The organism is Maribacter sp. 4G9, from assembly GCF_002742265.1.
Lineage (GTDB): Bacteria > Bacteroidota > Bacteroidia > Flavobacteriales > Flavobacteriaceae > Maribacter.
This window is the reverse complement of the sequence record NZ_MDGL01000056.1, coordinates 1-43468: the sequence shown is the minus strand read 5'-3', so window position 1 is coordinate 43468 and position 43468 is coordinate 1. Positions and strand designations below refer to the sequence as shown.

The following is a 43468-nucleotide window of genomic DNA, read 5'->3' as shown; positions in this document are numbered from 1 at the left end:
AGGAAAATACATAGGTGCCTTAGAAATGGGAAACGGAATATGGAGAGTATTTTATAGAAACGTATTTTTAGGCTACTTTAACGAAAATGAATTAAGAACTAAGGAACAATCAGTAAGGTTAGAGACTAATTTAGTGTAAAGTATGTATCTATAACTTTTGTAAACAATGTACCTTAACGAACAATATGTACATCAAAGTGACGACGGCGGACAAAGTTGGCAGGTAATCAGTCCGGACTTGACCTTGAACGATAAGACCCATCAACAAAATTCAGGAGGTATCGCTGTTGACAACCTTATGACCTTTGACGGTTCGGTTTTGTTCAGTATCGTGGAGTCAACATTGGAACCGGGCCTTATTTGGACGGGCAGCAATGACGGGCAAGTCCAGCTTACCAAAGATGGCGGAAAAACCTGGACCAATGTAACCTCCAATATTCCTGACCTTCCCAAATGGGGCACCATAGCCAACATAGAAGCATCCCGATATAGAAAAGGCAAAGCCTATATTACGGTGGACCTGCACCAAATGGGCAACTTTGACCCGTATGTCTACAAAACAGAGGATTATGGGCAAACCTGGAAACTGATAAGCAGTACCGTGCCCAAATCCGTTCATAGCTTCGCCCACGTAATAAAAGAAGACCCCAAAAGGGAAGGAATGCTCTACTTGGGAGTAGATAACGGACTTTTTATTAGCCATGATGATGGTGAACATTGGAGGCGCCTGCGCAACAACCTACCCCCTGCCCCGGTCTATTGGCTGGAAATCCAAGAAAGGTTTGATGACCTTGTGGTGGGCACTTACGGAAGGGGCTATTACATCCTGGACAATATTTCCCCTTTACGCGAGTACGATGTGGACGCCAAGGGTACGGATGCACATCTATTTAGTCTTAGGCCAACATTTCGTTTCCAAGACGTACAAAGCATCAAAACGGACGGTCCCAGTCTAAACTCTGGCCGAAATCCTGCGTACGGAGCTGATATCAATTACTATTTAAAAGATAGTACAGATCAAAAAATCGAACTGCAAATTTTGACTCCGGAGGATGAAGTGGTCCGAACTTTGAAAGGCAAAAATGGACCGGGCATCCATAGGGTCATGTGGGATCTCAGGTACGAACCTACCTTTAAGCCCAAACTCCAGACGACCCCTCCCGGAAGGCCCTGGGTCCAGCTAAATGGTGAAGGATGGAGACCTTTGGTCACGTGGGACCTGGATCTTATGCGAGGACAATATGGACCCAAAGTGGTGCCTGATACCTACAAAGTAAAATTGATCATCGGCAATAAGGAATTTATTAGGGAAGTGGAAGTCTTGAAAGACCCCAGTACGGAAGGAAGTTTAGAGGATATTCAAGAACAGGTAAGCTTTTCCTTGGAACTTCGGGATGCCATGAACCTAGCCGTAACCATGATCAATGATATTGAAACCATTAGGGAAGAACTGAACATCATCATCCCAAAATTGCGCAAGGAGGCAGATCGAAAAAAAGCAGACGAATTACGTATCTGGGCCACCAACATTGCAGGGAGCCTATATGACATCCATCTGACCGGGGCCCGGGAAGATGCCTTTAGGTCACCTATGAAGCTTTATGGCAGATTGAGTGCCTTGGCCAGTGATATTGGCGGTTTTGGTGCCGATTTTAAACCTACGGACCAGCAAAGGGACGTATATGCCATCTTCAATAAACGTCTCAAGGATGTGGATACAAAGTTTAAAAAGTTCATCGATGTTGAGGTAAAACAATTGAACAGCCAATTGAAGAAAAGCGAACTACAAATACAACCTGCCAAAAAAAAAAGTCATAACATAATTCAACGAACAAACAGATGAAAAAACAACTCTTTATTGCCTTAACAACAGTTTTGGCCATGTCCTGCGGTGAATCCAAAAAAGAAGAATCCCAAGCGGAACTATTTGCTAGAATCGACACGGAAATACAGCAAAATGCCAAGGGGTACAGCACCCTTAAGGAAGCTAGTGAAACCATCGGTCACCGCCTAACAGGTTCTGAAAATGGGGCCAAGGCAGAGGAATATACCTTTAACAAGTTTAAGGAATACGGTTTTGAGGAGGTAGAATACCAAACCTTTGAGGTAGAGGCGTGGTCCCGTGAAACGGTATCCGTATCCATTAACGATGAACTCGTAAAGGCGGTAACTCTGGGGCATTCCCCTGTGAAAGCAAACGTAACCGGGGAAATTGTGGATATGGGCAACGGCCTAGAAGCGGATTATGCGGCAAACCCCGATGCCGTAAAAGACAAAATCGCCCTGGTCTATATTAGTATTTTGGAAGGAAGTCCGGAGGGCTTGAGCAATCTGCACCGAAGTGAAAAAACGGCCTTGGCCATCAAATACGGCGCCAAGGGAATCATCATTATTAATCAGGTAGATAATGGGGTGCTATTGACGGGAACCGCCTCTGTAACCGGGGAATTGATACCCATTCCTGCGGTTTGTATCGGTAAGGAAGACGGTATGGCCTTAAAAGAAATGTTGAAAGAAGGAACCTCCTCCGCCACCATTGAAATGACCAATAATAGCGACATGATCAAGGCAAGGAACGTGATAGCCACATTGCCAGGAAATGAAATTCCGGAAGAAATTATCATCATAGGCGGCCATTTGGATTCTTGGGATTTGGCCACAGGAGCCATAGACAACGGCATAGGATCCTTCGCCGTATTGGATATTGCAAGGGCCTTTAAGGCAAATAATCTTCAACCGAAGAGAACCGTAAAATTCGTGATGTTCATGGGTGAGGAACAGGGTTTGTTAGGTTCAAGACATATGGTAGCCGAAGCATTGAAAGAGGGCACTATGGACCAAATTAAATACATGATGAATTTGGATATGTCCGGCAACCCCATAGGGATGAACGCCGGTGGAAAATTGGACAACGAAGCCTTTTTTACCGATTTAGGAGCTGCTATTCAACAACAGGACAGTATCTATAAAAACGAGTTTTCCAACCGCTCCGGATTGCATAGCGACCACCAGCCTTTTATGTTGGAGGGGGTACCTGTTTTATCCGTCCACAGCAACTTGGACCGTTCTATTTATGGTTGCTATCATTCGGATTGCGACGATTTTAATTTGGTGAACGAGGAACATATGACCAATACCTCCCGTTTTGGAACCATGATGCTATATGGCCTAGCCGATGCCGAGACCTTACCTGCTACCAAAATGGACAGTGAAACCACCAAGGAGTTTATGATCAAAAACGACCTGAAGGAAAAACTGATTATTGGAGGGGATTGGAAATGGGAGGAGTAACATAGATTAAGCCCAAGTTCAATTTTCAATTTCAAATTCAATTCATTAGAACATATGGCATGCATGAAAAAGGAGAACAAAATGCAAATTACTTAAGAATGAAAAATCGACTACTTCTTATTGTTTCAATTTTGGCAATAAGCCTTTTCTCCTGCAAAGACAATGCTGCCACAACCAGTGAAATGACGAATGTTGATGATCCAAAACCCAACATCGTTATTATTTATATGGATGATTTGGGCTATGGTGAGCTCGGTGCCTATGGGGCCACGGAATTGAAAACCCCAAATATGGACGCATTGGCCACTGGAGGGATTCGATTTACACAAGGATACGCGTCTTCGGCTACCTGTACCCCTAGCAGGTATGCCCTTTTAACGGGGGTTTATCCTTGGAGGAACAAAAATGCCAAAATTCTTCCGGGTTCTGCCTCGTTGATTATCGATACAGCGCAAAACACCCTTCCAAAAATGCTCAAATCAAAAGGGTATACTACGGGTATCATCGGGAAATGGCATCTTGGCCTGGGAACAGGAGAAATCGATTGGAACCAACGTATCAGTCCGGGTCCCAATGAAGTCGGTTTTGATTATAGCAATATACTTGCGGCTACTCAGGACAGGGTTCCCACGGTCTATATTAAAAACGGTGACGTTGTAAATCTAGACCCCAACGACCCCATTGAAGTCAGTTATGAAAAGAATTTTGAGGGCGAGCCCACCGGTTTGGAGAATCCGGAAATGCTTAAAATGAAATGGCACCACGGGCATAATAACAGCATAGTCAATCGAATTCCAAGAATCGGTTTTATGAAGGGCGGGGAAGCAGCAAAATGGGTCGATGAGGATATGGCCGATTATTTTCTAACCGATGCCCAGGCATATGTCAAACAAAATAAAGACCGACCTTTTTTTCTGTACTATGCCCTACAACAGCCACATGTTCCCAGAACGCCACATCCAAGGTTCGTTGGAAAATCGGGTATGGGCCCCAGAGGGGATGTCATCGTGGAGGCGGATTGGGTCATTGGTGAATTCATGGAAACCCTAAAGGAAGAGGGGGTATTGGAAAATACGTTGATAATTTTTTCCAGTGATAACGGTCCTGTTGTGAACGACGGCTATTATGACGATTCCGTAGAAAAATTGGGAGACCATAAACCTGCAGGGATGCTGAGAGGAGGTAAATACAGTCTGTTCGAAGCCGGTACCAGAGTCCCTTTCATAACCTATTGGAACGGTACCATAGAACCTGGGGTCTCCAATGCGATGGTCTCCCAATTAGATTTATTTTCTTCCCTAGCTTCCCTCGTACATAGTGATGCTACTACGCAGGACAGTAAAAACTTGCTGGACGTGTTATTGGGAAAAAGTAAAGAGGGGCGAGAAGAATTGGTCATTGAGGCGACATCCAGAACGGCGTTTCGAAAAGGGGACTGGATATTGATTCCGCCCTATAACGGGGCCGCTAGGAACGATTTGGTAGATATTGAATTGGGAAATGACAGCGTCTACCAATTATATAATCTTAAGGAAGATATTGGTCAGCAAAAAAATTTGACCCATAGCAATCCTGAAAAAATAGAGGAAATGATACAGGAATACCACGCTATCATTGACAACAAACAAACCCATAATGAATTACTTCGGTTAGAATAAAATTGATTCTGAATAACAATATGAGCCGTCAAAAAGTATCAAACTTCTTGCTATTTATTCTTTTTCTATTTTACTTTTTCTTGGGGCATTCCCAAACCTTCGATAATGGAAATAATCATTATTTTAAAATTGTCCGTCCGGCATTTGATGGCGCTTTGGCCTATAATACGACCGAGTTTGTAGCCCAATACTGGCGGGTTCCCGGAAATACAGGATTTAACAAAAGTGTTGATTGGATTGCTACCGAACTGAAAAAGGTGGGGTACGTTTTGGAATCCGAAGCCCAGTCTACGGACCGACTCACCTATCGCATTGAATCCAGACCCATGGATAAGCCCACCTGGGAGCCTGTTTCGGCACGGTTGGATATCGTTGGGGAAAGCACGCCGCTTTTAGTTTCTTCCAAAAACAGGAATATGACCTACCTCAACTCTGTTTCCACGCCTATGGGAGGTATTACGACGGAGGTCATTCATATAAAACCGGATGATGACCTCTCGTCGATGGACTTAAAAGATAAAGTCGTCTTTATGGAGTCGGGTATCAGAAGTATTTACAAACAACTTTTGGAAAACGGTGTTTTGGGTGTCCTATCCTATGATAATCCGGATTATCTGCAACCCGAAAAAAATGTCACTTCCATTCAATTTAGAAGCCTGCCATCACAAAACGATACCAAATTTTGGGGTGTTGCCCTATCCTTCGAAGCCAAGGAAAGACTTAAGAAAGCCTTAAAAAAAGGAAGAACAAAGGTGACCGTGAATATCCAAACAAAAATCTACAACGCCGATGAGCTTACGGTAATCGCCAACATAAAAGGCTCCCAAAACCCTTTGGAAAGATTGGTGTTCAGCGCCCATATTCAAGAACCCGGGGCCAATGATAATGCTAGTGGAGTCGGTACACAATTGGAAATGGCAACGGTAGTTGCTGGTTTGGTCCAGAAAAACAAAGTAGATGCGGACCGAACCTTGACCTTTTTATGGGGCGATGAAATCTCTTCGACCCATAGGTACATACAAGAGGATAAAGATAGGGCCAGAGGCATAAAATGGGGCATCAGCCTGGATATGGTGGGTGAGAATACAGACATCACGGGTGGTTCCTTTTTAATAGAAAAAATGCCAGATCCCAGTGCCGTTTGGACCCGTGGCCAAGATAAACATACGGAATGGGGAGGAGACGCACTTTCCTTGGAGGATATGAAACCCCATTACCTCAACGATTTTATCATCCATAATTTTAAAGAACAGGGGAACTATGCGAATTGGGAGGTGAATACAAATCCTTTTGAGGGAGGAAGCGACCATACGCCCTTTTTAAAAGCAGATATCCCCGGACTACTTTTATGGCACTTTACGGATCAGTTCTATCATACCGATAATGACAGAATTGACAAAGTCTCCCAAGAGACTTTAAAAAATGTGGGAATGGCCGCTTTGGCCAGCGGACTTTATCTGGTCAATGCCAATACCAAAACGGCGAATGAGGTGCTCTATATTGTTGAAAAAGCGGCCCTGGAACGTTTGGAATCGGAATTTGAGCTGAGCATAAAAAGTACACATCCCGCGGATGAAAAACCAATACTTGCCGCTTGGGAGGATTGGTACTTAAAAGCTTTACAATCTATAACAGATTTGGAACCCCTACCCTCGAAGGAATTGCAACATAGGATTAAAGTAGCCCAACAAAAAGTGAAAGAAAAAACCCAAAACTACTTGGCAGAACTTGACGCACGTTAATCCAAATCAAGGGCAAACTTCTTAAGGTCTTTGGCGCTCATCTTCAAAATATTAACATCCATGGTAATAGGTGTTAACGGTTCGTCCAAACTGTCCGTGGGCACATTGACTATGGCATCTACCACCTGCATGCCCTTGATTACCTTGCCATACACCGTATAGTTATCATCCAAACGATGTTCGCCCTGCTTGTTCTGCACAATATAGAACTGGCAACGCGCCGATAATTTTTCTGGATTTCCATCCCTCCCGGCACCAAAGGCTCCGTAGGTATGTGTCAATTTCTCATTGAATTCCGGAGCTAACAGATATTCGGGATCATTGAAGCCTTCCGGTGTATCCGGGCAACCTGCCTGTGCCACAAAATTGGGAATGACCCTATTGAAGGTAAGACTGTCCCAGTACCCCGCGTTCGCCAATTGAATAAAGCTCTTTTTGTGAATGGGCGTCTCGTCATGGAGCCATACCAAAATTTCACCTTGGGGGGTTACAATTTGGCCTACATCGTACTTTTTTAGGGATGAGCAGGCAGAAAGAACAAGACTAAAGACAAAAACCAGGATACTATTTTTCATGTGTTATAAATATGATTTTCATAAGTTACATGGAACATCCAAAATAATGCATCAAGGATGTTTCATTGTGCCTATTTCGGTCCTAAAACTACAAAAAAGAGGGAGATCAACTATTGCCCCGCCATTTTAGTTTTCGGGACCTACATTACAATGCCTTTTGTCAAGAGATTTTTTTGCCGCGCCCTAAACTTATTGCTACCTTCCAAATTGTAATTTCTGATCATTTTACTATGAGACTTTTTTTCGTTATCACCTTGTTTTCTATAAGCCTAGGTTTTTCACAGGTACAACCCACTAAACCCGAGGAAGTGGACCTTGATCTGTCCGCCAAGGCAACACTACAGGAACAATCGATTTTTAAGCATATTCCCCTAAAAAACATCGGACCTACGGTCATGAGTGGAAGGGTGGCTGATTTAGAAGTCAATCCAGATGACCCCACCGAATTTTACGTGGGTTATGCATCGGGTGGTGTGTGGTATACCAGAAACAATGGCACCACCTTCACCCCAATTATGGATAATGCGCCAAGCATCAATGTAGGGGATATTGGTATCCACTGGCCTTCCAGGACTATTTGGGTGGGTACGGGAGAGAATATTTCCTCTCGTTCATCCTATGCTGGTATTGGCATACTAAAGACGACCGATAATGGAAAAACATGGGAAAACATGGGTCTTGCCGATGCGCATCACTTTGGGCGCATTCTCGTACATCCCAACAATCCAAACGAAGTAGTGGTAGGGGTTACGGGCCATCTCTATTCCCCCAATGAAGAACGGGGCATGTACAAAACGACCGATGGCGGGAGAACGTGGCAAAAGACCCTTTACATAAACAATACTACGGGAATCATTGATGTGGCCCATGCGCCCAACAATTTCTCCATACAGTATGCGGCCGCTTGGGAAAAGGATAGAAAGGCTTGGGATTTTATAGGTAGCGGAAATGCATCGGGCATCTATAAAAGTACGGACGGCGGTAGTTCCTGGAAAAAGATAGCTGGTTCGGGAAGCGGGTTTCCAACGGGGGATGGCGTTGGACGGATAGGGTTTGCCGTTTTCGATGATCAAACGGTATATGCCGTGCATGACAATCAGTTTAGGCGTCCAAAACCCACAAAAGAAGAAGATCAACCCTCTGGCCTTACAAGAAAGGACTTTACGAGTATAACCGTATCCGAATTTCAGGGACTGAAAAATACCGAATTGGATTCCTTTTTAAAAAAGAACCGTTTCCCCAAAAAATATACGGCCGAAACCATGAAGGAAATGGTCATAAAAAAAGAAATTCAACCTTCTGATGTGGCCCGATACCTTGGAGAAGGGGATTCAAATGAACCGGAAACGCCGGTCATAGGGGCCGAGGTATATCGCAGCGATGACGGAGGTCAAACTTGGACAAAACAGAACGAAGATTACATTGATAATCTGTTTTACAGTTATGGTTATGTATTTGCCCAAGTACGCGTGGACGCCAACAATAAGGATAAAATATATCTTCTAGGCGTTCCCATTATCAAATCCGATGATGCGGGGAAAACCTATACCTCTATCCAAAAGGAAAATGTTCATGTGGACCATCATTCCCTTTGGGTGAACCCAAAGCGGCCGGGACACCTCATCAACGGAAATGATGGCGGTTTAAATATTTCCTATGATGATGGGGCAAACTGGACAAAGCAAAATTCCGAATCCGTGGGAACCTTTTTTGCGGTAAACATCGATCATCAAGAACCTTACAACGTATATGGAGGTCTTCAGGACAATGGCGTTTGGATGGGCCCCAACAATGCCGTGACCGACTTTGAATGGCAACAAACGGGTCATAACCCATGGAAGGGAATAGCTGGTGGGGACGGAATGCAGATACAAATAGACCGTAGAAACCCACAAATCGTATATACGGGCTCACAATTTGGGTATTATTCCAGATTGGACCTTGGGAAAGACACACGTACTTTCATTAGGCCCGCCCACAGTTTAGGGGAATCGCCCTATCGGTTTAATTGGGAGTCCCCAATTCTACTATCATCACATAATCAGGACATCCTGTATTTTGGCACCAACAAATTTATGCGATCCATGGATCAAGGCGATACTTGGGAACCCATTTCCCCAGACCTGACATCCGGTGGAAAAGCAGGAAATGTCCCCTATGGAACCATTACGACACTTTCAGAATCGCCCTTTCAATTTGGGCTACTTTATGCAGGTACGGATGATGGACATATACAGGTATCCAAAAATGGAGGTAGTACTTGGGAGGATATCGGACAGAACATTAACCTTACATCAATTTCCGGTACCATCAGTACAAATAATGGCGAACCCCTTTGGGTAGCTCAAGTAGTGGCATCCCAGCATAAAAAGGAACGGGTATACGCCGCTCTCAGCGGTTACCGCTACGACGACTTTACCAGCTATGTGTTTAAGAGCGAGGATTATGGGAAGTCTTGGCAATCCATTGCTGCCAACATACCAGACGCACCGGTTAATGTGATTATTGAGGATAACTCAAATGAAAATTTACTTTTTGTAGGTACGGATAATGGCTTGTATGCCTCATTGAACCAAGGAAAGACTTGGGAAGCTTTTCAAAACGGCATGCCCAATGTAGCCGTACATGACCTTGTAATACAGCCCGAAGCAAAAGAATTGGTTGTGGCCACGCATGGAAGGGGAATCTATAAAGCGGGTATCGCACCGTTGCAGTCCATGACCCCGGATATTCTGAATCAAAAAATACACGTATTTCCCCTAGCAAACATAGAATATTCAAACCGATGGGGCAATGCACGAAGCGAATGGCAAAAACCCAATACACCCGGACTTGATATTGTTTTCTATGCTTCAACACCTGGTATGATTAAGGCCAAGGTACTTTCTGAAGATGGGATTGTTGTGAGCCAAACCGAAACAAGGGCGGACAAAGGAATTAATATCCTCTCTTTTGATGTGGCCTTTTCCAAAGACGGAAAAAACAATTATCTACAAAAACATAAAACCAAGCTGGAAGAGGCTAAAGACGGTAAAACCTATTTACCAAAAGGAAGGTATGGGGTAGAAATATCAGGCAATGGAATAACAGAAAAAAGTACCTTTAAAATTGAATAAAAAATAGTGCGTACAAAATGGAACTAACCCTAGGAATTCCCGCATTGCTGTTTCCGGCCATTTCCCTGACAATGTTGGCCTACAACGCTAGATACTTGGCCATCGCCGCACTAATAAGGCAGCTTCATCAAAAATTTGAGGAAACCGCCTCAAAATCCGTTGGGTTACAAGTTCAAAAATTGCGAAAACGTTTGACGATCATAAAAAATATGCAGGCAACGGCCATTTTCAGCTTTTTACTGGCCGTGATTACCATGTCCTTGATTTATGTCCAGTTATCGTTTTGGGCCAATCTTGTTTTTGGCGTTAGCTTGCTGGCCCTAATGATTTCGTTGATTCTGTCCTTTATCGAGGTTCAACTTTCTACGAAAGCCTTGGAAATTCAACTCAAGAATATGGAAAACTGGGCAGACTACTCTGTATACCATATTGACCAGAGTTTTTAACGGTATTTTACCCGAAAAAGATAAATAACTCCTATATTTATAAGGAGTTAGCCAACAGTATCACCGTATGAAACGCGTAAAGGATATTCCATACTTTAAAAAAATACGCGAGGTAAGGGAATTTGAGTTTGGGGTCTTTTATTATTTTGATGGCCTGGTCATATCTGAAATGAAGGAAGGTGTGGTTTTTGATTGGAACATGGCCAAAAGGGCAATAGCTGCGGCCAAGGAAATCTTTGGCAATGAAAAGCCCATCGCCTACATATCAAACCGTATCAATAGTTATACCGTGGTTCCTACGGAGTGGTTGAAATTTTATAACAACAGACATAAATTGTCCTATTATAGCGTAGTAGGTTCCACACAGGGCAGCTTTGCCAGTATTGTTTTGGAAAAAATGTTCTTTAAGGAATCGCTGAGGCAATTCAATGATTTGGAAGCTGCTATTGCCTGGAGTCTCGAACGAATTAAGGAGGATAAGCAAACCCAGACCTAAATAACCAATAAAAAAGGCCTTTAGTTTATAAAGACCTTTTTTGGCTGTTTTATATTTTAATTGATAATCAAGGTCTTACCTTCATATCCATCTGCAGAATCAAATAGTAGATAATACACCCCAGAAGGAAATTCAGATACCGAAAACTGATTTACAGCGGGATGATTTTCTGGATAACGTACCGTTTTTAACATTTGGTTGCCGGGACCATATAGGGTAACTACCACGGCTTTTCCCATATACCCTGATAGGTCAATATTGAAGGTGTCCGTTGCGGGCATGGGATATAGCTTTAAGGAACTTGTATTCGGAGCTATTACCTTTACAAGCATTGTGGCGTGATAGCCACCGTCCTCTGTTACGACGGACACATCCATTTCTCCAATGGAATTTGCAGTCACCAATCCGGTATTGGGGTCAACAGAAACAATGGATGGGTCATTCGAAAACCAACGTACATTCTTGTTCGTTGCATTATCCGGTTCAATGATGGCATTCAACAAAAATGTTTCCCCAACGTTTAAGGTCAGTACCTTTGGTGATACTAGCACATTGTATACAGAAACGTTTGGAGCGGGACCCCCAATAACCTTGATCAAGGCACTGGCCTTATACCCACCATCGTTCGTAGTAACGGTAACATCGATCTCACCCGCCCCATTGGCGGTTACCAGACCTGTTGTGGCATCAATGGACGCAATACCAGGGTCGTTGGAAATCCAACTAACGGTTTGGTCCGTTGCATTGGCCGGTTCCGTAATCGCATTCAACTGAAAGGTCTCCCCAACCTGTAGGCTGACTTGACTGGGTGATGTCAATACGTTATAAACGGAAATTGGGTTTTGCGGAGTGCCGGCTACCTTAATCAAGGAACTGGCCTTGTACCCGCCATCATTGGTGGTCACGGTTACATCAATTTCTCCGGGTCCTACGGCCGTTACCAAACCTGTAGCTGCGTCAATCGCGGCAATGGTAGCATCATTGGTTATCCAGCTTACGGATTGGTCCGTCGCGTTGGAGGGCTCCGTAATGGCATTCAATTGAAAGGTTTCGCCAACCTGAAGGTTTACAACATTAGGTGATGTCAGCACATTGTAAACTGGAATGTTAATTGTTACCTCTCCAAAGACTTCTACCTCTGCCAGGGAAAGAATTTTATTATTCCCTGGTAAATATACCATTAGGTATTTACCACTAGTGTTTACATTGGTAAAGAATTGTGAGGGGGTAGCATTGGCTGTTCCCACTTCGGTATAGTCGGCGGGATTGTTGCTCTGGGTGTTTCCAACCAAGAGTTTGGCACCATTCAGTCGATCGTAACAGCAATCTGTTCGATTGTACATATTGATTTTGCTGATAGTATATTCTGCTCCTAGGTCTACACGCCACCATGGATTGTTGGAAGTGGCCGTATGCGTTACTGAGCCATTTGTATACAGTCCGCTTCTATTTCCATCAATGGCCTTTGAAGCATCCCCTCCAAAATCGAGGCTAGATTGTACCGCTGGCTTATTCAAGGCCAAATTCACCTCATTGGGTCCAGTATTCGAACCCAATTGGCGTATCCAAGCTTCCAAAAGTGCAATGCCATTCGCATCAATTTTGTTCTTGGCAATGGGAGGCATGGCTATTCCTTCCTGTAGACTATTGGCTCGCAGGTACACAATGGATTTCTCCGGAGAACCTTGTTGCAAAATGGCTTCATCGGGGATACCCAAGGAATTAAAAATTCCTGCATCCAAAAGACCTGTTTGTTCCAGGTTCAGTACCATTCTCATATCAAAATCTGCCCTAACATCGGAACCGGCCTGGTGGCAATAGGCACAATTGAGGTCTAAATAAGAACGAGCCTTTTCATCTAAGGACGCGTTTACATCGGTCAAAGCTTTATATTTTAACAGGGAGTTTGTATTTGCATCCGTAATTGTTTGGTCCAAAATGCCCAAATGGCTCAAGGTGACCAATTGATTGGCCGTTCTTCCTGTTCTGGGATACCTTAAATCCTTGTTCAGATATCTAGTGCGCGTACCAATGGTACCTCCTGTGCTAGGATTATGACAGGTCACGCAATCACTTCTACTGGGATAACTCCAAACTTGGGCCTCGGTCGTGCCATCGGCCCTGGTAATATTCAAGGTTTCATCCAAACCGGATGTCAATAGAACCGCATCGGTCTGGGCATCGTTCCATTTATAGGTAACATAATAAAACTGGCCGTTGGTCGCCTTGACTGAAAAACGTGTCTCCAGACGTTTGGTCACCGTAGGGTTATTTTCATCCAAAGGCATTTCAAAATGCTTTATCAGCACTAATCCAATTGGAAAATCCCAATTTCCGTTTTCGGAATAATTGATCTGCTCCTCTTGCGTATTGTGGGTACCATCGTTTGGGATTCCCAACCATCTTTTCTTAAGGGCACCATCGGACCAAAATGATTCGATCAATTCATAGGGAAAAATTCCTTGTGACGGCGTTAAAGTGGATAGGTCACTAAATGCCCCTGTTTCGCTTAAGGTCTGTGGCAGGGTTTCTTCGAAGGATTTTTTGGTCATTAGTTTAAATAACGTGGACACCCCTTGCTTGAGAATATAGAGTTCCCCTTGTTTGTCCTCTCCAAATGAAATTATGTTTGTGGAACTGAAATTCCCCAACTGTTCGTAAGAACCATTCGAGGTATCCACGGCCCAGATTTCCTCGCCAACACCGTAATCGGCACAGATATATTTTCCACTGAGTTCCGGAATTTCCTCTCCCCTGTACACAAATCCTCCGATTACGGCATTGGCCTGGGATCGCGGAAAGGCCACAAGAGGTTCTTCATGGGGCATGTTCTCGTAAAGTCCCGATACACAAAAAGTACTCCGGAAAAGACCTTCATACAAGGGCCAGCCATAGTTTCTTCCTTTTTTGACCACATTGATTTCCTCATGGCGGCCTCCGCCAATCTCGCCAATGTACAAATTGCCGGTAACCTTGTCTTTTGTCATCCTATGGGGATTACGGTGCCCCATGGAATAGTATTCCTCAAAGCGGCCTCCATTGGGACTTAAAAAGGGATTGTCATTGGGTATCCAATAACCCACCCCGGTAATCTCATCGGAAAACCCGTGGTCTTGGGGCATGGTCTTAATGGGTGCATGGCTGCGGGCAGGATTTTTATCCACATCCAAGCGGAGCACGCCACCATCCAAGTTATTTACAATATCCTGTGACTTTTTAAACGCGGTCTGATCCCCAGTGGTCAAGTACAAATAACCATCATCCCCAAAAAGAAGTCCTCCACCTCTATGGGTCGTGCCATACATCCTAAGTTTTAACATTACCTCTTCAGAGTTTTCGTTGACGGTCATGGTGGACGGGTTCATGGTGTATCTGGAAAGAATTAAAAAATTACCCCAATATTCCTCGCTGTTACAACTTTGGGTGGTATACATATTAGGATAATTATTTCCGTTACGATCTTTTGTGTGTAATAGGTATAGAAGTAATTATTTCCTGCAGTACCAAATTGGGGATGAAAAGTAAATCCTAGAAAACCTCCATCCCAAACGACGCCTACTTTATTGCTCAAATCCAATAACATGTTCTTTTGGGACACTTCCGGATCCTTGTCAAACCAATAGATCTTCCCATCCCTTTGTCCGACTACAATTTTAGCCGATGTTGGCAATTCATTGAAGGTCAATGGGGAATCAAACGTGAGATTCGTATAAACGGGCGCGTATGGCAATCCATTTGAATTGGGTACTGCGGCTGGAAAATTAAAGTTCAGATAACGGCCCAAAGGTTCTGGGGCATCAAGCCCCGAGCCAATGAAAAAGGGAGTGGCACTTAGCAACAAAAAGGCCAGTGTGGCAATTAACGTGTATTTTCTCTGGTTAGAACGTAAAAGATATTTTCATAGATTGGTCGGTCTCGATTAACGTGGCAAATAAGGAAATACGGTTGTAACAAAGCCATACTTTTCGATTAACCGATGGTATTTTAGCCCAAACCAACTTCTTGTCAACATTTCCTACAGTTGCAAGTGGGATTTACCCATAGTTCTGATTATCAACCTTTTTAACAAAAATGCTTAGGTATGTATCGCTAAAAGACTTTGCTACGACAAAATCAAAATTTCCAATTGGTCTTTTATACGACATACGGAAATACAGCGTTACTAAATGCCAGAAACTGTTTAAGCAAGTATGTTCGTTTAGCCCTGTTTTTATGCATGTAATTAAACAGTCTATAAAACATTCTTAAAATGGGTCTAAATAAGCACACTTAGGTTCTTGAAAACTTGTTAATAACTACCCTGTGCAGTAAATTTGTGCAAATTAAATTAGCAACTAATGAGCGGATTTTTTAAATCTTCAATTGGTAGAAAATATGCGATGGCTCTTTCGGCCCTTTTCCTAATGGTTTTTCTACTACAGCACTTTGCCATCAATATTTTATCGGTCTTTAGTCCGGATGCCTTTAACGAAGCTTCCCATTTTATGGGCACCTTTTGGGCGGTACAATTTGTACTCCAGCCCATTCTCATTTTTGGGGTGGTCTTTCATTTTGTGATGGGGTTCGTATTGGAAATTAAAAATAACAAGGCGCGCCAAAAAAGCTATGTCAAAAACAATGGTAATGCGAATTCTTCTTGGATGAGCAGGAACATGTTATTGACCGGTGCGGTGGTTTTGGCATTTCTGGTCTTGCACTTCATAGATTTCTGGATTCCGGAACTAAATGTGAAATACATCCAAGGAGACATGTCCGGTCTTTTGACAGACGGTGAAGGCTTTAGATATTATGAGGAGTTGGTTCATAAGTTTGAGAACCCTTTGCGTGTTGGAGCCTATGTGTTGGCCTTTGTTTTGCTCAGTCTGCATTTGCTTCACGGATTTAGTTCGGCATTTCAATCCGTTGGTGCGAACAATATTTACAAGAAAAGTATGAAAGGTTTGGCTCAGGTGTACGCTATAGGTCTTCCCGTAGGATTTATTTTCATTGCACTTTACCATCATTTCAACCATTAAAAAATAGCTACTATGGCATTAGATTCAAAAATACCGGAAGGCCCGCTGGCCGATAAATGGACCAACCATAAAAATAAGATCAATCTTGTTAATCCTGCGAACAAACGTAATATAGACGTTATCGTAGTAGGTACAGGGTTGGCCGGAGGATCGGCCGCCGCTACCTTGGCGGAATTAGGATATAACGTAAAGGCTTTTTGCTTTCAAGATTCGCCACGTAGGGCGCATTCCATTGCGGCACAGGGCGGGATAAACGCTGCCAAAAATTATCAGGGTGATGGAGATTCCACGTATAGACTATTTTATGATACCGTAAAAGGTGGGGACTACCGTTCCCGTGAAGCAAACGTATACCGTTTGGCAGAGGTATCTACCAATATTATTGACCAATGTGTAGCACAAGGGGTCCCATTTGCAAGGGAGTACGGCGGATTGTTGGATAACCGTTCCTTTGGAGGCGTTTTGGTATCGCGTACTTTTTACGCTGCAGGTCAAACAGGACAACAATTGCTTTTAGGTGCTTATTCTGCCATGAACCGACAAATAGGACGTGGTAAGATCAAAATGTACAATCGGCATGAAATGTTGGACGTAGTTATCGTCGATGGCAAAGCAAGAGGTATTATTGCCCGTGATTTGGTTTCCGGTAAGATTGAAAGGCATTCTGCCCATGCCGTGGTTTTGGGAACCGGTGGCTATGGGAATGTATTCTATTTGTCCACCAATGCCATGGGAAGTAACGTAACCGCTGCATGGAAAGCACATAAACGGGGAGCATTTTTTGCGAATCCCTGCTATACGCAGATACATCCTACCTGTATTCCTGTTTCGGGAGACCATCAATCCAAACTCACTTTGATGTCAGAATCCTTACGAAATGACGGTAGAATCTGGGTGCCCAAGAATATGGAAGATGCCGAAGCTATACGCGCTGGCAAACTAAAACCAACAAAAATCGCTGAGGAAGACCGTGACTACTATCTAGAGCGCCGTTATCCTGCTTTTGGAAACTTGGTTCCCAGGGATGTGGCGTCAAGAGCCGCCAAAGAGCGCTGTGACGCCGGATATGGAGTAAATGCCACGGGAGAAGCCGTATACTTGGATTTTGCCGATGCATTCATGCGTTATGGTAGGGAACAGGCTTTGGTAAAAGGATTGGACGTAAACGATGATGTCCTAGTGAAAAAATTGGGTCAGGAAGTGGTCAGGACCAAGTATGGAAACTTGTTCCAGATGTACGAAAAAATCGTAGATGAAAATCCGTACGAGACCCCTATGATGATTTATCCTGCCGTGCATTACACCATGGGAGGTGTTTGGGTGGATTACAATCTGATGACCACCATCCCTGGTTGCTATGCAATTGGGGAGGCGAATTTCTCAGATCACGGCGCCAATAGATTGGGTGCATCCGCCCTCATGCAAGGGTTGGCAGATGGCTACTTTGTACTGCCCTATACCATTGGCGATTATTTGGCCGATGATATCCGTACAGGACCTATCCCAACAGATACCAAGGAATTTGACGAAGCGGAGAAATCCGTACGTGACAATATCGACCATTTGATCAACAACAAGGGGAAGCACCCTGTTGATTATTTCCACAAACGTCTTGGTAAGATTATGTGGAACAAATGTGGGATGTCTAGAAATGCGGAAGATTTAAAATCGGCCATTGATGAAATCGCGGAATTGAGAGCTGAATTCTGGAAAGATGTAATGATTCCTGGATCTGCAGATGAATACAATGAGGAATTGGCCAAGGCCGGTCGTGTTGCTGATTTCTTGGAATTGGGCGAATTGTTCGCAAAAGACGCCCTACAACGTGAGGAATCTGCGGGTGGTCACTTTAGGGAGGAATATCAAACCCCCGAAGGCGAAGCCAAAAGAAGGAAGGAATTCCAGTATGTTTCTGCTTGGGAGTATAAAGGGGAACCAAAAGATGCCGTTTTACATAAGGAGGAATTGGTTTACGAGAATATTGAAGTTAAGGAAAGAAGTTATAAATAAAGGAAAGCTATGAATTTAACATTGAAAATTTGGCGTCAAAAAAACGCTAATGATAAAGGGAAAATGGTTGATTACAAAATCAACGACGTCTCTCCTGATATGTCCTTTTTGGAAATGCTGGATGTGTTAAACAGTGGGCTTATCCTAAAGGGAGAGGAACCCGTAGCTTTTGACCATGATTGTAGGGAAGGCATTTGTGGGTCATGTTCCTTGTACATTAACGGCGAGGCTCACGGACCTGATAGAGGTGTTACAACATGTCAATTGCATATGCGTAAGTTTAAGGATGGGGATACCATTTATATAGAACCGTTTAGGGCCACCGCATTTCCTGTAATAAAGGATTTGATCGTTGATAGAAGTGCCTTTGACCGTATTCAGAACGCTGGCGGATTTATATCGGTTAATACCTCTGGAAATACGATAGACGCCAACGCGATTCCTATAAACAAACACGATGCGGACGATGCCTTTAGTGCCGCCACATGTATAGGGTGTGGTGCCTGTGTGGCCAGTTGCAAAAATTCTTCGGCCATGTTATTCGTAGGTGCCAAGGTTTCCCAATACGCCCTCTTACCGCAAGGTAGGGTGGAAGCCGTTGATCGTGTAAAGAATATGGTCGCACAAATGGACCTGGAAGGCTTTGGAAACTGCACCAATACGGGTGCATGCGAGGTAGAATGTCCAAAAGGAATTTCCTTGGAGAATATTGCGCGCATGAACAGGGAATACCTTTTTGCCAATATCAAGGACTAGTTACCACATCATAAAATTTATTTAAATCCCATTTCGAATGAAATGGGATTTTTTACTTTTAAGGGATGCCCAAAAAATATTCAGAAGAACGTATTAAAGTCCCAAGATTTAATGAGGAATCTGGTTTCTATACTACGCCTCAACGGTCAAAGATCATGAGCAAAATACGTGGCAAGAACACCATACCTGAAATGGCTTTTAGAAAGGCTTTGTATGCCGCAGGATATAGATATCGGGTTGATTATAAAAAATTGATAGGAAAGCCTGATATCGCCCTCAACAAATACAAAACGGTCATCTTTATCGATGGAGAATACTGGCACGGCAAAAACTGGAAAGAACGGAAACCCAAAATTAAGACCAACCGTGCGTTTTGGATTGCCAAAATTGAACGGAACATGCAGCGCGATGAAGAAGTTAACAGAGAGCTAGAGCGTTTGGGATATTCTATTTTCAGATTCTGGGAAACCGAAGTAAAAAAGGAACTGGAAAAATGCCTTCAGTTGGTTCTGAAACATTTGGACAAGATGGAAAATCAGGATAACAACAAGTTGCATTAAGATAAGCTTAACCTTTAAAAACCCTTATTTAATAAGGTCTTAACGCATGTTTAGGTTTACTTCCCCTATATTAAGAGTGAAAAAAAGTTTAACCTAAAAATTAGAATATAATGAAGAGGATTGCAATTTTAGCAACACATGGATTTGAAGAAAGTGAATTAAAATCCCCAAAGGAAGCCATGGAAAATGAAGGCTTTCAAGTAGATATCATAAGCCCTGAAAACGGTAAAATAAAAAGTTGGTCCCATGGTAATTGGTCCAATAGCTATGATGTGGATAAAAATCTTTCGGATGTAAAAGCGGAAGATTATAATGCCTTAATGTTACCTGGTGGTGTAATCAACCCAGATACTTTGAGAAGGAACGAAGATGCACTGGTTTTTGTTAGGGATTTCTTTAGCATGAAAAAGCCGGTGGCAGCTATTTGCCATGCCCCACAGATTTTAATAAGTGCCGATGTGGTAAAAGGAAGAACCCTTACATCCTTTAGCTCCATCAAAGATGACCTTATCAATGCTGGGGCCAAATGGGAAGACAAGGAAGTTGTTGTAGATGATGGTTTTGTGACCAGTAGAAATCCTAACGACCTACCAGCCTTTAACTCCAAGTTAATTGAGGAAATCAAGGAAGGGAAACATAAGGAGCAACATGCTTAATTTTTTAGTTTAGTTGTTTAGAAAGGCCCGGGTTTCGACTCGGGCTTTTTTAGTTTATTTTTATAACTATGAACAAGGAAAAAAAAATTATATCCAAATTGCCCGATGTAAAAACCACCATTTTTACCACCGTAGGGAATTTGGCCCGAAAACATAACGCTATTGACCTGTCCCAAGGGTTTCCAAATTTTGAAGCGGATGCCAAACTAATTTCCTTGGTAAACCAAGCTATGGAACAGGGTCATAACCAATATGCCCCAATGCAGGGCTATTATGGCTTAAGAGAAATTATTTCAGAAAAAATTCAAACACTCCATGGTCATCAATATCATCCAAAAACTGAAATAACAATTACCGTAGGGGCTACCCAGGCCATTTACACGGTCATAACGGCATTTGTACATCCAAGAGATGAGGTAATCGTACTAAAACCTGCTTATGATTGTTATGAGCCCGCCATTCAGGTCAACGGGGGAATACCTATTTTTCTACAATTAGATGTCCCAGATTATAAAATTGATTGGAAAGCCTTCAAAGCCAAAATCACCAAAAAAACCAAAATGGTGATTATCAATACGCCTCATAATCCTAGTGGGAAAATACTTTCCGAAGACGATATGCTGCGGTTACAGGAAATTCTCAAGGACACAAATATTTTGGTGTTAAGTGACGAAGTCTACGAACATATTGTTTTTGATGGAAAGGAGCATCAAAGCGTTTCAAGATTTCCAGATTTAGCAGAACGAAGTTTTGTCTGTGCATCCTTTGGCAAAACCTTCCACGTTACAGGTTGGAAAATAGGTTATTGTGCCGCTTCTAAAGCCCTAATGGAAGAGTTTAGAAACGTGCACCAATTTGCCGTTTTCTGTGTGGACCATCCAGTACAGCGGGCTTTGACAGAATACTTAAAAACTCCCGAACGTTATCTTGGACTCAATGATTTTTATCAGGGGAAACGAGACCTATTTCTTAAGGGCCTTGCCAATAGTAAATTTAAGTTCATCCCCTCGCAAGGCACCTATTTCCAGCTATTGGACTACACACAACTCACCCAGGAAACCGATGAGGAATTTGCAAAAAAACTGATTCTGGAACACAAGTTGGCCAGTATTCCAATTTCTTCCTTCAATGTAAATAATAGGGACGATAAAGTACTTCGGTTTTGTTTTGCAAAAACAGAAGATACCTTATCCAAGGCTTTGGAAATTCTAAATGGTCTTTAATTCAGCACCGCGTTTACTTTGGCCATAAATTCGCCGATTTTATTCGGTTCCAACCAACGTGTGATTACCACCATGTCATTTTCTTTATCAATAACAATAAAATTGCCTCCAAAACCGGCCGCATAATAGATGTTCTCCGATAATCCGTCCCAATGTCTATTTCCCTTTTTGTTCAACCACCACATATATCCATAATTGACATTTGGAGTAGACGGTGCAATGGCCTGCTTAATCCAATCCTCACTTATGAGTTGTTCATTATTCCATTTCCCATCATTTAGAAATAGCAGTCCAAAGCGGGCCATGTCCTCTGTATTGATAAATAGACCTGCACCGGAATGACCTCCACCCGTTACGGACTTCATATTGATACCATCGATTTCCGTCCATGCATGGTCATATCCATACCACCTCCAAGTAGTACTTGCGCCAATACGGTCCATAATGTTTTCCTTTAATACCTGTGGCAACGGTTTTCTCCAAAGATGGGTTAAGGCATAGGCCAACACATTGACACGTACGTCATTGTACTCCATAAACGTACCGGGCTCCTTGGGTCTTTCAAATTTCCAATCATCTATGCCGCCTTCACTGGGCGGACGATCCGCCCAATCCTTACCGCCCCATATTTCTCCAGACCATGCAGAATTTTGTTGTAGCAAATGTTCCCAGGTAATTTTGGAATTATGTTCCCCATCAAAAGTACCGTCCCAGATATAATCCGAAGCTTTATCCTTGGTTGATTCTATCAAACCACGGTCCACCGCGATACCTGCGGTAGTACTCAGAAAACTTTTGGTGACACTAAACGTCATATCCACACGTTTTACATCTCCCCATTGGGCCACGATGTACCCATTTTTTAGTATCATGCCCGCAGGTCCGCCCCGTTTTTTGGTAGGACCTAGGATTTTATGGAAGGGTTCCCTTTCAAATCCCTTCAAGATGGCAATTCTAAGGTCCCTTGAACCGGAGTATTCGTTCGCTTGTGCGAAATCCACCGCAGCCTGAAGTTTATCCGTATTGATTTTATATTCTTGTGGCCTTTTTTGTTCCCAAGCGGCATTGGGTTCAGGAAAATAGTATTCCTGGGCACTCAATGCACAGGAAAACAAAAAGAAAAAAAAGATGTTCACATAACTTTTCATACTCATAGTTTTATCTGTTTATAACATCATATCGCATTAACCAATCGGTTTGCTTGTCATTTCCAATATAGTAGGGATGTGTCCCAAATTTATAGAATCCATGACGCTCATAAAAGGCTATGGCGCGCGGGTTTTTCTCCCAAACACCCAACCATAGAAAAGATTTTCCAATATTACCAGCCCTATCCTTTATCCAATCCAAAAGTCGCTTTCCCAATTGCTTTCCCTGAAAGGCCTTGCATACATAGATTCGTTCCAATTCCATGGAGTCCTTCTGTTTTATATCTGTTTGGGCAGCCTCTGTATTCAATTTAAAGTAAGCGGCCAAATTGCCTTCATAGTACACAAAATAAAAATTCATATGTGGGTTTTCCAGTTCCCGGCATAATTGCTCTTTAGAAAATGCCTTATCCAGATACGAGTTGAAATCGGCTGGATTGTTTAGATTGCGAAACGCATCGGAAAAAGTGGTTCTGGATATGGACATCAATTCCTCCACATCGCAAGGTTTGCACGGCACAAATTCAAGTTTTGGGATGTTCGACATCGTTAGTCCGTCAACGTTTCCTCAAAGAGTTTAAAAATGCGCTTGTACTCATCCGTCCAACTGCTCGGTTCCACAAATCCATGACGTTCAACGGGATACACCGCCATTTCCCAATTCTCCTTACCCAACTCGATTAAGCGCTGAGATAATCGGACCATATCCTGAAAATGGACATTATCGTCTACCATGCCATGTAAAATGAGCAACTTCCCTTCCAGACCTTCGGCAAAATATATAGGAGAACTACGTTTATAAGCCAAACTGTCCTGCACAGGCGTATTTAGAATATGCGCTGTATACCTGTGGTTATAGGCCGCCCAATCCCCCACGGAACGAATGGCGGCACCCGCACTAAAGGTTTCGGGAGCATTGAACATACCCATCAGAGTGATGAACCCTCCGTAAGAGCCCCCATACATGCCGATTTTATCTTGGTCCACTCCGTAATTCTCCACCAGAAATTTGGCACCATCTACCTGATCTGAAAGGTCCTTACCGCCCATATGACGGTAGATTCCCGTACGCCAGTCCCTGCCGTAACCAGCACTTCCGCGGTAATCAATATCCAATACGGTATAACCATTATCCACCAATAGATTGTGAAACATATATTCCCTGTAATAGGAGCTCCACCACTTATGTGCATTTTGTAAATACCCCGCGCCATGCACAAAGATTATGGCTGCATTATTTTTTACATTCGCATCTGGGATGTAGAGCCTCGCATGAACATTGGCCCCATCAGCTGCCGGAAATGTAATGATTTCAGGGTCTTTCCATGAGTATGCATTAAAGGCTTCCGTATTGGATTCGGTGATTTTCACGGAGTCGCCGCTTTTTCCATACACTGGATTTTTCTGTACATAAAGTTCCGTGGGCTTGTTTGAATACGAATAAAGGATGGCCATTTGTTTTTCATCTGGCGAAAGCGTTACGTCGTTTCTTCCTTCCCACTGGGTCAATTGTTGCATTTTGCCTCCCTTTAACGGCATCGTATAAAATTGACGGTCCCCTGGTTGATCTTTGTTCGCCGTAAAATACCAGCGTTTCTTATCCTTGGAAATATAGGGGTCGTAAATCTCAAAATCGCCGGAGGTCAAAGCCTTTTTGCTTTTTCCATCCATATCCATAGTATACAGATGGGCGTAGCCCGTTTTTTCGGATTTGTACCATATACTTTTTCCATCGGGCATCCAACCAAGGTCACCACCATTGAACCAACCCGTAATGCCAGGCCCCGCAATCCACGCATCATCATGTTGACGGTCCAGTTGGGTTATAGTTCCGGTTGCGGCATCCAACAGCACCAGCCATCTATCTTTATAATTGCTGGCCTGAAGGTCCAAAATGGCCTTTTCTCCATCGGGATGCCATGTGGGATTACCTATTCTACCAATGGGATTTTTGTTTTCATAGGTTTTATCGGGATAATCCTTCATAAATTCCGGAACGTCGTTTAGTCCTGCCAAGCTATCTAGTTCAACCGGATAGTTTGTACGCCTTTTTGTGTCGTACACGAACATTTCGTAAGAAGGAAGTTCGTCGCCCACCTTTGTTCGGGTAGTTTGCTCTTCAGTATACCCCGATTCCGTTACAAAATGGGGAACCATGGTGTTTTTGTTTTTTGGGGTATCCATCAACACATAGGTCAAATAGCGCCCGTTTGGCGAAACCGTTTGGTTGATGACCTGTTTATTCCCGGTCGCTATGGGCAGGGGTTCAAGGGCGTCCAATTTCTTGGAGATTCGCTCACCCAACTCCCTTTTTTCCTTTCTTTCCCGTAATACGCCAAAAAGTTCCAATTGATCTTCGTACAGCCATTCATCCTTAGTGCTCCTTTTTGGGTCTTCTTCCAGCTTCTCTACAAAGTCGGTAAGCTGTTCCAAGACCCCGCTTTCCATATCCCAAGAATAAACATTCGATTTTTTTATAAAGGCCACTTTTTTGCCATTATCCATAAAATGGGGGTTGGATTCCCTCTCCTTGGTTTTTGTAATGGGCAACATATTGGCAGTTAAACGATCTAAAAGAAAAATGTCCCCATTCTTGGCGTATACCGATTTATTTAGGGCGGGGTGGTCTACTTTTCGAGTTGCCGGAAGCTTCTGGGACTCCAAAAAATCGATTTTTCCAATTCTTCCGGAATTTAGGTTGTAGCCGTATAGGGAATCGCTATAGGCCATTTCCGGATTCCAATCGAAATAGATGGTGGATTGGTCCATCGACCAAAAGACATTGGAAGGCCTATGCCCAATAAAGTCATCGCCCTTCATTATATCTTCAATCTTTAATTTGGAAGTATTGGATTCTTGCGCGGCTAGATCAACAAAAAGAACCAGAAAAAAAGTACAAAAGGAAAAAAAGTACTTTGTCATAAAAATTGGATTTAGATCTGAAAATAATAATAACAAGATATAGCTATAAAAATAGGGATTATTACAGGGCATACGGTAGCTTTTTACCTTAAAAAAGAAGATGTCCCCTCTAAAGCCAAAGTCATATCCATATTATTAAGAAAACCATAGTAACGCCTTCGTACATGAAATGGAAGGATGCTATTTCAAACAAGGCAAAAAAAAAGAGCAACCTGGGGGAGTTGCTCTTTTTTTCTTTTGCTACGACTTAAAGCATAAACAGCTTTTTCGTCAATCGTACAAAACCACTCAAAAAATCGTTATGGTATACTTGCACTTTTTCTTCTCTGGGAATGTAATTCTGGGTATCCATTTTAGGTTAAGTTTTGTTTTTACTTTGGGTTATTCACATCAGTGAAGTAAAGATAGGTCCAAAGACAAGTTAAAACCGAATTATTGTTGTGAAGATGTCCTAGAATGTTGTGAATAAAACAAGGTACCCTAATTCACCGATGAACTGCATTCCATCATGCTTTAATCGACCTTCATTTCCGGAATTTCCCCAGACACAATCAGCGTGCCTTCTGTAGCCTGCTTTATTTCTTCTACGGATATCCCGGGTGCGCGCTCCAACAAGATAAAGCCCTCAGGTCCCACCTCCAATACCGCTAGGTTCGTCACGATTTTTTTTACACACTTTACTCCCGTTAGCGGTAGGGTGCATTTCTTTAATAATTTTGATTCCCCGTCCCTATTGGTATGCATCATGGCCACGATAATATCCTCTGCAGATGATACCAAATCCATGGCACCACCCATGCCTTTGACCATCTTCCCAGGAATTTTCCAATTGGCGATATCACCGTTTTCCGCAACTTCCATAGCGCCCAAAATGGTAAGGTCCACATGTTTTCCCCGGATCATAGAAAAGCTGGTTGCCGAATCAAAAAAAGAGGCCCCAGGCAATGTGGTTATGGTCTGTTTGCCCGCATTTATAATATCGGCATCTTCCTCGCCTTCAAAAGGAAAGGGACCCATTCCCAATACACCATTTTCGCTTTGAAACTCCACGCTAATATCGTCCCGAACAAAGTTTGCCACCAATGTAGGTATACCGATACCTAGGTTAACGTAATATCCATCCTTAACTTCCTGAGCTATACGCTTTGCTATTCCGTTTTTATCAAGCATCTTTTAACCTCTTTTTCTTACGGTTCGTTGTTCAATTCGTTTTTCGTATCCCTTTCCCTGAAATATTCGTTGTACAAAAATTCCGGGAACATGGATTTGATTGGGGTCCAGAGATCCGGCAGGTAACAATTCCTCCACCTCAGCCACGGTTATTTTGGCCGCTCCACACATACATGGGTTAAAATTCCGTGCCGTTCCCTTAAAAATAAGGTTTCCGGCCTCATCGCCCTTCCACGCCTTCACAAATGAATAATCTGCCTTAAAAACTTCCTCAAGCACATACATTTTACCATTGAACTCCCTGGTTTCCTTCCCTTTGGCCACCTCGGTTCCATATCCTGCGGGGGTAAAAAATGCTGGAACCCCCCCTTGGGCCGCCCTACATTTTTCTGCCAAGGTGCCTTGGGGTGTCAGTTCCACTTCCAATTCCCCACTGAGCATTTGCCGTTCAAACTCATCATTTTCACCCACATAGGACGAAATCATTTTTTTTATCTGCCGTTTTTGAAGCAAAAGCCCTAAACCAAAATCATCCACCCCAGCGTTATTGGAAATACAGGTAATGTCCTTTATGCCCAATCGCACCAACTCTTCTATGGCCTTTTCAGGGATTCCGCATAAGCCAAATCCTCCAAGCATAAAGGTCATTCCATCCTTTACCCCGGCAAGGGCTTCTTTCACATCTGATACCGTTTTTCTAATCATAACAAACTTTCAATGTCATAGTACTAAAATAAGGCATTTAAATCGAAAAAAATAAAAAAGCCCCGGTCATCCCCGAAGCTTTAAAAAAATTTTAATGCCAGTTATTTTATTTAAAAATCCAGATCGTCCAAGTCGTCCTCGATTTGTAAGTCCTGTTGTTGGTCCTCTACAAATTGTGTACAGTCCGTAACTATTGTCATATCTTCCGGTTTTTCAAAATCCCCTTTAGATACGCCTAGCTCCTCGTTCCCGTAATTCTTTTTCATATATAATCCCCAAATGGGCAGTGCCATAGAGGCTCCTTGTCCATATAGAATGTTCTTAAAATGAATGGATCGTTCTTCGCCACCTACCCAAACCCCCGTGACCAAATTAGGCACCATGCCCATAAACCAACCATCACTATTGTTTTGGGTAGTTCCGGTTTTACCAGCAATGGGATTGGTCAATTCATAAGGATAGCCCGTAATAATTTCCTTATAAACCGTATTGTTTTTATTGTAGTTATGTCTTAATCTAGTACCTGACCCCCCTTGGGTCACACCTTTCATTAAATCGATCATGGCATAGGACACTTCCTTGCTCAAGACATCTTTTGTTTCAGGAACATATTCGTATAGTACTGTTCCGTTTTTATCCTCTATCCGGGTCACCATAACCGGTTTTACATAAACCCCTTGATTGGCGAAAGCACCATAAGCCCCTACCATATCATAAATATTGGCATCCAAAGTACCCAACGCTATAGAGGGTACCTCGGGAACATCTCCGGACATACCCAAATTTTTGGCAATGGCAACTACGGATTTAGGACCTACCTTGTCAATCAATTGTGCTGTTACCGTATTGACCGAATTGGCCAAGGCATTCTTTAGAGTCATTTCCCTCCCTGTATACTTTAAGTCTGAATTCCTAGGGCACCATGCCTCCATATTTCCATGTTTGCCTGCTTCAATGCAATATTGTGTGTCCGGCAACTTTTCACAAGGGGAAAGTCGCAACTGGTCAATGGCCGCTGCATAGACAAAAGGTTTAAATGTAGAACCTACCTGTCTTGCTCCCTGAATAACATTGTCATATTGAAAATGCTTGTAGTTGATTCCACCAACCCAGGCCTTTACATGGCCCGTCTGGGGTTCCATGGACATCATGGCGGCGCGTAAAAAGGTCTTGTAATACCGAATGGAATCCATTGGGGTCATAATTGTATCCTTCTCACGGGTATCGCTTTTCCAATCAAAGACCGTCATTTCGGTTTTTTTGGAAAAGGAGTTCCGTATCTCCCCTTCTGATTTCCCAGCGGCTTTCATTTCCCTCCAACGATCCGAATTTTTCATGGCCCTTTCTATAATGCCTTCCGTTTCTTCTGGAGTTAGGTCCAAGAAGGGAGTTGTTGGGTTACGTTCCGGTGTATTTTGATTAAAAAACTCCGCCTGCAAATTTGCCATATGTTCGTATACCGCTTCTTCCGCATTTGCCTGCATTTTAGAATCTATAGTGGTATATATTTTTAAGCCGTCCAAATAGATGTTCCACTTGTCACGCTCTCCAGGTAAGGCAGGTTTAGGATTTTTATCGATCCAATCCTTCATGAAACGCTGCAAATACATCCTAAAATATGTGGCCAGCCCCTCCCTATGGTTCTCTGGATTAAAGTTGATATCCATTTTCAAATCCTGTAGGGAATCCTTTTCCTGCTCAGTAATATAATCGTATTTGGCCATTTGTGCCAAAACCACGTCTCTTCTGGTTTTCACCATTTCCTCCCTGCGCAAAGGATTGAAGAGGGAGGAGTTTTTGAACATTCCAACCAACATGGCGGATTCCTCTATTTTCAAATCCTTGGGCTCCTTGCCAAAATAAATCCGGGCCGCAGAGCGAATACCATCCGCATTGTTTCCAAAATCATAAATATTGAAATACATACTGATGATTTCTTCCTTGGTATAACTACGCTCCAACCTTGTGGCAAGAACCCACTCTTTGATTTTTTGCTGTAAGGTTTCCAGCTTATTTCTAGATCTTACGCCCACAAATAATTGCCGTGCCAATTGCTGACTGATGGTACTGGCGCCACCCCTTGTGCCCAAAAAGAAAAAGGCCCGTACCGTTCCCCTAAAGTCGATTCCGGAGTGGTCCTGAAAACGGGCATCCTCCGTGGCGACCAAAGCGTTTACCAAATTCTCCGGTAAATCCTCATATTTTACATCGGTACGGTTATCGTCCAAATAAAATTTTCCCAATAGTTCCCCATCGGAGGAAATGATTTGGGAAGCTAGATTGGTTTGTGGATTTTCTAAATATTCGTACGGCGGAAGTTCTCCAAAAAAACCCCATGACGCCGACAGAAAAATCAACGCAATGAAGGCAATGCCTGATGCAAACAAAATCCAAAACCATTTGATGTATTTGGAAAAGCCAGGATTGCTTTTCTTTTTTACCGCTTTTGCCATGAGCCTAGGGATTACTTTTTGTTATTTCAATACCTACATCGGTAATACCTTCCAATGAAATCACTCCTTGAACAGTACCGTTTTTTCGCATCGCATGCGAAACTTCTAAGGTATATACGCCCGAAACGGGAAAAACGATGTTTTCCTTATACCATAATTTGTTTTCCTTTAAACTACCGGTGCCCTTTCCCAACCAAGTTCCATCCGGCAAGGCCATAGTATATTCCAAAGTATCCTGTATTACTTCCCCCTCTGGGGTACTAAGGGATGTTATCAAAAACAAGTTGCTGTAGGGGAAAGTATCGTCATTGCGCACATTAATGAACATATTGTATTCCTGTACCGTATCCATTTTTGTGAAGCTGAACTCAATAATATCGTCCTTGTTCCAAACAGCCCCCTTTAAGCTCTTATATTCAGAGGTGACCCCAGTTGTATTACACGAGGCGAGAAGGAATATTGCTAACATCAAAAAAAGATAGCTACGCATTTTTATTGCTCCTATTTCGTTTTCTGTTATTATTCGTATTATTCTTTTTCCTATTGCGGTTTCTATTGCCCTTGGATTTCTTCTTTGGCCTATCAAACCTAGTAAGGCTATCTTGCCCAACCACGTTTTCAAAAACTACTTTGTCCTCTGTAATATTGTCCACTGCATAAATTTCCAAACTTGGAACCTTCTCTTTTTTCTTGTTCTTCTCCAAGATTTCGTTCACCTGATCCTTGGATAGTACATGCCAATTGGCAGGTTCTTCTTTATATGAGAACCAAAGCAATTCCTTGAAAATATCCGTTTTTTGGCAAAAGGCAAGTCCTTTTTCCGTATTAAGTTTGGTGTCTTGGGGCGGAAAATCCTTTAGGGCGTCCAGATATACATCCAATTCGTAATTGAGACAACATTTCAGTTTTCCACATTGCCCTGCCAATTTTTGGGGATTTAATGAAAGTTGCTGATAGCGGGCCGCGGAAGTACTTACGGACCTAAAATCGGTCAGCCAGGTAGAACAACACAATTCCCTGCCGCAGGAGCCAATACCCCCTAGGCGCTGAGCCTCCTGTCTGTAGCCGATCTGCCGCATTTCTATACGTATGCCAAAAGCTTTGGCCATATCCTTTATAAGCTGTCTAAAATCTACCCGGTCCTCTGCTGTGTAGTAAAATGTAGCCTTGGAACCATCGCCCTGGAATTCCACATCGGAAATCTTCATTTGCAAATTCAAGATAATGGCGATTTCCCGAGATCTTTTTTTAATTTCCTCTTCCCTGTCCCTACATTTTTGCCAGATATCAATATCTTTTTGAGTGGCCTTTCTGTAAACTTTTGGAAGTTCCTCCTTTGCCGGATCTATTTTCTTGCGCTTCATCTGAACGCGTACGAGTTCCCCGGTGAGCGTAACCATACCAATGTCATGGCCGGACTGCGCCTGGGTAGCCACGATATCCCCAATGGAAAGGGAAAGGCTTTCGGTATTATTAAAAAATTCCTTTCTACTGTTCTTAAAGCGCACCTCAACATATTCAAATGGTCGCTCGCCATTAGGAAGCGACATATTTGAAAGCCAGTCAAAAACAGTTAATTTATTGCAACCATCTGTACCGCAAGTACCGTTATTCTTGCATCCCTTTGGTTGTCCATCCTTACCGGTAGAACAACTACTACAACCCATATTTTATATATTGATTTGGTTAAATCCTATGGGACCCACCAAACTAGGTTCATAAAAAATCTTCTTGTAAAGATAATCAAAATCTGAGCGAAAAAAAGTGCTCTTTTTTTGCATCATGGTTGGAATTCACAATCAAGAGTAAATCTATTGAGGTTACCTTTTGAACTTTAGTACTTCCGATCTGCCCTTTTTAAAAATTTTATTGCTCACTACTATGCCTTTTCTTAGTGCCTTTTGTTCCTCATAGGGCAAGGCGTGGATTTCCATACAATGATCAGAACAGCAATCGTTCATTTTTTCGGCACACTTTTTACATTGTATGAACAATAGGTGACAGGCCTCATTGGCGCAATTTACATGGTCATCACAGGGTTCCCCACATTGATGGCATTGGGAAATGATATCACTGCTAATTCGTTCGCCCCTTCTATGGTCGAAAACAAAATTCTTGCCCAAAAACTTATTCTCCAACCTTTGCTGCTCAACTTGCCTTGCATATTCTATTATACCTCCTTCAAGTTGATAGACTTGCTTAAACCCCTTATGCTTGTAATAAGCACTGGCCTTTTCACAACGGATACCCCCCGTACAGTACATGACCAACTTCTTGTCCTCTTTATGGTCCTGAAGGTCTTTTTCTATAATATCCAAAGAATCCCTGAATGTATCCACATCTGGGGTAATGGCATTCTTAAAATGGCCTATTTCACTTTCGTAGTGGTTTCTCATATCCACCAACACCGTATCCGGGTCCTCGATCAATTCGTTGAATTTCTGGGCATTTACATGAACCCCTTTGTTGGTGACGTCAAAAGTGGCATCGTTAAGGCCATCGGCCAAAATTTTATCCCGAACCTTGACCTTCAATTTCAGAAAGGACATATTATCCTGTTCTATGGCAATGTTCAATCGTACATTTTCCAAAAAGGTAATACTATCCAGAAAATCCTTAAACCTCTGAAAGTTCTCCGCAGGAACTGATAATTGGGCATTGATTCCCTCGTGGGCCACATAAATACGACCTAAAACATCTAGCTCGTTCCAATGAATGAACAAATGATTTCTAAAAATACCGGGATTGCCAATGTGTGCATATTTATAGAAAGAAATGGTCAAGCGATCTTGACCGGCCTCTTCAATGAGGGCAGCTCTTTCCTTTGCACTTAAGGTATTGTACAGTTGCATGCTATACTAATATTTTAAGTTTACAAATTTTGAGCGGCAAAGATATAAAATCCAGTAGGAACGGCTATGAATTGCCCGTAACAAAAAAGTCCCGATTTAAATCGGGACTTTTGTTTGGCCATTCCTGCTTTTCCTCTTCACAGCATTTGTTGAGTTAGTTTATTAGGAAATGACCTTTAATACCTGTAACACTAAAAACTGCTTACAAAACTATGTTTTGCTCTCACGCTTTTCAACTAGATAGAAAATATCCAAAATGGTTGCGTAATAAATGTGGATATTCTTTTTTCCGAAAAGAAACACTAATTTAGCATTCCTAAAAAATACATAATGAGTTCCGAAAAAGAAGCCAAATTAAAAGCCCTAAAACTAACCCTGGATAAGCTGGACAAGACCTATGGAAAAGGTGCCGTAATGAAGATGGGGGACAGTGTTGTTGAAGATGTAGAGGTAATTCCTTCTGGATCCCTAGGACTTGATATAGCCTTAGGCGTTGGCGGTTACCCAAGAGGTAGGGTCATTGAAATATATGGACCGGAATCCTCTGGTAAGACCACGCTCACATTACATGCAATTGCGGAGGCACAAAAAAAAGGGGGGATAGCGGCTTTCATTGATGCGGAACATGCATTTGACCGTTTTTATGCCCAAAAATTGGGTGTCGACATTGATAACTTGATAATTTCCCAACCGGACAACGGGGAGCAGGCCTTGGAAATAACGGATAACTTGATTCGTTCCGGGGCAATTGACATTGTGATCATCGATTCTGTTGCCGCACTGACTCCAAAGAGTGAAATCGAAGGTGAAATGGGTGATTCCAAAATGGGACTTCACGCAAGGTTAATGTCTCAAGCACTTAGAAAACTAACAAGCTCCATAAGCAAAACGCACTGTACCGTTATATTTATAAATCAATTACGCGAAAAGATCGGTGTGATGTTCGGTAACCCAGAAACCACTACGGGCGGTAACGCACTAAAATTTTATGCCTCCGTTCGATTGGATATTAGACGTTCTACCCAAATCAAAGATACAGATGGTAACATCCAAGGTAACAAGACCCGAGTAAAAGTGGTCAAAAACAAGGTTGCACCTCCATTTAGAACTACCGAGTTCGACATTATGTACGGAGAAGGCATTTCCAAAGTTGGAGAAATCATTGACCTTGGGGTAGAGTACGAAATCATAAAGAAAAGCGGTTCCTGGTTCAGTTATGGAGATACCAAACTAGGTCAAGGAAGGGACGCCGTCAAAACCCTTTTATTGGACAATCCTGAATTATTGGATGAATTGGACGGTAAAATACGAGATGCCCTTAACGCCGTTAACAATTAAACTTCTTAAAACTAGGTCCTTTATAAGTACTTAAAGGATTTTATATTTTGATTTTTCACTCTAGCGGACAAGGCTGAGGTACTATCATTTAAAAATATTCCTCTCCACTAAAAATCAAGGGGAAAACGCAACCTTTAGGATAGATTTTCATCTTTCTTGTAAAAGAAATTGTAACGATGATGAAAAAATATACCCTAGTGGTCGCGGTGTTCGCATTGCTATTAGGTAGTTGTTCCCTAAATGATGACGAACCCAACTTCAATTTTAAGGCATTACGTATAGAGAGTGCGGAATTACCGGAATCCTTCAATTTGAATGAAACGTACCAAATAAACGTAACCTATTCCTTGCCCGATGGATGCACACAATATGAAGGATTTGATGTGACCAAAGAAGACATGACTATAAGAAATGTGGTTGCTATAGGTGTTGCAATGACAGATTTGGTATCTTGTACCCAGGCGATAACCCAAGAAGAGGCTTCCTTTAACTTCATTGTAAAATATGACCAACCCTATACCTTTAGATTCTATCAAGGGGATAATAGTGCTGGTGAGCCAGAGTTTTTTGAGGTTGTTGTTCCTGTAAACTAGATGTAAAAAATATAACCAACATATTTGTTGCTGGAAGAACTGGTACATAGATGTAAAAAAGGCGAGCGTAAGGCCCAAGAGCTATTGTATAAACAGTATGCGGGCGTACTCTATGGTATTTGTTTGAAATATTCCAGGAACAAGACAGAAGCTGAGGATAACCTACATGATAGTTTTATGACCATTTTTGAAAAAATAGGCCAATACAAGTCAACAGGTTCCTTTGAAGGATGGATAAAGCGTATTACCGTAAACACGGTATTGCAGAAATATAGGCGAGAGGAATATTTAAGCGTGGTCAACGAGAACATTCCCGAAGAAGTGACCTTGGAATCCAATTTCGCAGATATAGGGCTTCAATCCTTATTGGGATATATACAGGAATTGCCAAATAAATACAGGACAACATTCAACCTTTATGTCCTAGACGGTTACAGCCATAAGGAAATCAGTCAGATGCTGGGAACTTCGGTAGGAACGTCCAAATCCAATTTGGCAAGGGCAAAAATGTTACTTAAGGAAAAAATTGAGAGTAAACTATCACAATCAATCATTGGTTTGGTGATTATAATTGGAAATTGTTTTTGATTCCGTTGGGAATCCGTAGAAATATGAGTTTTGAATAATGAGCAAGAAGCATTTAGATGAATTTTTTCAAGAAAAATTCAAAGGTTTTGAAGAGACACCTGATGATAAGGTATGGGTTGCCATAGCATCATCATTGGACAGAAAAAAGAAAAAAAGAATTTTGCCTCTATGGTGGCAACTTGCCGGAGTAGCTGCAGTACTGGTCTTTGGCCTTCTACTGTTAAATCCTTTTGACACTGGTAATTCCCCAAATGTCAATAGCGTTACGGATACGGAGCAAAAACAAAGTGATGACACGTTGTTAAAAGAGACCATACGTGCCAAAGATGCTGTTTCAAGTGCGCCCAAGGATGTAAATCCTGCAGAAATTGATACCAATACCAACTCCCAACCGGAAGGATTCATTGTGGAAACGGACAAGTCTCGCAGCACACCTGCTACCAATGGTGGAATTCGCAATGCTACTAAAAATGAAGCCACGAATATTTCAAACCAAGCCAAAGTTGCCGGCACTGAACCGGGTAATAAAATAAACAAATCGGAAAACTTATTTTCAGGGCAAGCAATTACCCATAGAAACAGGCAGGAATCCCAATTTTCTGCTTCAGGGAACAAAACAACCGGTGAACCAAAAGAAAAGGAACAAGTGGCCGAGCCTTCCATGGATAATCCTATGGTAAAACCGAATGCCGAGACAATCGCTTTCAACGAAGAAAAAGAAAATATCCAAAGTACGGTCTCCGAAGGTAAAAAATCCTTGTACGACGAGATTCAGGACCAGGAAGAAGAAGAAAATGCTGCTTCCAAAACTTCGGGGAATAAATGGTCTGCAGGGCCAAGTATTGCACCGGTATATTTTGATGCTTTGGGAACGGGTTCTCCTGTTAGCCCCATGTTTAGTGCCAACACCAAATCCGGTAATGTCAATATGAGTTATGGGCTCTCCGTAGCCTATGAGATCAGCCCAAGGCTATCCGTACGGTCCGGGGTTCACAAGGTAGATTATGGGTATGATACCAATGATGTGTACTTTACCTCCTCCATATCGGCCTTGAGCCAAAATCGCATTTCCAATATCAATTACGCACAAACTGCGGAAAATTTGGTGGTATCCTCCAGTAATGCCGCATTGAACTTGGACAGTAAATCATTTGATATATCGGCAAGAACGGCCAACAGGTCTGGGGTCATGGCCCAACAATTGGGATACTTGGAAGTTCCTGTGGAGTTAAGTTATGCCCTGGTCAATACTAAATTTGGGGTACATGTGATTGGTGGTGTGAGTTCACTGTTCCTTGTGGAGAACCAAGTAGATCTGACTTCCGGTAGCCTGACCACCCAGATAGGGGAAGCCAACAATGTCAACGACTTGAACTTCAGCGCCAACTTTGGAATAGGACTGGGGTATCAATTTTCACAAAGATTGAAATTGAACGTGGAGCCGGTGTTCAAGTATCAGCTAAACACTTTTTCCAACGTGGATGGTACCTTTAACCCGTATACCTTGGGGGTGTATAGTGGAATTAGTTTTAAGTTTTAATGGTAATTTATCCCCTCGTGGACACAAGGTCCTTGTAGATAATATCCCGTACCTCCTCACGTAGGGTGCCCTTGTCCTCTTCAGATAAAATCCCAGTTTCAAAAAACGCGTGTACCCGTGCCCTCACGATACCTGGTCCCCCACTGAAAAATGTAAATGAAAAGCGTTTTTTATTATCATAGAAGGTAATGGGTACTAAAGGTATTTTATGGGCAATGGCCATTTTAAAGGCGCCATCCTTAAAGGTGTCCAATACAATGCTTTCGTCATCGGGCACGCCGCCTTCCGGAAAAATACAAATGCTTAGACCTTGGTTCAATCTTCTTTGGGCCCTTCTATATACACCCGTTCTACTTTGGGTACTATCCCTGTCCACCATAATGCACACTCGTTTATAAAAAAACCCAAAGACCGGAATTTTTACCAATTCCTTTTTACCTACGAATACAAACGGATTTTTACTCACATATAGCATCAACATGATATCCAACATACTGGTATGGTTGGCGACGAGCATATAGCTTTTCCCCAGCTTCAGTTCTTGGTCATAGGTAACTTTTGGAAAGCATCCCATGCCATATAAAATGGTTTTTGCCCATAGGTTTCTAGCCATCCAAAAGAATTTTGGATACCACTCCTCCTTAGAGGCGAACAAAAGCAAAAACGGAAAAAACAAAAAGATGGGGACGGCCACAAGTACGTAGAACCAAATTCGGTATAGCGTTTGACCTATTCGTACCAGTACTATCATGCATCAAAAATAGGGATTCTAGCCTTGTATTTTCCTATTTGTTTTACCTTTGCCCACTTATAGATATTAAAAAATGGCAAGAATTTTAACAGGTATCCAAAGTACTGGAACCCCACATTTAGGAAATATCCTTGGGGCCATTATACCGGCCATAGAAATGGCAAGTGACCCAAAGAACGAATCGTTCTTGTTTATTGCAGATATGCATTCCCTCACCCAAATAAAGGATGCAGAGGTTCTACGGGCAAATACCTATGCCATAGCATCGGCTTGGTTGGCCTGTGGCCTTGATTTTAACAAAACCGTTTTTTACCGTCAAAGCGATGTTCCCCAAGTAACGGAACTTGCTTGGTACCTTAGCTGTTTTTTTCCTTATCAGCGACTTACACTTGCCCATTCTTTTAAAGATAAAGCCGATCGCCTGGAAGACGTAAACGCCGGACTATTTACCTATCCCATGCTTATGGCGGCGGATATCCTATTGTACGATGCCCACATTGTTCCCGTAGGAAAGGATCAACTCCAGCATATTGAAATGACAAGGGACGTTGCCCATCGTTTTCATGCCCAACTTGGGGAAACCTTTGTGATTCCCGATGGAAAAGTACAGGAAGAGACCATGTACGTTCCGGGAACCGATGGTGCCAAAATGAGTAAAAGCCGGGGGAATCTTATCAATTTGTTTCAGCCCGATAAAAAACTGCGCAAACAGATAATGGGCATACAAACCGATAGTACCCCCATGGAAGAACCCAAGGACCCAACTAGGGATAATGTGTTCGCTTTGTATAAAATAATGGCCTCCAAGTCACAAATTGAAGAGATGACCGCCAACTATTTGGGCGGCAATTATGGATATGGGCATGCCAAACAAGCCTTGTACGAACTTCTTCTGAGCAAGTTCGAAGAACCTCGGCAAAAATTCGAGTACTATATGAACCATTTGGAAGAAGTGGATGAAGCATTGGCCCTAGGGGCCGAAAAGGCGAAAAAAGTCGCAAATGGCGTGCTGGGCAGAGTACGTGAAAAGTTGGGGTATTGAGCATCCCCCAACCCCTCCAAAGGAGGGGAATTTGTTCCTTCCTTTTTTGTAATTGACCCTCCTGAATTTTCAAAAGGTAAAAGCTCCCTAAAAAATCAAACCGACTGTATGGTCGGTTTTTTGATAGTCAAAAAATTTAGTTTAAAAGAAGGAAACGATTTCAATATGCATTTCATCGATGAACTACTGAAATCTAAAAGAATTTTTAATTCTGCCTAAGAAACCAAACCAATCGGTCTGTAAAAATCCTACACCGCTTCGAACAATTTACCCGGCAAAGGCCTAATGACCCCTTTCATTTCCATGGACAACAGGGTTGCAGACGTTTTAAAAATGGGCAATTGGCAGTCTAACGCTATACTGTCTAACAGTTGTTTGCCCTCTTGTTGCAGATAGCTGTAAATTTTTTGCTCTATTTCGTCCAAATCAACGAACAATTGTTTTTGCACGGATTTGGTAGGGGATTCCTCAAGGTCCCAATTCAATAGATAGATCAAATCCGCTGCCGAGGTCAACATGTGCGCCTTTTGCTGCTTGATCAGATTGTTGCATCCCACGCTGTATTTATCGGTACTACGCCCGGGCAGGGCAAAAACGTCTCGGTTATAACTGTTGGCAATATCGGCAGTGACCAGACTTCCCCCTTTTTCGGCAGATTCTACCACTACGGTCGCTTCGCTCATGCCTGCTATAATCCGATTGCGTCTCAGGAAATTTTCCCGTTCCGGATTGCTCGTACTCCAGAATTCCGTAAGAAATCCGCCATTGTTCAAAACATCGGCTTGATATTTCTTATGTACCTTGGGATAGATCTGGTTCAGGCCATGTGCCAAACACCCAATGGTCTGTAATCCCTGATTGATGGCTTCCCGCTGTATGCATATATCCACGCCATAGGCAAATCCACTAACTATAACAGGGTTTAGCGGAACCAAATCGGCAATAAACCGTTCACAAAAGGCGGTACCGTAACTGGTAATGTTACGGGTACCCACTACGCTTATGATTTTTCTTCCCTGTAGGTCCATATTTCCCCTTTTAAAAAGGAGAATTGGACTATCGATACAATTCCGTAAATATTTGGGATATTCAGATTCCTCGAAATAGCAATACGCAATTTGGTTGTCCAAAATATATTGGTATTCCTTCTCCGCCGCCATAACGTGCTCTGAGTCGTTCAAATGTTTTAAGGTGTATGATCCAATACCATCGATCTTTAGCAATTGATTCATTTTATTCCTAAAGACTTCCTGAGGACTCCCGCAATGGGAAATCAATCTTTTGGCGATAACATCGCCCACATTAGGAATGTTTTGCAATCGTAATATTGCAATCAACTCATCCGCAGTATGTTGTATAAAGCCCATTTTTTTGCGATAGGAATTACAAATATAATGTTAATAAAAAGTTATGCCACCCATTTTGTGAACCCCTATTTTTTTTGATATTTGCCAACAATGGTAGTAGAACACTATATAAGCGAATTACTGTATCGATATAATTGTGTGGTCGTGCCCAACTTTGGTGCATTTCTTACACAGCGGACTTCCGCACGTATAAACGATATAACCAATACCTTTTTTGCTCCCACAAAATCCATTTCGTTCAACGAACAGTTGGTATCCAATGACGGTTTGTTGGTTTCCTATATCGCTGAGGCGGAGAAAGCCTCTTTTGAGGAGATACTTTCTAGAATCGAAACCTTGACCAAGCAATGGAAAGAAAGATTGAACGCCGGCGAAAAGCTCAGTCTCAAGAATATTGGCCTACTTTGGAACAATGCTGAAAACAAGGTCCAATTTCAACCCTATTATGAGGTAAATTATCTAACCTCCTCCTTTGGGCTTTCGTCCTTTAAGTCGATTCCTGTTACTAGGGAAGTACTTAAAGAGGAAGTCGAGGCCTTGGAAGAAAAAATCCCGTTTATCATTAGCCCGGAAAAAAGGGAACAGGCCAACTTTAGGCCTTATCTCAAATATGCTGCAATTATTTTGTTGGCCATTTCCGCAGGGTTTACAGGGTATCAGGTATTTAACAACGGGCTGCAATCGCAGCAGGTGGTTCGTGAAGATGTAAAAAAGGAGGTTGACAGACAGATTCAGGAGGCTACTTTTTTTAACACGAAACCTTTGGAACTCCCCACAGTGAATGTGGATGCGGTTTCCACGTCCAAAGCCAAAATCAATAATACAGCCAAACACCATATTGTAGCCGGAGCCTTTCGCGTAAAGGCCAATGCCGACAGGAAAATCGAATCCTTGCAAAATAAGGGTTATAAGGCGGCCTATTACGGCACCAATGCCTACGGACTTCATATGGTTACCTATGACCGATTTGTAGACCCCAAGGAAGCCCTATCCGAATTAAGGAAGATTAAACGTACCGAGTCCAAGGACGCCTGGCTTCTTTCCGAAAAATAACCGGACACTTTTCCCTTTTAAAAAATACAAGGCTCGTATCTTTGCCGAAAATTTTCGTCTATGACACCCAAAACGCCTTCAGAATCGAGAACGACCATGACGGACATGGTATTGCCCAGTGAGACCAACGCGCTTCAAAACCTTTTTGGGGGCGAGCTCCTCGCCAGAATGGACCGCGCAGCAAGCATCGCTGCAGGTAGACATAGCAGACGAATTACCGTAACGGCATCTGTTAACCATGTGGCTTTTAATCTTGCCGTACCCCTGGGAAGTGTGGTTACCGTGGAAGCGGCAGTTTCCAGAGCTTATACGACCTCTATGGAAGTCTATATAGATGTATGGATAGAAGATCGCTACAATGGGAAAAGGACCAAGGCCAACGAGGCCATTTATACTTTTGTTGCCGTGGACGAGACCGGTAAGCCTACCGAAGTGCCCCCCTTACAACCGGAAACCGACTTGGAAAAGCAACGTTTTGCAGGTGCCCTGCGCAGAAAGCAATTGAGTTTGGTCTTGGCGGGTAAAATGAAGCCCAACGATGCCACAGAGCTTAAGGCGCTGTTTATGGAAAGTTAGATTAAAGTATTTCTCTATAGCGTTTAGCCCAATGCCAGTAGCTTTTTCAATTTTACTTTAATACTATTCAATTCTTGATGTATGGGCCATTCCATTGAAGTTTTAAATTGAAAAAGTCCTTGGCATATCTCGGAAAATTTGCGATACTTCAATATGGTAAGGTATCCTTAAATAAAAGAGAGAGATGCTAATCGATTGGCTTGATAACCTCCCCTCCTTTCATTACGAACCGTACATGTTGTAGCTCGGTAATGTCTTCTATTGGATTATTTTTAGTGGCTATAATATCTGCAAACTTTCCAGCTTCAATAGTGCCAATACTATCATCCAACTTCAATAGTTTGGCATTTACTTTGGTACCTGCCTGTATAGATTCCATAGGTGTCATTCCAAAATTTACAAATTCAAGAAATTCGTTTGCCGCAAAACTACCGGGAAAACCAACATTGTCCGATCCAATTCCCAATTTTACGCCCTTTTTATGTGCCTGTCCTAAAACCTTCATTCTTGCCTCCCTAAATTCCTTTTGAGATCGGTCAGTCTTTGTTAGCGCTACGTTTCCTGGGTCCTTTAATCTTAAATAAGTGCCAACGGTCAATGTAGGAATAAGATAGGTATCATACTCCAAAAATAAGTCAATGGTTTCATCATCTAAAAAAGTACCGTGCTCAATGGATCTCGCGCCAAATTTGATTGCTTTAACAATTCCTTCCTTGGCATGGGCATGCATCATAACAGGAATACCTCTTTGATCAGCTTCTTCTATCGCTGTTATTAATTCCTCGTCACTAAAATGTACGTTCTTTGGGTTATCTCCTGTCGACATGAATGCCCCAGTAACCAAGAGTTTAATCCAATCACTCCCATTTTTTATCTCTTGTCTGATTGCTTTTCGCATTTCGTCCTTTCCGTCTACTATCAAACCGTCCGGGATAACGGTCTGTTCACTGGATAAGTAATTAATATCCCCTCCCCCACCGGTTACGGAGATATAATGGCCGGCTCCAACGATTCTAGGCCCCTTGAACAGGCCTGCGTTTATAGCATCCCGAATTTCAAAATGTGCATATTTTGTGTCGGCATCTCCAGCTATCCTAATGGTCGTCCAACCGGCGTTTAGCCATTCCTGAACCGTCTTTAGCCCCCTAAGTGCATTAAATGCGGAGGAGCCTTTAAGGTGATTGGTTTGGTATTCGCTTCCGTATATCAAGGGGTGCGTATGGGCATCTATCATGCCAGGTAATACAGTATACTCACTTAAATCGATAATAGTATACTCTGGCTTAAGTAATTCCTTGGTGCCAACCTCAAGAATTCGTTCTCCTGATACAATTATAACGGCATCACTTTTAACCTGTCCATCATTAGCTGTGATAAGGTTTCCGCATATTAAGGCTGTCCTATCCTGTGCCGAAAGAAGGGCAAAAAAATAAAAAAAAACAATAAAAGAAAATCTTGAACCTTTCATATTTTAAGTATAGTAGTATAAAATTGAAAGGTACATTTTATATCATAATACCGGAAATAGATAAAATATACATAATACTCCAATAGGGAAATGTGGTTGAAAGATTAAAGTCCTATATGTTTTCCTTGTCAGGAAATATTTGGAACCTCTAATAAAAACAGATAAAACTTTGTTCTGTAAGCTTCCCTTAAAACCGAACTGTTTAAAAGTAGAATAATAACCTTAATTTTAAGCAGTATTATGAGGAAGAGCAAATTTTCACCAACACAGATCGCAAGTATCTTAAAGGAGTTCGACAACGGAAAGTCCGTTGCCGAGATAACCCGTGACCATGGGGTCAGTTCCGCCGCGTTCTACA

The 43468-nt window shown here is 42.5% G+C and carries 36 protein-coding genes; 21 read left to right on the top strand and 15 right to left on the bottom strand.

The window, feature by feature from the left end; translation table 11 throughout:
* Positions 1-166 precede the first annotated feature (166 nt).
* The 4 genes from BFP75_RS08060 to BFP75_RS08045 all read left to right on the top strand — a co-directional run bounded on the left by BFP75_RS08060 (position 167) and on the right by BFP75_RS08045 (position 6691).
* On the top strand, positions 167-1843 hold the full coding sequence (locus BFP75_RS08060) for a WD40/YVTN/BNR-like repeat-containing protein (RefSeq protein ID WP_240531735.1): 1677 nt from the start codon (positions 167-169) through the stop codon (positions 1841-1843).
* The gene (locus BFP75_RS08055) at positions 1840-3291 is read left to right on the top strand and encodes a M20/M25/M40 family metallo-hydrolase (protein ID WP_099544734.1); all 1452 of its coding nucleotides are present in this window, start codon (positions 1840-1842) and stop codon (positions 3289-3291) included. The genes BFP75_RS08060 and BFP75_RS08055 overlap by 4 nt, the downstream gene beginning before the upstream one ends.
* 98 nt (positions 3292-3389) lie before the next feature.
* On the top strand, positions 3390-4949 hold the full coding sequence (locus BFP75_RS08050; protein WP_099544736.1) for a sulfatase family protein: 1560 nt from the start codon (positions 3390-3392) through the stop codon (positions 4947-4949).
* 47 nt (positions 4950-4996) lie between these two features.
* Positions 4997-6691, top strand: coding sequence for a M28 family peptidase (locus BFP75_RS08045; RefSeq protein WP_240531734.1), 1695 nt, complete (start codon positions 4997-4999; stop codon positions 6689-6691).
* Here the strand turns inward: BFP75_RS08045 and BFP75_RS08040 are convergent.
* A complete protein-coding gene (locus BFP75_RS08040) occupies positions 6688-7266 on the bottom strand; it encodes a peptidylprolyl isomerase (protein WP_099544732.1) in 579 nt (192 codons plus the stop codon). The genes BFP75_RS08045 and BFP75_RS08040 overlap by 4 nt on opposite strands.
* Before the next feature lie 230 nt (positions 7267-7496).
* On the opposite strand from BFP75_RS08040, the gene BFP75_RS08035 reads away from it, so the two are divergent.
* The 3 genes from BFP75_RS08035 to BFP75_RS08025 all read left to right on the top strand — a co-directional run bounded on the left by BFP75_RS08035 (position 7497) and on the right by BFP75_RS08025 (position 11324).
* Positions 7497-10382 (top strand): sialidase family protein, encoded by a 2886-nt coding sequence (locus tag BFP75_RS08035; protein WP_099544731.1) that lies wholly within the window; start codon positions 7497-7499, stop codon positions 10380-10382.
* A 17-nt stretch (positions 10383-10399) separates the two neighbouring features.
* Positions 10400-10828 (top strand): DUF2721 domain-containing protein, encoded by a 429-nt coding sequence (locus BFP75_RS08030; protein ID WP_099544730.1) that lies wholly within the window; start codon positions 10400-10402, stop codon positions 10826-10828.
* A gap of 67 nt (positions 10829-10895) precedes the next feature.
* Positions 10896-11324 carry a hypothetical protein gene (locus BFP75_RS08025; protein ID WP_099544729.1) on the top strand — a complete coding sequence of 143 codons (429 nt, stop codon included), beginning with the start codon at positions 10896-10898 and terminating at the stop codon, positions 11322-11324.
* A gap of 56 nt (positions 11325-11380) precedes the next feature.
* Here BFP75_RS08025 and BFP75_RS22550 read toward each other — a convergent pair whose 3' ends face one another.
* Both BFP75_RS22550 and BFP75_RS22545 read right to left on the bottom strand, forming a co-directional pair.
* A complete protein-coding gene (locus BFP75_RS22550) occupies positions 11381-14758 on the bottom strand; it encodes an Ig-like domain-containing protein (protein WP_099544728.1) in 3378 nt (1125 codons plus the stop codon).
* Positions 14707-15165: a PQQ-dependent sugar dehydrogenase gene (locus tag BFP75_RS22545; protein WP_165776562.1), complete on the bottom strand. Its 459-nt coding sequence runs from the start codon at positions 15163-15165 to the stop codon at positions 14707-14709. Before BFP75_RS22545 ends, BFP75_RS22550 begins: the two co-directional genes overlap by 52 nt.
* A gap of 496 nt (positions 15166-15661) precedes the next feature.
* Here BFP75_RS22545 and BFP75_RS08010 point away from each other — a divergent pair, with 496 nt between their 5' ends.
* From BFP75_RS08010 to BFP75_RS07985, 6 genes are all read left to right on the top strand, one after another.
* Positions 15662-16339, top strand: a complete 678-nt coding sequence (locus BFP75_RS08010; protein WP_099544726.1) for a succinate dehydrogenase cytochrome b subunit — start codon at positions 15662-15664, stop codon at positions 16337-16339.
* A 12-nt stretch (positions 16340-16351) separates the two neighbouring features.
* Positions 16352-18349, top strand: a complete 1998-nt coding sequence (locus tag BFP75_RS08005) for a fumarate reductase/succinate dehydrogenase flavoprotein subunit (RefSeq protein WP_099544725.1) — start codon at positions 16352-16354, stop codon at positions 18347-18349.
* A gap of 9 nt (positions 18350-18358) precedes the next feature.
* Complete coding sequence (locus BFP75_RS08000) at positions 18359-19105, top strand: succinate dehydrogenase/fumarate reductase iron-sulfur subunit (protein WP_099544724.1); 747 nt, start codon at positions 18359-18361, stop codon at positions 19103-19105.
* Between the two features lie 65 nt (positions 19106-19170).
* Positions 19171-19665, top strand: a complete 495-nt coding sequence (locus BFP75_RS07995; protein ID WP_099544723.1) for a very short patch repair endonuclease — start codon at positions 19171-19173, stop codon at positions 19663-19665.
* A gap of 110 nt (positions 19666-19775) precedes the next feature.
* Positions 19776-20321 carry a type 1 glutamine amidotransferase domain-containing protein gene (locus tag BFP75_RS07990; RefSeq protein ID WP_099544722.1) on the top strand — a complete coding sequence of 182 codons (546 nt, stop codon included), beginning with the start codon at positions 19776-19778 and terminating at the stop codon, positions 20319-20321.
* Between the two features lie 68 nt (positions 20322-20389).
* Positions 20390-21544, top strand: a complete 1155-nt coding sequence (locus BFP75_RS07985; protein WP_099544721.1) for a methionine aminotransferase — start codon at positions 20390-20392, stop codon at positions 21542-21544.
* On the opposite strand, the gene BFP75_RS07980 is transcribed toward BFP75_RS07985, so the two are convergent.
* The 9 genes from BFP75_RS07980 to BFP75_RS07940 all read right to left on the bottom strand — a co-directional run bounded on the left by BFP75_RS07980 (position 21541) and on the right by BFP75_RS07940 (position 32794).
* Positions 21541-22692 carry a serine hydrolase domain-containing protein gene (locus tag BFP75_RS07980; RefSeq protein ID WP_099544720.1) on the bottom strand — a complete coding sequence of 384 codons (1152 nt, stop codon included), beginning with the start codon at positions 22690-22692 and terminating at the stop codon, positions 21541-21543. The two genes, BFP75_RS07985 and BFP75_RS07980, sit on opposite strands and share 4 nt — an antisense overlap.
* A gap of 10 nt (positions 22693-22702) precedes the next feature.
* A complete protein-coding gene (locus tag BFP75_RS07975) occupies positions 22703-23212 on the bottom strand; it encodes a GNAT family N-acetyltransferase (protein ID WP_240531731.1) in 510 nt (169 codons plus the stop codon).
* Positions 23213-23241: 29 nt separating this feature from the next.
* Positions 23242-25614 carry a prolyl oligopeptidase family serine peptidase gene (locus BFP75_RS07970; protein ID WP_099544735.1) on the bottom strand — a complete coding sequence of 791 codons (2373 nt, stop codon included), beginning with the start codon at positions 25612-25614 and terminating at the stop codon, positions 23242-23244.
* A 513-nt stretch (positions 25615-26127) separates the two neighbouring features.
* On the bottom strand, positions 26128-26784 hold the full coding sequence (locus BFP75_RS07965) for a CoA transferase subunit B (protein ID WP_099544718.1): 657 nt from the start codon (positions 26782-26784) through the stop codon (positions 26128-26130).
* A gap of 3 nt (positions 26785-26787) precedes the next feature.
* Positions 26788-27489, bottom strand: a complete 702-nt coding sequence (locus BFP75_RS07960) for a CoA transferase subunit A (RefSeq protein WP_099544717.1) — start codon at positions 27487-27489, stop codon at positions 26788-26790.
* Between the two features lie 110 nt (positions 27490-27599).
* Entirely contained in the window at positions 27600-29942 is a 2343-nt protein-coding gene (locus tag BFP75_RS07955; RefSeq protein ID WP_099544716.1) for a penicillin-binding protein 1A, read from the bottom strand.
* A gap of 4 nt (positions 29943-29946) precedes the next feature.
* Positions 29947-30411 (bottom strand): gliding motility lipoprotein GldH, encoded by a 465-nt coding sequence (locus tag BFP75_RS07950; protein ID WP_240531730.1) that lies wholly within the window; start codon positions 30409-30411, stop codon positions 29947-29949.
* A gap of 13 nt (positions 30412-30424) precedes the next feature.
* A complete protein-coding gene (locus BFP75_RS07945; protein WP_099544714.1) occupies positions 30425-31609 on the bottom strand; it encodes a stage 0 sporulation family protein in 1185 nt (394 codons plus the stop codon).
* A 153-nt stretch (positions 31610-31762) separates the two neighbouring features.
* Positions 31763-32794 (bottom strand): rhodanese-related sulfurtransferase, encoded by a 1032-nt coding sequence (locus BFP75_RS07940; protein WP_099544713.1) that lies wholly within the window; start codon positions 32792-32794, stop codon positions 31763-31765.
* A 330-nt stretch (positions 32795-33124) separates the two neighbouring features.
* Between BFP75_RS07940 and recA the strand changes: the two genes are divergently transcribed.
* From recA to BFP75_RS07920, 4 genes are all read left to right on the top strand, one after another.
* Positions 33125-34132: a recombinase RecA gene (gene recA, locus BFP75_RS07935; RefSeq protein ID WP_099544712.1), complete on the top strand. Its 1008-nt coding sequence runs from the start codon at positions 33125-33127 to the stop codon at positions 34130-34132.
* Positions 34133-34308: 176 nt separating this feature from the next.
* Positions 34309-34725 (top strand): hypothetical protein, encoded by a 417-nt coding sequence (locus tag BFP75_RS07930; protein WP_240531729.1) that lies wholly within the window; start codon positions 34309-34311, stop codon positions 34723-34725.
* A gap of 24 nt (positions 34726-34749) precedes the next feature.
* On the top strand, positions 34750-35313 hold the full coding sequence (locus tag BFP75_RS07925) for an RNA polymerase sigma factor (RefSeq protein WP_099544710.1): 564 nt from the start codon (positions 34750-34752) through the stop codon (positions 35311-35313).
* Between the two features lie 37 nt (positions 35314-35350).
* Positions 35351-36853 carry an outer membrane beta-barrel protein gene (locus tag BFP75_RS07920; protein ID WP_099544709.1) on the top strand — a complete coding sequence of 501 codons (1503 nt, stop codon included), beginning with the start codon at positions 35351-35353 and terminating at the stop codon, positions 36851-36853.
* Between the two features lie 7 nt (positions 36854-36860).
* Here BFP75_RS07920 and BFP75_RS07915 read toward each other — a convergent pair whose 3' ends face one another.
* A complete protein-coding gene (locus tag BFP75_RS07915) occupies positions 36861-37604 on the bottom strand; it encodes a lysophospholipid acyltransferase family protein (protein WP_099544708.1) in 744 nt (247 codons plus the stop codon).
* 73 nt (positions 37605-37677) lie between these two features.
* Between BFP75_RS07915 and trpS the strand changes: the two genes are divergently transcribed.
* Positions 37678-38646 carry a tryptophan--tRNA ligase gene (trpS, locus tag BFP75_RS07910; RefSeq protein ID WP_099544707.1) on the top strand — a complete coding sequence of 323 codons (969 nt, stop codon included), beginning with the start codon at positions 37678-37680 and terminating at the stop codon, positions 38644-38646.
* 248 nt (positions 38647-38894) lie between these two features.
* Here the strand turns inward: trpS and dprA are convergent, their stop codons facing one another.
* On the bottom strand, positions 38895-40013 hold the full coding sequence (gene dprA, locus BFP75_RS07905) for a DNA-processing protein DprA (protein WP_099544706.1): 1119 nt from the start codon (positions 40011-40013) through the stop codon (positions 38895-38897).
* Between the two features lie 90 nt (positions 40014-40103).
* Here dprA and BFP75_RS07900 point away from each other — a divergent pair, with 90 nt between their 5' ends.
* Positions 40104-41066: an SPOR domain-containing protein gene (locus BFP75_RS07900; RefSeq protein ID WP_099544705.1), complete on the top strand. Its 963-nt coding sequence runs from the start codon at positions 40104-40106 to the stop codon at positions 41064-41066.
* A 60-nt stretch (positions 41067-41126) separates the two neighbouring features.
* On the top strand, positions 41127-41642 hold the full coding sequence (locus tag BFP75_RS07895; RefSeq protein WP_099544704.1) for an acyl-CoA thioesterase: 516 nt from the start codon (positions 41127-41129) through the stop codon (positions 41640-41642).
* A gap of 187 nt (positions 41643-41829) precedes the next feature.
* On the opposite strand, the gene BFP75_RS07890 is transcribed toward BFP75_RS07895, so the two are convergent.
* Positions 41830-43110, bottom strand: a complete 1281-nt coding sequence (locus BFP75_RS07890) for a metal-dependent hydrolase family protein (protein WP_099544703.1) — start codon at positions 43108-43110, stop codon at positions 41830-41832.
* A 240-nt stretch (positions 43111-43350) separates the two neighbouring features.
* On the opposite strand from BFP75_RS07890, the gene BFP75_RS07885 reads away from it, so the two are divergent.
* A partial coding sequence (locus tag BFP75_RS07885) for a transposase (protein WP_165776561.1) occupies positions 43351-43468 on the top strand: 118 nt, incomplete at its 3' end.

Excerpts from the sequence above, each read along its gene's own strand:
- BFP75_RS08060 (WP_240531735.1), top strand. The coding sequence starts at position 167 with ATGTACCTTAACGAACAATATGTACATCAAAGTGACGACGGCGGACAA.
- BFP75_RS08055 (WP_099544734.1), top strand. The coding sequence starts at position 1,840 with ATGAAAAAACAACTCTTTATTGCCTTAACAACAGTTTTGGCCATGTCC.
- BFP75_RS08050 (WP_099544736.1), top strand. The coding sequence starts at position 3,390 with ATGAAAAATCGACTACTTCTTATTGTTTCAATTTTGGCAATAAGCCTT.
- BFP75_RS08040 (WP_099544732.1), bottom strand. The coding sequence starts at position 7,266 with ATGAAAAATAGTATCCTGGTTTTTGTCTTTAGTCTTGTTCTTTCTGCC.
- BFP75_RS08035 (WP_099544731.1), top strand. The coding sequence starts at position 7,497 with ATGAGACTTTTTTTCGTTATCACCTTGTTTTCTATAAGCCTAGGTTTT.
- BFP75_RS08030 (WP_099544730.1), top strand. The coding sequence starts at position 10,400 with ATGGAACTAACCCTAGGAATTCCCGCATTGCTGTTTCCGGCCATTTCC.
- BFP75_RS08025 (WP_099544729.1), top strand. The coding sequence starts at position 10,896 with ATGAAACGCGTAAAGGATATTCCATACTTTAAAAAAATACGCGAGGTA.
- BFP75_RS22550 (WP_099544728.1), bottom strand. The coding sequence starts at position 14,758 with ATGTATACCACCCAAAGTTGTAACAGCGAGGAATATTGGGGTAATTTT.
- BFP75_RS08010 (WP_099544726.1), top strand. The coding sequence starts at position 15,662 with ATGAGCGGATTTTTTAAATCTTCAATTGGTAGAAAATATGCGATGGCT.
- BFP75_RS08005 (WP_099544725.1), top strand. The coding sequence starts at position 16,352 with ATGGCATTAGATTCAAAAATACCGGAAGGCCCGCTGGCCGATAAATGG.
- BFP75_RS08000 (WP_099544724.1), top strand. The coding sequence starts at position 18,359 with ATGAATTTAACATTGAAAATTTGGCGTCAAAAAAACGCTAATGATAAA.
- BFP75_RS07995 (WP_099544723.1), top strand. The coding sequence starts at position 19,171 with ATGCCCAAAAAATATTCAGAAGAACGTATTAAAGTCCCAAGATTTAAT.
- BFP75_RS07990 (WP_099544722.1), top strand. The coding sequence starts at position 19,776 with ATGAAGAGGATTGCAATTTTAGCAACACATGGATTTGAAGAAAGTGAA.
- BFP75_RS07985 (WP_099544721.1), top strand. The coding sequence starts at position 20,390 with ATGAACAAGGAAAAAAAAATTATATCCAAATTGCCCGATGTAAAAACC.
- BFP75_RS07980 (WP_099544720.1), bottom strand. The coding sequence starts at position 22,692 with ATGAAAAGTTATGTGAACATCTTTTTTTTCTTTTTGTTTTCCTGTGCA.
- BFP75_RS07970 (WP_099544735.1), bottom strand. The coding sequence starts at position 25,614 with ATGACAAAGTACTTTTTTTCCTTTTGTACTTTTTTTCTGGTTCTTTTT.
- BFP75_RS07965 (WP_099544718.1), bottom strand. The coding sequence starts at position 26,784 with ATGCTTGATAAAAACGGAATAGCAAAGCGTATAGCTCAGGAAGTTAAG.
- BFP75_RS07960 (WP_099544717.1), bottom strand. The coding sequence starts at position 27,489 with ATGATTAGAAAAACGGTATCAGATGTGAAAGAAGCCCTTGCCGGGGTA.
- BFP75_RS07955 (WP_099544716.1), bottom strand. The coding sequence starts at position 29,942 with ATGGCAAAAGCGGTAAAAAAGAAAAGCAATCCTGGCTTTTCCAAATAC.
- BFP75_RS07950 (WP_240531730.1), bottom strand. The coding sequence starts at position 30,411 with ATGTTAGCAATATTCCTTCTCGCCTCGTGTAATACAACTGGGGTCACC.
- BFP75_RS07945 (WP_099544714.1), bottom strand. The coding sequence starts at position 31,609 with ATGGGTTGTAGTAGTTGTTCTACCGGTAAGGATGGACAACCAAAGGGA.
- BFP75_RS07940 (WP_099544713.1), bottom strand. The coding sequence starts at position 32,794 with ATGCAACTGTACAATACCTTAAGTGCAAAGGAAAGAGCTGCCCTCATT.
- recA (WP_099544712.1), top strand. The coding sequence starts at position 33,125 with ATGAGTTCCGAAAAAGAAGCCAAATTAAAAGCCCTAAAACTAACCCTG.
- BFP75_RS07930 (WP_240531729.1), top strand. The coding sequence starts at position 34,309 with ATGATGAAAAAATATACCCTAGTGGTCGCGGTGTTCGCATTGCTATTA.
- BFP75_RS07920 (WP_099544709.1), top strand. The coding sequence starts at position 35,351 with ATGAGCAAGAAGCATTTAGATGAATTTTTTCAAGAAAAATTCAAAGGT.
- BFP75_RS07915 (WP_099544708.1), bottom strand. The coding sequence starts at position 37,604 with ATGATAGTACTGGTACGAATAGGTCAAACGCTATACCGAATTTGGTTC.
- trpS (WP_099544707.1), top strand. The coding sequence starts at position 37,678 with ATGGCAAGAATTTTAACAGGTATCCAAAGTACTGGAACCCCACATTTA.
- dprA (WP_099544706.1), bottom strand. The coding sequence starts at position 40,013 with ATGGGCTTTATACAACATACTGCGGATGAGTTGATTGCAATATTACGA.
- BFP75_RS07900 (WP_099544705.1), top strand. The coding sequence starts at position 40,104 with ATGGTAGTAGAACACTATATAAGCGAATTACTGTATCGATATAATTGT.
- BFP75_RS07895 (WP_099544704.1), top strand. The coding sequence starts at position 41,127 with ATGACACCCAAAACGCCTTCAGAATCGAGAACGACCATGACGGACATG.
- BFP75_RS07890 (WP_099544703.1), bottom strand. The coding sequence starts at position 43,110 with ATGAAAGGTTCAAGATTTTCTTTTATTGTTTTTTTTTATTTTTTTGCC.